This is a genomic window from uncultured Salinicola sp. (genome assembly GCF_937921195.1).
Classification (GTDB): Bacteria; Pseudomonadota; Gammaproteobacteria; order Pseudomonadales; family Halomonadaceae; genus Salinicola.
The window spans coordinates 166,778-209,554 of the sequence record NZ_CALFQK010000106.1; the positions used below are offsets into that span (position 1 = coordinate 166,778).

The window sequence follows — 42,777 nt, forward strand, 5'->3', positions numbered from 1 at the left end:
GGTGCGATCTCCCACGCACGAGGCGGCATGATGCCCTCGCCGACGACGGGGTCCAAGGCCTTCTGGATGGAGAGTCCGTGATCCTTGGCGATTCCGGCGGCGATGTCTGCGGCAAGGCGGCCCTGCCAGCGCGAGCGGTCGCCGATGTCGTTCTCCTCGACGTCGTCGGTCATGCGATTCCACACGGTCCAGGGGCTGGCCTTGGTGTCCAGTCCCAGAATGGCGGCGACTTCGCCTGCCCTCACATAATCTCGCATAGCGTCCTTTTCCTTTCATTCACCGTCGACACCCCGCCGACGGCAGGACGCCTATTTCAACCATCCCCGCTTTCGCAGGTCATCTTCGCTGTTGCCCTTCTTGGGCAGATGCCATCTCTTGGTCTCGCCATTGAAACGTCCGCCCAGGGCCTTGACATCGTCCTTGTCGTCGAAGGGGACTTCGAGTGCATAGGATCCGCCTTCGAAGTCCTGCCACGGCTTGGGAGTCATGGATCTCACGGAAGGCTTGCGCTGTCCTATGTCCGGGGCTCTGAGTTCCGCGCTCTCGATATCGAGACATCTCTTGATCGCGTCGACGTTGCGCCCCTGCAGGATACGTCTCGCCTGCGCCGTGTCGCACTTGCGCCTTTCCACCTCGTCGAGCATGTATTCGAGGATCGCGGTATTGGTGGGCTCCACCAGAGTGGGCACGTGCTTCTCGCATAGCGCAACGAGATCGCTTCCCAGCTTTGTGGGGGCGAGCTTGCCCTTCGCACTCACGATGTAGAGCCTGTCCTTCAGCTTCTTGACGGTGTCGCCCCATGTGGACTTCGTCCCGAGGGTCTTGGCGACCTTGAGCTTCTTGAGATGATCCGGATCCTTCGTGACCTTCGTTAGGTCGCGCATGGCCGAGATGATCGAGCCCTCCGTGAACTGCGGCGGGGCGATCGTCTTCTTCTCCAGCGCATTGGCCCTGTCCACGATTCCGCGCGTCTTGTCGGCGATGTCGGGCAGCGTCTGGGTGGCGGGCTCGTCCTGGTTCTCGTTCTCGGTTGCGTTTGCCTCCTGGTCGGCTCCTCCGAAGAGACGCCTCCAACCGGGCTCGAGAATGGTCCGTCCGGTCGCGCTGAAGCGACGCTCGCCGTGTTTCCAGGAGATCGACTTCTGGGAATAGCGGCAGTCAGGGTGCAGCTGCGCCAGGAACTGCCTGACGATGAGCAGATACAGCTTGCGTTCGTCGTCGTTGAGCTGCGAGAGATCCGCACCCTCGGTCGTCGGTATGATGCCGTGGTGATCGGCTCCGCTCTTCTCGAGCAGTGCCGAATTGAAGACGGTATCCCGCGGCGTCAGGGAATTGTAGTCGGGGAGGAACTTCGTGATGTCGGGGAAGGTCTCCTTGCCCTTCAACGGCACGAGCTGGGTGTTCGAGAGGTCCTTGAGATGACTCAGGATGGGACCGACGTCCTGCCACTGGCTGTCCTCGAGATGGACCCCGTCGGTGCGCGGGTAGCTGATCAGCTTGTGCTTGTCGTAGAGATCCTGCGAGATCTTCTCCGTCTTCGAAGCCGGCCAGCCCCAAAGGTTGTATGCCCTGATCTGGAGGCTCGAGCTTTCGAACAGCGCCGGCGGTGCTTCCTTCCTGGTCTCGGATTCGACATCGAGCACCACGGACTTCTGGTGGATCTCGTCGGTGATGCGTCGCGCTTCCGCCGCATCCTTGATGCGGTTCTCGCCCTCCTTCGGTGCGTGTGTCAGGCGGATGGTATGCTGGCCCGCGCGGACGTCCGCGATGAGGTCGTAGTATTTCTCGGACTTGAAGTTCTCGATCTCGCGCTCGCGGCGAACGATGATCGCGAGGGCGGCGGTCTGGACGCGGCCCACCGAGATGGGCGGCTCGTGATTGGCCGGACGGAACCGCACGGTGAGAAGACGGGTGAGATTGAGGCCCTCCACCCAATCGGATTCGGCCCGGATGCGGGCGGCGTCGGCAAGAGGGAACTTCTCACCGTATTCGAGGAGGGATTCCTCTTTCGCGGCCTTCGATATCGAGGCGACGTTGGCGCCCGAGCTCCAGAGGCGCTTCTTCGGTTTGTGCTGTAGCTGCAGATACTGGAGGATGGCCCAGGCGATGTATTCGCCTTCGCGACCCGCGTCGGTCGCGATCACGATCTCCCGGGCGTCCTTGGCGTACTTCTCGATGACCGCCAGCTGCTGGCTCTTGCCCTCGATGGGCTTGTACATGAACTCCCACTTATCGGGAAGCATGGGCAGGAGGTCGGGACGCCATTCGCGCCACTCCTCCTTGTAGTCGTGAGGCTCGGCGAGCTCGACGAGGTGTCCGGCCGCCGCGACGATGATGCCGCCATTGGACTGCCAGGCATAGCGCTCGAGCGGCTGGCAGTTGCCCAGCGCCTTGCCGAGTTCCTTGGCGAAGCTGGGCTTCTCCGCCAGCCAGACCCTTTCTCCGTGCACGAACAATCCTCCTGGGTTTCCCTTTAGAGGACTCTTTTAGGATGAATGATCTTTTTTTCCAACGGGACGCTTGCAGCGGCTTATCGTAGGGTGATACCATTCGCTTCGAGGTCGTGGTGAAGGCTTACCGGACCCGCGAAACGAATGGTATCAAGCAGGCTGGAGACAGGTTATGCAGTTCGAACATCAGAATGACAAGGGGGAGAATTACGCTCTCCTGTATCCCAAGTTCAAGGAGAACGAGGAGCTCAAGAGCGCCGCCGAGGAACTCGGTGTCCGCAATGCGCTCGAGTTCAACCGCGGGGACAACGCATATCGGCTTTTCGAAGCGAAGATTCCTGAGGATGTGAACGTGGACGCCAAGCTCGGAAAATTCGCGACGGACGAGGCGAAGGCCGCATCGATGGCCGAGCGCGAAGAATTCCTGGCCAAGAAGGCCGCGGCGGCGAAGGCGACCGGGACCGACGTGGACCAGTCGAAGGTCTACGTGGCGGCCAAGGAGAACGGTGACCGCGATCGGTTCAACAAGCTCCGTCAGGAGACCGGGACCAGCTTCACCTATTCTTCGCGTCAGGGCGGCTTCGTCCACAAGGACGGTCCGACCGAAGGCTTCGAGTACTTCCAGTCCGAGGAGGCGAAGAAGGCCTGGGCTGCCGAGGCAGGCAAGGCGGCAGCGACGACCCGCAAGCGGCGTGAGAACGCCGTGGAAGGCATCGACGTCATGGCCGAGCGTGCCAATGGCAGGGTCTTCCTCGCGGACAACTCGAAGGGCTTCATGCTGCCTTCCAAGAAGCAGGAGGCCGCGCGCTCCTCGCAGCTGGAAGCTCTGAAGGCCGCTTCGCCGGAAGAGGTCGCCCAGGTCTACAAGATCACCGAGGCGGCCAAGAAGGCTCTCGATCGCAAGCTCTACGGGATCCAGCTGAACGCTGCCAAGGATGCCGGCGTCGAGAAGTCGGACTTCGACAAGATGAAGCCCGATCAGCGTCGTGAGGCAGCGAAGTTCAAGGGCCTCGAAAAGGAGGAGTTCTCGAAGCTCGTCTCCCTCTCGAGCGGCTTCTTCGCTGTCCAGGACGAAATGGTCGAACGGGGCATGCTCGAGACGCGTCAGAGCGCTCGGGACATGCAGAATGGGACCAGCCAGTCGTCCGGCGCCGCCGGCGGCAAGCAGGAGGGCAAGTCCCAGCCCAAGGGCGAGAAATCCGCTGAGAAGGCGGAGAGCAAGGCGAAGGGTGGCGGCATGGCCGCTGCGCTCGCCGCAGGTGCCGAGGCGCAGGGCGTCGGTCGCTGATAACACAGCCGAAAGGAGGTGATCTCCGTCTGGGCAAGGGGCGCTTCGGCGCCTCTTGTTCGTACAGGGCCCGCGGGATCTCTCCCGCGGGCCTTCATGTCATTCGCTGTCGCCGATGATCCCCGCTTCCAGGAGGAAGCGCGAGGGGCGACGGCTGCGCCCATCGCGACCGGACCACGAGACGATGAGCATCTTGCGTGCACGCGTGAGCGCCACGTATGCCAGACGCCTCTCCTCGCTGATGTCCTGCTCGGTCTTGCGCTGGAAGTTGGGAAATTCGCCCTCCTCCCAGCCGGGCAGCGCGACGATCTCGTATTCGAGACCCTTGGCTCCGTGCATCGTTGCGATGTTGATACCGGCGCGACCCGCATTCAGATCGAGCTGCGTCAGCGACGCGAGCGTCTTCTCGAGGCCGATCTGGTTCGCCATCTCGTCCGCCAGGCGGAGGAAGGACGGGAGCTGGTGATCGTCCGTCTCGGCCGAGCTGGAGACCTTCTCCGTGATCCCCAGAAGACTGGAGACCGCCGCGAACGGGTTCGTCTTCTGGCCCGCGATGAACTCACGCACCTCGACGATCTTCTCGGCCAGGGCCTTCGATCCGCTCGTGGCCTTGCCCCTTTCGTTCATCTCGAGGAGGAGCGAGACGGGCCCGGTGCGATCCTCCGGATCACGATTGCGACGACGCTGCAGCCGAGCGCTGTGATCGATCAGAGCGGCCTCGGGCAGGTAGGCCTCGGGGTAGGTGGCGAGCTGCTCGTACATCAGTGGATTGTCCGCCTTGGTCGCGAGCATCATCCACGATACGAGTGCCCGGATCGGACGTGCGCCGAGGCGGATCGATTCGTGCAGGTTCACCGGAAGACCGTTCGAAGCGAAGAACGCGGCGTATTCCTGGCAGCTCCTGTTGGAGCGGCAGAGGATGCCGACCTTCTCATAAGGGACATCGAACCGGCGACAGCCCTCCACGATCGTCTCGAGGACGGCCTGCTTCTCTTCGGCCTCGGAATGGCGCTCGATCGCCTTCACCATGGCATCGGCATCGGGACGGGTCCGGATGCGCTTCTCGTGCCGATCGGCGTTGTGCGTGATCAGCTTGCTGGCGTGCCCGAAGATCGACTTGGGCGTCCGATAGTTGTCACGGATGTGGATGATCTCGGGATCCGCCCAGTAGCGACGGAAGTCGATCGTGGCCCGGACGTCGGAACCCCTCCAACCGTAGATGGCCTGGTCATCGTCCGCCGCAGCGTAGAACTTGGCGGCCGAGCCGCCGCGTCCGACGATGTTCTTGAGCAGGCGGATCTGCATGCGACTGAGATCCTGGTATTCGTCGACCATGACGTGATCGAACATGCCCTGCCACGTCGCCGCGACTTCCGGGTAGTTCTCGATGATCATCGTGGGAAGGTAGAGCATGTCGTTGTAGTCGATCATGTCGTAGGCCTTCTTCCACATCTCGTATTCGACGTAGATCTGGGCGTCCTCGTGTGACACCCCGGGCGCCCAGTCGGCCTGTCCGCGTTCGATCGCCTCGATTGCGTCCTCGGGGGACTTCATCGCGTTCTTGGCCTTTTCGATGAATTCGATGATCTTGCGGATCGTCGCCTTCTCGTTCGGGGAATCGGCCATGGGATGGTTGCGCGATCGCATCAGCTTCTGGACGAGCTCCTCCTGCTGATCGCGATCCATGATTGCATCGACGTTCGCGAGGCCGAGGATCTTGGCGTTCTCGCGGATGATGCGGAGGCCGATCGAGTGCGTCGTGCCCACCCAGAGGTCCTCGGACTTCACACCGAGCGCCGGCTCGATGCGCTCGATGAGTTCGTGCGCCGCCGCGTTGGTGAAGGTGCACATGAGGATGCGCTCGATCGCGACCCCGCTTGCGGCCAGGTGAAGGTAGCGGGTCGTCATGACTCGCGTCTTGCCTGTGCCGGCAGGGGCTAGCAGCAGGACGTTCTGCGCATCCGCATGTGCGGCCTCGCGCTGCTCGTCGCTGAGCTCCTGCAGCATCTTGTTGACGACGTCCGCCTTGACGCTGGTCGTCTTGGATTCGATGTCGGGCCGGTCGACCTTGACGGGCTTGTCGGCGAATCCGGTCTCTTCCGTGAAGTTGGACATTTAAGTCTCCTTTCCTGTGTTCGTGCCGGGCACAGGAAAGGAGTTTTTCCATTCCTATGCCGTTATCGGCTCTGGCGTATCTTCGTATTTCTCGAGATCGATGGCGAGCTTCTGGCTCGTCCCATCCTTCAGTTCCTTGCGGTTCTTCCTTTTCCACTCTTCGATTCGTGCCAGCCGGACGGCCTCAGGCACTGGATAGGCCGGCTTGGGTCCGAGCCCGGTCCTCGGGTTGAATGCCTTGGCGAGCATCTCGGGATCCTTGAAGAAGAACACCGATTTCATGAAGTAGGGACGGTTCATGAACCCCTGCGCCATGATGATGTGTCTTCCGGGCTCCATACCGGAGATGTCGCCGGGCCGGATGAAATCGACCTTCTCGAGGTTCGTCGACTCGTTGGACTTGCCCCACTCCTTGATGTCCGCGCCCTTCGAACGGGACGAACTGGATCTCTTGATGGTTGTCGGACCGACCATCTCCTGAACGAGCTTGATTGTGTCCTTGTCGTTCTGCGGAAGGATGTATTTCACAGCCGTCGTGGCGTAGATGATCTGCTGGTCCTCTTTCGAGTAGAGCTTGCCGATCTGCGAGTCGGACTGCGCCACGAGGCAATACATCGTCTTCTTGGATCGGCCAAGGTCGGGACCGGTCATGACGGCCTCGATCTTCGGTAGCTTCGCGAACTCGTCGAGCATGAAGCAGACGGGATACGGACCCAGCTTGAAGTTGTTGCGGTTCACCTCACCCGGGCCGTAGGCGAGATATTCGCGGCTGAGGATCTCGTAGAGCAGCGAGGTGATTGTGGCGAAGGCCGCCGCCTCCGCCTGGTTGACGCAGACGTAGAGGGTCACGGGCTTCATCTCGCCGCTCTCGTCTGGCATTCCTCGCAGGTCCTGCGGAAGGAAGTCGCAGGAACTGGTCCTCTCCCGAACGGCGGCGTTCTTGAAGGGGAGGAAGGCCTTGTCCATGGTGCCCAGGACACCGGAGCGCTCGTTGGGGGCCATTGAGACGAGCGGAGTGATTTCGGTCAGGGCACGGGGGTTGTACTCGTTGGTGACGCATTCGCTGACGATGCCCTTGAGCCAGTCGGCGAGGGCGTCGCCCTGATGGAACCGCTGCTCCTCAGCGGCCTTGGCCTTCTCGGCGTCATTCTTCTCGGAGGCCTGCCGCAGACCCTCGTTGATCATGTCGATCAGCATGGGGATGGACGGCTCCATGTCCTTGCCGTCTTTCAGCCAGTAGCTCGGGATGTTGGCCGTGTTGATCTGGCCCTCCTCCGGATCCGCGACCTTGGAGCAGATGTAGTGAAGGAAGCCGACCAGGGCTGCGCGACCCTTCTGTTCGAAGTAGTCGTTGCTTCCGCCCCCCTTGCCGCTGCTCGGGCTCATGACGTTCGCCACGGCATCGAGGTAGGTGTCGCGTTCCGCTGTGCCGGCCGGAGGAAGGAGCTTGGGGGAAAGGGGATTGAACCTGGGGTAGAAGATGGTCTTCGTCGGATCGTCGAGATTCGCCGGATCGATCTTGTCCGTGGCCGACCAGTTGATCATGAAGACCGGACCGATCTGCGCCCGATAGCCGGAAGTCAGGTCGAAGAGCTCGGGCTTCGGATCGTTGATGATGAAGGAGGACTCGGGGGTGTCGAGGATGGAGGGAACCACGAACGAGGCCGTCTTGCCCGTTCCGGGAGGGGCAAGGACGAGGCAGGACAGCGTCTCGATCAGACGCATGGGCTGCTTGGTGCTAGGCCATAGCCCGAGATGGAGGTATTTCGCACCCTTGATTCCGACCTGTTTGCGATCCTCCATCTTGCGCACGTCGGACATCATGCCGTTGCGGGCGTCTCCGTGGATGAGGTCGAAGGTGCGGAAGGGATTGAGGGCGAGAGCTAGGATCAGCGGCGCGATGGAGATCGCGAAGGCGATGAACATCATGGTCCCGGTGATCACGCCGTTCTGGTTGAAGGCGTACTTCACTCCGTCGACGAAGATCTTGATGTCGTAGAACCCGCTGAAGGCGATCTTCACGATGCCCCAGCTCTGTTGGTTTATGTCCGTGCTGAATGCATAGGCTGCGATCGGTGCGATCTGCATCAGATGGATCAGGAGAAAGAAGGATATGAAGGCGCCCGCGGCTATGACCGCGATGGCCTTGTTCTTCTCGCTCGAGTAGTGGGTGGGTATCTTCTGGGCCATTGATCCGTCCGGTAAGGAGTGCTTCTCCTTCCGTTTTTAGGATGAATGACCCTCTCCTAGCAAGTCCATCATTCGTTCCTTGAGAGTATGACCCATGGGAGCGATGGTCGGCCACCTCTCGTGATCGAGGACGATGATGCCCAACGACTCGGCATGGAGTATCTTTTCCTCTCCCTCGTCGGGATTCGATACGTGCACGATGACCCCCTTGGTGGGATTCGGCACGATGCTCCAGCCGTTCCGGCTCGCCACCTGCTGTGACATGCGTCGCTTCATGCCCCGTCCGTGCATGCTGACCACGGGCTGTCCGGACTTCATGAGGAGCATGGCCCTGGGCTCCTTGAGGGGGAGACCCCGCCATCGCCGGTTGCCACGCCAGTTGGACTTCCAGCCTTCGGTGGGGCCTATCCTGCCCTTGGCCAGAGCCTGTGCCTGGTCGGCTTTCAGCCGGTCCTCCTCGGGGACCATCGCTCGTTCGCCGCAGACCAGCGTCGCCTCGATGTGAGAGCACCAGCTCTCTCCCCTGCAGCTGCAAAGGACATGGCCTTCGGCAGGGACGTTTATGTGGTGATGGTCGTCGTCGGTCATGCTCCTGCAGCGGAATGTGACCGACTTCATGCCGGATCCTGGACCACGCCCGGAATGACGGGATTCCCGTCGCCGTCGTAGTCGATGGCCATGCGAGGCTTGCGACTCTCGGTATTGCTCTCCCAGGCGGACATCGTGATGTCGGTGCAGACCGATTCCTCGTCGAGCTTGCGCTGGAGGGCCTTCTCGTCCTCGCGTAGCTTGAATGTGGCGATGGCGATCCTCCAGACCATGAGCGCGGCCGCAGCCAGGATGATGATCTTGGCCTGAGCGGGAATCGCGAGATTGATGAGAACGCTCGCTATGATGGCGGCTATCGTGAGCCAGACGACCAGATTGACCATGATCGAGCGTGCACCGTTCGGGTCGTGCGCATTGACCTCGCGGTGGGTCTCCCCGGTCGTCTGGTTGAGAATCATGATCGCCCTGTCGGGCTTTGCGCTCACACCCGCTTCGGGCAGGACCACCGTGACCTGGTCTCCTGCGACCGGATCCTTGGGAGCCCGCCACTTGAAGCTGGTGATGGTGTTGTCAGGCTCGATGACCTGGACCTTGTGGCCCTCTCCGATCTTGCCTCGCTCCCAGCCGAGGACCGCGCCTTCGATGGCGCGGTAGCTGTTGTGGCGTTTGGTGATTAGGGTGCTCATCTTGGTTCCTTGCGAATATCAGCTTCCTTTTAGGATGCTTTTCCTCGATCCGTAAGTGCTTCGGGATCAGCCGAACATCGAAGAGTGCGTCTTGGACAGGAAGCGATCGGTCATTCCTGCGATGTAATCGGCGACGACACGGTTCCCATCATCGCTCGCATTCCACAATGTCCGGTGCTTTTCCGGTAGATACATCATGGGCCGGTAGGTCATGGCATCGTAGACATCGATGATCTGCTTCTGGATACGGACACGGTCGAGCTGGACCGACGAGGCCTCGATGACGCGACGGAATACGCTCTTCTTCAGGGTTCGCACGAGCGCACTGCGATGATCGTCGAGCACCACCCGATAGCGATAGAGTTCGTCCTTCATCCGATCGTCCTGATGAACCCGGACGCCGGAGAGCAGGTAGTTGATGATGAGACCGGTCATCTTCTTGCGTTGCGATCCCATCAGGGCGTCGATCACACGGTCGTAGGACCAGGAACCGTTCGCGGCGTCCTGCTTGTCCATATGCTCGATGAATCCGGTCCAGCATTCTTCCGGTGCGTCCTCTTCCAGCCACCGACGCTTCATCATGTTGAGAGCGATGGCATCGTCGAGATCGGCCGCCGAATAGGCGAAATCGTCAGCGAGATCCATCAGGCTGGCATCGAAGGTCTTGATGAGCTCAGCCTCGACGATCTCCCTGTCCGACTCGAAGGGGTCGAGCATCCAGTCGACGACCTCGGTCTCCTCGTCGAGGTAGCATTTGGGCGGCTTGTGTTCGGGGCCGATGAGCGGTTGCCCGGAGATGCCCTGGAATGGTGGCGGCGTATCCCTCTTCTTGGCTCGCGAATAGGGAATGGGGTATTTCAGGATCCCCAGGAGCGTGCGCCGGGTCAGGTTCAGCCCCGCTTCCGGTGTATGACCTTCAAGTCGGGAGAGGATTCTCAGAGTCTGTCCGTTGCCCTCATAGGGAAGGCAGGCATTGAGTGCGTCCTCCCCGGCGTGGCCGCCGCATGGATGACCGAGGTCGTGGCACAGTCCGATGACCTGGACGAGGGAGTTGCTCGAGACCAGCCGTGACACGATCCCGTCCTTGTCAGCGGTCTTGAGACGCTGCGAGATGCCGAGCGCGATCTGAGAGACCTCGATCGAGTGCGTGAGACGATTGCGGGGGACATCGGAGTCCCCCTGATGAATCTGCGTCTTTCCGGCCAGGCGCCGGAAAGAGGACGAGTGGACGACACGGGCATAGTCCACGTCATAGTCGTCGCGACCGTCCTCGACCTGAGAGCGTCGGGCTACGCGTCGCTCGTTCCACTGTGCATTGTCCATTACGGTTCCTTTCGGCGTTGCCGTTCCTTTTCCGTTCTTGTAACGTTCCTGAATGTCAATGAGACCTGAAAGCATTTCCGACTTCACCGGGCAGGCCGCCCTGGTGGAGAACCTCAACCTCTTCATAACCGCGGCGCTCAGTCGCGGCGAAGCGCTTGACCATGTGCTGTTCCACGGTCCTCCGGGTCTTGGCAAGACCACGCTGTCCCGAATCATATCCAATGCAATGGGAGGGAACCTCATCGCCACGTCGGCTCCGGTTATTGAGAACCAGAGACAGCTCATGGCGCTCTTCTGTTCGATCGAGAAGGGAGACGTCGTATTCATCGACGAGATCCATCGACTTCCCATGCCGGTGGAGGAGATCCTCTATACGATCATGGAGGACAGACGGATGGACATAATGGTCGGAGAGGGCATGGAAGCACGTTCGGTGTCCATCGACATAGAGCCCTTCACCCTGGTCGGAGCGACGACGAGGGCGGGAGGTCTTTCCCGCCCACTGCTGGATCGTTTCCCGATCGTCCAGAGACTGGATTACTACAGCCTCGAGGAGATGATGCCGATAGTCCAGAGATCGGCGCTGCGCGAGGGTCTCGATCTCGGCGATGCTCTCGAATTCGTGGCAATGAGATGCCGGGGGACGCCCAGGGTGGCCAACCGTCTCGTATCACGGGTCAGGGACTTCGCGGCGGTGCATCCGGAGTTGTCGGCGGAGGAGGTCGCGCGCCTGGCCATGGAGAGGATGGCCATCGGACCCATGGGGCTGGATGCCGAGGACATGCGATACCTCGCTTATCTGGCGTCGATCGGACGTCCGGTGGGACTCTCGACAATCGCGGCAGCCATATCGGAGACCCCGGAATCGATCGAGGATGTGATCGAGCCGTTCCTCCTGCGTCATGGGCTGATATCCCGGACACAGCGGGGGCGGCTCCTCACCGAGGCTGGAGAGGCCTATCTGGCCTCCTCAGAGCATGGGGCGGGAGAGCAGGATCCCGATACCGTCAGGCTTCTCGACGCCCTTACGGCCTGATATCCATCCGTCCTCTTTGAAGAGATCCGGCAGCTCACCGTCGACGGTGACGAGCTGGACGCGATGAGCCCGGTGCAGCATCGCGGCGAAGTCCTCTTCGTTCGCGATGTCGTATTCGACGCTGCGATTCTCCACCTTGCGGCGTTCGGGATCGAACGGAAGCCTTCTGGCATGGGTCTGAAGATCCTCTCCGGTGAGGTGCACTGCACTCTTGCCGGCCCGATCGGAGCGTTCGAAACCGCTTCCGTTCCAGCGGATGTGCAGGATGATCTCTATCTCAGTCGGCGACAGGGGATAGCTCGGAGGCGGACCGGTGAAGGTGGACACGACGCCGGCGTCGATGGCTGCGGGCGTGTCGGGCTTGGCCGCGACGGTCTTCTTTTCCTTCTTTGCTCTAGGCATCGCTCTTTTCCCTTCCTACGACGTAGATTCTCCTCTTGCCTATCATGGCGGCGAATGCTCGCAATGCTTGGCCCACGGTGGCCTCGGGTCCATCGGCCTCCGAAGTGGGCATGGAACTGGTCAGCCACCCTCCGTATCTTCCCGGCGTCCCGCACCTGATGCCGGATGCGTTCAAGAGGTCCTCGAGCAGTCTGCGAGCCTCGATCCTGGCAGGAGGCTTCGCTCGACGCTGGTCCTGTTCGATCCACTCGCTGATCGTCTTGTGAGCGATGAGCATCTCCCTGACGGGAGAGGGATGGAGAAGATGGTCCGCGATGCGCATCCGTTCGGGAGTGAGGCGTCTTGCTTCACTCCTCGGGTCGCTGATCTCGCGATTCGTCACGAGAATCCCTTCGGCCGGTCCACGTCCAATGATCGTGAGATCGCAGAGATGGCGGATGCTGCCGGCCTCCAGATGGTCTTCGACGGTAATGGCTGTCATGCAAGCTCCTGCGCAGTCACGTGTTCTGTATTCATTTCTCTCTCCTCTCGTTCGGTCCAAATGGAAAGAAGGCCCGCTTTCCTGGAGGAGAGCGGGCCTTCCGTGATGACGATTATGATTTGATCTCAGTCGAAGGTCTCGATGGCCGTTATGCGTCGGCGACCACTGTGATCGCGGACGATCTGGACGACCGTGAAGCGACGCTTGAGCTCCTCGTAGACGGCCTTCTCGTCGATGTTGGGCTGAGTGTGCTTCATACGCTCGATGAAGGCCCTCAGGGCCTGATCCGGATCCTCGGCGTGGATGGTAGTCATCATCGAGCCGTGGCCTGAACCCGTCAGTTCGTAGATGGTCCCTGCATTCCTGGTCGAGACCTCGCCGCAGAGGATGACATCGGGAGTCATGCGGGTCAGAAGGTCGATGGCAGCGCCGTCGTCGAACTTGTTCGCCTGTTCCGTGCGCGAGAGCACGATGTGGAACCGGTTCTTGTGCTTGACGACGAGTTCTCTCGTATCCTCGACCGTGGCCACACGCAGCGCGGGATCGAGCTCCTCGATGATCTTGTTCAGAAGGGTGGTCTTGCCGGTCGAGGTGGCACCGGAGACCAGGAGGTGTGATCCGCCGTTGATCGCCGACTTCAGCTTCAGGAGGCTGTCCTTGGCCTGGATCTTCTGGTCCTTGAACTTGGGCGCGGGCTTGACGACGACGCCTTCATCGAGACCGTAGGCCGAATAGTCGATGGTCTGGTCCCCGCGAGGAGCCTGCCTGATGGCCATCGCCACGCCGCCACGGGACGTGATCTCGTCATAGACGATGTTCTGATAGAATCCGGCAGTGAAGCGGTGTCCTCCTGGAAGAGCGGCATAGACGACGGGGCTTTTCCCTTCGCCCTTGCCGAAGACGAGACCATTGGCATTGGCGATGACCCGCGTCACACGTTCGAGATACTCGAAGGTCAGCGTCTTGTCCTCGAGCTGGTTCCAGATCTGCTCGCCCTCCTTCGGACGACGGCGACGCAGCCAGATCTCCCTCGGGCGATTGATGACGATCTCTTCCACGTCGGGATGAGTGAAGTAGTTGGCCAGCTTGGTGATCATGGCGTTGATCACGTCGTGGCTGGAATCGATGATGCCTTCCTTGTGTTCGGTATCCTGTGGCTTGGGGCCGGCGAAGATGTCGAAGTCTGCGAATTTGTCCACCATGGTGTCTTTCCGAGTGTCAGTTCTGGCCGCGGTTCAGCGGAGCGGTGGAAGGGGCGGGTGCCCGGGTTCCGGGAGCGACGTAATTGCCGTTCTCATCGATGGTGCCCACACCGTAGTTTCCGAGGCTCTCGTCGCCTTCCGGTCCGTCGTTCCGGTTGGCGACGCCCTGTGATCCGCCACCGGTCGTGCCACGATTGCTTCCATTGGGCAGTTCGATGCCCTGACGGGTGCTGGTGTTCTGGTTCTGGCGCGGCTGTTCCTGCTGCTCGTCGCGTTCTCCGACCGGCTTCAGACGGAGGTCGCCCAAGGACCAGATCGTGATGCGCGTGCCGACGGGGACCGTGATCTGAATCGGTATGTTCGACTTCCTGCGGTAGATGTCCTGTGCGATGCGATCGAGCGGCTCCGAGAGGATTTCGGAAGCGACCGCACGGGCATCGCGGGTCTCCGTCGCTCCGTTCGGGCTGGTGCTCTGGGTGGTCTGCCCTCCGAGCGCCGCCGTCACACCGGCGCTGACGAGGGTCGGAACCAGCGAGAAGCCGTAGCGCTGCAGGTTGCGTTCGTTCACGCGGCCCGGAACGCCTCCGCGACCCATCGCATCGCCGGATTCGGCATCGAATACGAAGCGTGTCCCGTCCGGACGGATGAGCTGCTTCCAGGCGATGCCTACGCGCGTGTCGGAGACCCCCGGGGTGCCGATGAGCTTAGATCCGCGGGGAATGACGACGGTCCGGCCGTTGTTGCCGTAGATGTCCCTATCGACCATCGCCACTGCGGTGACCGGATTGCGCGTGTCGATCGGGACCGCGATCACGGCCGTGATGGCCTTGTCCGGGGTGATTACCCTGCTCATGTCGGTCGGATAGCTGGACACGGCACCGGTCGCTCCGATGTTGTTCCAGCTGGTGTAGGCGGACTTCGCCGCCGGGGACAACTGCCCTCCGTTGATGCCGGCGAGACTGCCCTGACGACGTGCGGAAAGATAGGCGTCGCGCTGCTGCTGACGCAGACTCGGCTGAGCGGGTCCGGTCTGGACCGCCGGTTGCGGCTGGACTCCCTGACCTCCGCCGGCCGAAGCGGGCTGGGGCGATACGCCGCCATTGACAGGTGTCGGGGTCGTCGGATCGGTGAACCCGCCGGGCTGCGTCGGCAGACCGCTGATGCCGCTTCCTTCGGCGCCTTCCTGCGCGGTGAGGGCGATCGATGTCTTGATCGCTTTTCCTTCACCCGTGCCCGTCACCGTCTTTCCGATGACTTCGATGGCCGTGGATATCGGAGTGACTCCGTCCCATGTCACGTTCACGCTGCATGTCTGACCGGGCGAGAGCGGTGCGGTCGGAGGCGGGCAGTCCACACTCGAGACATTGATCGCGCTGGCATAGGAAGTGGGGATGCGGACGTCCTCGATCAGGATCGGCGCACCGGTCGCCAGAAGGCTGAAGATCTGCGAGGTCTGGCCGGTGGTGAAGGTGATCGCGTTCGGTGTGGACACGATGGCTCCGTTGTCGTTCACCTGCACGGCTGCCGGATCGCCCGGGACCATGGAGTCGGACGGCCCCAGGGTAGCCGGGGTCGCTTCGGGTTCGTCACCGGAGAAGAGGAGCACGGCACCGCCGCCGAGCACCAGGACCATTGCCGATGCGGCGGCGATCTGGATGCCCCTCTTTTTGCGGGTCTTTGCGTCAGTGGCCATCTTGGATGTCTTTCCTTAGTTCTTGGTGCGCACGGCGCAAGCAGGCTGGTCGACCATGGCCTCGCACAGGGCGATGGCTTCCGCAGCGGTCCGATAGCCCTCGATGACGAGTTCGTATTCCGCCCCGCTGGCACGATACACGGGCTCACGTCCGGTGAGCTTCTCGTAATGCTGCACCTTGGCGGAGCGCCACTGATCCTCGAGAGCCTCGCGTGTCCCTTTTCCGACACTCACGTAATAGCGGGGCTCGGGCTCGCTCACGACAGGGATCGTGACCACAGGAGCGGTCGTGGAGACGGGATTCCCGACCATGGCGACGGCGGTGCCGGAGGGTGTCGCTTCCTGACGCACGACGGTCCCTTGCGCTTCGATGATGGGCGCACCTCCGCCCTTGGCGACCGGAGTCGTCTGGACGACGGCATTCGTCACATAGGTGACGCTGCCGGGCTGTGTCGCCGGAGCGGCCGTCGGATTCGTGACCGGCACCACTGCGGAGGGATGCTCGCCATTGGCCGTGGGAGGCGATGTCACCACCGGAACGACGGTCTTCGGTTTGGCGGGAAGATTCGCGGAGCGTCCGGGAGGAAGATCGGTGGGCACCCTCATTGCGGTCTGCGAGTATGTCGGATATTCGACGAGACCGGCATCGGGGCTGCTCGACTTGGGCTTAACGACGATGATCCGTTGTCCGTTGCGCAGCACGAAGTCGCCCAGCGCCTCGATGACGATCATGCGTCCACCCGGACCGGCGGTCCGATTTCCGACCGGTCCCTCGACCCCCTGTATGACGATCATGGGAGTGGGCCACTCCGTCATCTGGGATGCTTCAGGTCCGTAGTCGACATAGGTGAACCGGTCATCGCGGAACACGCGGTAGGGAATCGTCCCTCCGGTCTGGTCGACGGGAACATAGACGCCCATGTCCTCCCTGATCTTGGCGGGATCGAAATCGGTCCATTCCGCATACTCGCGGTAACGGGGATCGGTCGCCGTCGGGAGTGTGGCATAGGGATCACGGATCCGCTGGGCCGCCGAAGACGGATTTTGTGCGTCGTATTCGGCGAGCTGCTGAGGGTTCATGCCGTCCATCTGCGCGCCGGTGTATGCATCGCGTGCGCCAGGTGCGACCACGTCAACGAGGAAATCGCTGATCACCTTGGAGTTGTAGGACTCCGACCGAAGGTAGAAGGTGTAGATCTTCCCGCTTTCCGCATAGGCGATGAGATTGGTGTCGACGCCGGGGTAGAGAGCCTTGATGACGATGTTCGACTTGTTCGGAAGGCCGACGTTGAAGCCGGCTTCGTCACCGACATAGGCCTCGACGATCTCCTCGCCCTCGGGCAGCTTGATGGTCGTGATCATGCCTTCGCGGATACGGACCGGAAAGGCCTGCTGGGCATCGTAGACGTAGCGGACATAGCCGGGGCGACGCTTGCTCTCACCGCGATTGCGGAGGATGTCGTTCCAGGCGTTCTGCGTCAGGCCCAGCGGACCCGTGACGGCTGCGGACTGGTCGTCCTGTGCATGTGCGGGGGTCGTGACGGCAAGAGCCGACCCTGCGAGAGCGAGTGCGATCGTGAAGCGCTTCATTTTCAGCTCCTGGCGACGACGGAGTAATCGGTCACGGTGAAGCCGAGCGGATTGAGCAGACGCTTGTCATAGCTCACGGACTGCGGCTGGTAGGTGATCGTCATGGTGGCGAGCCAGCGCTTGCTGCTGGACTGCGGCGTGAGATCCGCGGTGGCCGCGTTGGACCCGCTGACCTCTCCGGGACGCAGGGTCGATGTCGGGTCCGCGGTGAGCGTCCCTGCCGAACCACCCAGCGAGTCGATCGTCTTGAAGGCGACCTGCCAGGTACCGGGCTCGATCATGGTCGCGGATTCGATCTCGATCTGACGTGTGTAACCACTGGTCATCATGCGCGACCGCTCGAGTTGCGAGGCGTCCTGGAAACGCTTGTACTGCTCCGGATTGGTCATGGCAGCGAGCTGCGATTCCGGTCCCCACTGCATGTCCATGAAGCTGTTGACGGGGGCGAAGGTATGCCGCTGCTTCACATACTGGCGGACGTTGGCCTCCGTTGCGAACTGGATGCCCGGAGCATTGTCCATCAACGGCTGCAGAGCGACGACCTGCTCATCCCCTTCGCGGAACGTGACGAGATACGGGTAGACCTGCTTGAGGGGGAAGATCGAGATGATCATGGCGGTGAGGGCGACGTTGATGAGAGCGCTCGCTCCGAGACCGATGGTCACCAGACGCAGGGCCCTTTCGAGGACCCGCTGACGGGTGGGGTTGTTGTCAGTGTCGGCCGGGTATGGACCGAGATTGTCCTCTCCGGTCTTCTCGGGTGCCTTCGCGGGGCCCTTTTCCTTGGTCTTCTTGCCGAACATTATCTGTCGTCCTCAACGATGTCTGTGCTGATCTGCCCCGTCTTCGCGGCTTCTTCCTTGCGCTTCTGACGGAGCTTGTGGCTCTCTTCGCTCTCGAGACCTCCGCAGTTGCAGGGCGACTTCTGCAGCCCGTTGATGCTGGTGGAGATGCCGATGGGCACCTGGGTCTCCAGGGACTGCGAGGCGCAGCCTGCAAGTCCTATTGCGAGTATGGGAATGATCTTCTTCACGTTGCCTCACCGTCTGGAGTTGGGTCCATCTGCGGTTTTAGGATGAGAATCACGCATCCGGTAGCGGTTCGGCAAATTTTTTGGAGAGGATCGTGATCCCCGATGCGAGAAGGGGGCCCTGAGGCCCCCTTCCGCTTGTCTTACTGAGGATTGACCGGAGGCCATCCGGGATTTCTGGGATCACGGGGATTGGGCAGCTCAGGCTCCTCCGGTGCCGTGGTGGGAACGACGTTCGGGGCTCCGGGCTGACTTGGCGCCGGAGACGTGTTCTGTCCGTTCAGAAGCCTGTTGATGGCATCCAGCGATCGCGCCGCCCTCTGCGTGGGGACATCCTCGCCGGTCTGCTGGATCTGCTGTCCGAGCGCATTGGCCTGGGCCACGAGGTCCTCGAGACGCTTCTGTGCGTTGGCAGCGGTGAGGTCGTAGCCGAGATCCTCGCTTTCCTGACTGACGATGGCGTTGATGTTGTCACTGACCTTCGCGGCTTCGCTCGCGTAGTTGCGCATCCATGCCTCTTCGAGGCGCGCCTCGTTGTAGGCGAGCAGGAGGTCACGGTATTCGTCGTTGTCGTCGTCGCCGTCGATCCAGTCGTCGAGTCGCCCATCGAGAAGACCATTGGCCATATCGAGGGTGTTCTTGTTCTTCAGCGGGTCTCCCCAGGTGCCGATGAACTGGCGGGGATCGACGTCGTTCTGCATCATGGCATCGGCATCGATGTTGCGATCCCGGAAGGCCCCTCCGAGCTGGGAGATCGGGCGTTCGCGGAGAGCGGCCATGGAGCTGTCCATGCGATTGAGCTCGCTCAGGGTGATGTCGACGATCGAATTGGCCCGGCGTGAATCCCAGCGCAGTGCACCACGCCTGAAGTTGGCGAGAGCCTGTTCACGGGCATTGTCGAGATTCTCGTAACGCGCCTGGACAGCGGCAGCATCAGTCCTGACGGTGTCCGAGCCCCGAGCGATCGAAAGAGCAGCCAGCGTGGTCCTGATCAGTCCCTCGATGCGCGCCAATTCGGACTGCATGTCCCATGCCGGACTGCGGGAAGGAACTGCCGGGGCGGAATTGGTCCTCCCCAGGACGACACCCTGCGGTTGGTCGAGCCGGGAATTGACCGCGAGATCGACCGCCGCATTCTCCATGTATACGGTGAGGAGGTGGCTCTTCTGCGCCTCGATCCTCGTCATCTCGAGCTTGACCTGGCTATTGATCGCCCAGTCCTGACGAAGATCGGTCGTCTTCGTCGATGCTCGCCCGAGACAGACCAGCCGCTTGTGTGACTGGTTGACCAGCGTATTGGCGGTCAGGGCCGTGGCATATGCATCGACGTTGGCGCGCACGTCCTCTTCGTTGCGCTTGTCGACGACGTTGGAATAGCCGTCCGCACCGAGGGCCTCTCCACCGTAGAGTGAATTGGAGAAGGTCTGCACGGTGGACTGCATCGAGTCTCTCGCCATGTCGGAGAAGGTGTCACCCTCCCCGATCGCAACGCCCGCGCTCTGCAGGCGCTGGACACTGGCGATCGAGCCACCGATGCTCTTTGCATTCTCCGCGGTCTGCTTCGCCTGTTCTGCCATGTCCTTCAGCTTCTGGAGCTGGTTGGCGTGCTCTCGCGCGAGATCGGCGAGCTTCTTGTAGTCGAAGATGATGCAAGGAGGAGGCATCAGAGGACTGGGACAGGGGCCGATGAGCTGAGCTTTCGCCTCCTGCGGCGCGTAGATGCCGGTGCAGAACGCCAGCGCAAGCGCACCGGCGGCGCTGTAAGCTGTGATTTTCCTCTTCATGACACTCATCTTTCCCGGCATTCCGTTGATTGGAAGAGGGCGGGCGTAGCCCGCCCTCATTGATCAGTTGGTCGAAGTGACCGCAGTGGCCATGTTGCCCGTCGCCTGGACTTCGAGCAGCTGCGCCAGCAGCTGGGTCTGGATGATCATCTGCTGATACTGCGCCATACCGACGGCCGTATTGTTCTGCACATCGGTCCGCAGATCGGTCGAGGCCGACATCTGCTCGTTGAGGGCCTGGATGGTGGCCTCGCTCTCGCTGAGACGGACCTTGGTCACGACGGCGGTCGCATATCCGGAAGTGGCGGAGTCACGGAGCGCAGCCTCACGAACTGCCTGGCGCCGTGTGACCTCGTCAACGGACGCCTTGCTGCCCTGATAGAAGGTCGAGAGGGCGAAGCGACGACCCGCATCGATGGAGGTGCGTGCTTCTCGAGCAGCACCCGCATCGACATTGAGCGACCGACCCAGATCAGAACCGGGCAGTCCGTCGATGATACCGGGAACGGTTTCCCGGAACTGGCCGAGGAGGTTGTCCTGTTCGGTGTTGAAGTTCAGGCCAGCCCGATCGAGGATCGAACTGATCTCGCCCACGCCGATGTCGCCGATGGTGTCCTTCAGGTTGGTGAGCTGCTCGACCTGGGCCTTCATCTGCTGGACCTGCTGGACGCCGTTCTCGACCACCTTGATGGTCTGCGCGATGTTGCTGGGATCGACTACCGGAATGCCCTGCGCGCTGGCCGGGGAGGCCATCACGAAGGCACCGGAAAGTGCGAGTGCTGCGATATACTTCTTCATTACCCTGTACCTCCGTTAGGCGTTTGCGAGATAGTTCTTGAGAGCTTCCGGACCCCGTCCGAATTCGTTCTCCATGTCTTCCATGAGCTGCACGTTCTTGCGACCCGAATGGTAGATGTTCATGAAGGGACCGAGACCGGAGAGGTTGGTGTCGAGGATCACGGATTCGTTCACTTCGCCGTAGCGCTTCACGAGAACCGCATACTTCTTCTTCTTGTAGGTCCGTCCCAGCACGAAATCGAGTTCGCGGGGGGTGAGCTTCCAGTCGGAATAGTCGCTCTCGTCGGCGGCGTTGTTCCGGAAGAAGAAGACGGTCGGGCACTGGCCCCTGATCACGTCGCCGAGGCCGAGCTCCGCCGGCGCCGTCGGACGCTGGAAACAGGAGATGATGACCTGACGCTCCTTGCGCCCTTCCTGGAGGAGCTTGCGGTAGCGGATCTGGAAGTTCTCGTTGCGCAGGAGAGGCTCAGTCTCGTCGATGAAGATCAGACGCGGATCGCCCTTGGCCTCGACCAGGATGCGGTGCATCAGGTAGGAGACCATCGCCGGACCGAGCTTCGGTTCCGTGAGGATGTTGGTGAAGTCGAATCCGCCCACACGCTGCGAGATGTCGAGGGCGTCCTGCTCGGCGCAGACGATCGAACCATACTGCTGGGGATTGGTCCATGACGTGAAGCGCTCACGCAGGGCCGAACCGGCAGGGAACATCGTGGTGTAGAGCTTCTGCAGGTTGCGGTTCTTGTGATCGATCTGGGGGTCGAAGATCAGTTCGACGGCATCCGAGATCTCGGATGCGAGCTCGTATTCGTCCTGCTCGACGTCACCGATCAGCTTGAGCCACTCCTGCAGGAACTGGCGGTTCTCGCCGTTGTCCTCGATCTGCAGAGGATTGAGAGAGACGGGGTGCTTCTCGGAGTCACCATCGAAGAAGAGGTAGGCGCCGTCGAGGGCCTTGGTCACGACCTCGCAGCCGCGACCGCGGTCAAAGAAGAACGCCTTGAGATCGGGATGACGCAGGGCCTGCGACGCGAGGAAGGTGATCAGGGTCGTCTTACCCGCACCGGACGGACCGATGGAGACGCAGTGCCCCAGAGGAGGGCTGCCGCCACCGGGAGCGTGGAACTGGAACGAGTAGGGAGCGCCCTCGATCGTCTGGAACATGGCGATCGGACCCTGGCCCCAGTCGGAGTTCAGTTCGCCCGACGGATTGTAGTGAAAGGTCGCGAGGATCGCCGCTTCGCCGGTCAGGATCTTCTGGGGACGGCTCTGGGCATCGAACCCGGGGAACTGGCCGAACCAGTGCTGCGGCATCGTGTGCTTCGGCCATACCGGGGTGATGCCGATGGAACGCAGCTGGTTCACCGCCGAGCGGGCCTTGAGGACGTCCTCGGGCGTATCGCCGTAGATGGTGATGAGTGTCTGGACCGAGACCATCTCCTGCTCTTCCTCGGAGCCGGGCTGGAGAGCGGCTTCGACGGCGTAGAACTGTTCCTGCGTGTCCGCACCGGGCTGGAGGCCGGGAGCCACTTTTCCCTTCCACGCGATCTCTGCCATCGCCTTCGTCTTGCCGATGGGTTGGATGTCGTGACAGACGGTGAACTCGACCGGATTGGAGAGGAGCTCGAGCATGTACGCCTCGGTCATGGTCGTTGGCCATTCCTCGATGACGAGAGTCGCGGCATAGCGTTTGAGGCTGCCGCTCGTGAACTCGAACATGCCCTTGTCTGAATCGTAACGGACGTTGTCGGTCGTCACGGCGTAGGAGAGATTGCCACGAAGATCCCTGGTGAAGGGCACCGGGCGGCTGACCGGAGCGAGCATCCGACCGAAGAAGGCTGCAGGCGTCATGCGATCGTATCGCACCTCGTCCAGATCGATGCCGTCCTCGATGGATTCGGCGTGCTCGAAGTTGTCGATCAGCTCGGTGACGTGGTAATCGCTCAGGATGGACTTGGTCTGATCGACGGCCTCGTCGAGAGCGATGTCGACAGGCTGCTTCGAGCGATGGCTGAGAACGGCGTAGTATTCCGTGGAGAGCGCGTTGGGGAGATTCCTCGCCCAGGTCTCGGAGACCCGCTTCATGATACCGTGGGAATGCTCGTAGTTGGTCGCCTTGGGAAGACGGTCACGGATCATGAAGATCCGGACGCGGATTCCCTGTTTGGCCATGAGTTCGAGCCAGTTCTCGCGCGCGTTCTTCAGCAATTGCTGCTGCGCTGAGTCGTTGAATCGCAGATCGGTGCCGCGGATGGAGAGAACGACCGAGCGCATGTCGTCCTCACCGACGATGACGCGGCCTTCCTTGTCCATGTGTTCGAACTTGATGTGATCACCGAGGCGCGTCGCCTTGGGGGCGGGGATCATGCGCCGGGAGATGGCGGGAACCACGAAGGACATGGCCGCGACGATCGCGAGTGCCGCGATGATGAAACCGAAAGCAGGAAGGAGGGTGCTGGACTGGAACAGCTGTTCCTGCAGTGCGTCTTCGAACATTCTATCTTTTCCCGTGCGTTCAGGACCCCAGTCGATACGGGATCAGAGGTTTGCGAAATCGAAGCTTCCACCATCCTCGTTGAGGTTGGTGCTACCCGTCCGGCGATTCTCCATGCCGGTGACGAGAGTGGCCATGTATTGTGCCTTGCTGCCTATCGCGATCGCGATGCCGTGTCCGACGACGATCCCGATGGGCATCAGGATGCTTCCGAAGGTCGTGCCGAAGACGAGCGACACGATCACCGATAGCATCAGTCCGGCGAAGAAGCAGAAGACGGCGGGCGCCCAGGGTGCCCACAGGATCCTGAACGGTCTGGCGACCGCCGGGAAGTGGTGCTGGTGGCAGACTCCACGCATACCGCCGTCTCCTGTCTTCCGTTCAGCCTGCGAAGGCGGTGATGATCGTCGGGACGATCGCGAAGAGGACGGCTGCGACGAGGCAGCTGACGATCCACTTCACCTTCACCTGGCCCCAGAGCATCGGCGCGATACCGATGATCAGAGCAAGCGCGGCGGCGGCGTAGAGGATGGTGCGGCCGGTCTCGAATGCCTCGTTCGTGCGGTCCACGACGGTGCTCTGGAGATCGCCGAACGCGCCCTGCGCGAAGGCCGGCTCGACAAGAGCCATGAGTGCGATGACGAAGAAGGCCGCGTATGCGAAGGCGCGACCCCAGTTGTATTCGGCCACATTCGACCGTGCGATTGCCAACATGGTATGGTTCCTTGTTCCGTTACGAGTTCCCCGAAGGGGTCCCCTTGCTGGGTCTTACTAGGAGTCGCCTCCCAATCTCGCCTTATGGAACGGAATTCGGATAGCGGCAAGCGTCATCCTGAAAATTTTCTGCTTGAGGATGGATCAGACGCTTCGGAAATGCGGTCCCGCCTCCTCGTCGAGGATCATCGCCGGATTGTTCGGGGACCCGGCGTCCCTCTGCTTTCGGTAGTTCGATGCCAGATTGTCCAGCCAGGCCTCGGGGCTGCCGTCCTGACGACGTATGGCGAAGTTCGCGGCTGCGGACTGTAGGAGTGACTTCGAATCACGGGGAGCGCCATCGGCGTCAGATTGGGCGGCTATGAGGACGGCGATGTCGAGATCGTTTGCGAGCCTGGTTATCGTCTGGTCGACATTCATGAGGTGGTCCACGAGCCTGCTGTTGCCACTGGGGCGACCGATGACCTGATAGTAGTCGATCATGACGAGCTTGACACCGTGCTGCCTGACGGCGCGTGTCATCACCGACGATATCTCCTCGAGGCCGGCACCGGGGCGGTGATAGTAGAGGATCGAATCCCTGACCGGGTCCGAGATGTAGTCCTCGATCTCCTTCTCGTAGCGGTCGTAGCGACCCTCCAGCTTGGCCATGTTCGTTCCGAGCGCGCGGGCCATGTTCATCATCTCGACGTCGATCTGATTGCGTTCGAGGGTGATGAAGAGGACCTTGGCCCTGTTCTCCGGATCCTTCTCCCCCGTGCCGCATGCGACATTGTATCCGATGGTCGAGAGGAGAGTGGTCTTGCCGATCTTGTATTTTCCGATGAGCGACACGACGCGCTTCATATCCAGTCCTCCCCCGAGGACATTGTCGAGCTTCTCGATGCCAGTCTGGAGCCGGAGGGGTGGCTCCTCGATGGTCTCGGTCACATTGCGCGCGACCTGCCTCGATGAGAGGATCGGCTGTCGGCGGACCTCCATCGCGATGTCGCCGGACTGCCGGAGTCGTCTCGCGGCCTTCTCGATCTTCTCTTCGTCATCGGCTTCCAGAACGTCGGAGACGCCCCTGCGTGCAGCCGCGACCGAGCGCCGCTTCCGCGATTCGAACATGAAGGCGGAAAGCGTCTTGTCGTGGAGGTCGCGCGAACCCGGCCAGCGGGCAGCACCCCTGGTTATGATCTCGGCGGTTGCCTCGACATGCGCCCGCTTCGCGAGAGCCGTCATGGCGGAGGAATTGAGGACCTCTCCGAGATTGTCGGCGTCGACGAACATCTGCCAGATCCGTCCGGCGCTCTCATCGACGAAGTCCTTCGACTCAAGTCCGCGGTCGATGGCGCCGCGAGCGAGCTCCGGATCGGCGAGGGCGCCGGAGAGGATGATCGTCTCGGAGTCATTGGGTTTGTCCTGCTTGCTCATTCTACCTCACAGATACCGGGGTCCCTTCCGAAGGAGGGGGGCGTCTCGCCCTCCTCGGGAAGCTTGTATACGATGCGACCGGCGTCGGTTCGCCATGCCTTGCGCCTGCCATCGACGCTGCTGCCTGCCTTGGGATGTCCCATGCAGGTCCACCCGAGGAATATCCATCCACCATCCCTGCTGGGCGAGACTTGCTTGCGCACGGGACGCGGCGCGCCGCCTTTCCCGGAGGCAGAGGGAGACGTGACCAGATCGACGGTCTCGTTCTTCAGCGCGCTTTCCAGATACTTCGCTGGATTTGCGACACGTCTCCCCTTCATCCGCTCGGTGACGCTGAGCACGGATTCCATTCCATGCGCCTGACCCAGCCGCGATATCGTCTGCCTGGCCAATGCCGGAGTGAGTCCGTGGGCCTCGAGATTGGCCACGGCTGCCAGGCCGTGCGGAGAAGAGGAGGAATCGAGATGGTCCCTGTTTGTTCCTGGGCCGGCGGGCGTGCCATCGGCATACATGGGAAAGGGGACGACGTTGCGCTGCTTGGACTCTCCGTTGAAGCGTTGCTCCCGGGCCTTGGCGCGCTTCCTCGATATGTCCTTCTCCTTGTCGCGCGCCTCGCTGAAGGAGACCACGTCGAGGATGTTCATGGCCAGCGCGGTCGCGTCGAGCAGGTCGGCGCCGATCGGGAGATGCTGACGCATCTCGGGATCGCGAAGTTCCTCGTCGTCGAGAAAGATCGTCTCTCCGTTGTAGCAGCGCCACCCCCAGGACAGATACCGTCCGGCCGAGGAAGGCGGCATTCCCGCGATCTGCTCGATGACCTCCCTGGGGATCTTGACGGGCGGGACACGACTCACTCCGGATCGCCTCCGCGGCGGCTCTGGAGATCGTCCCTGGCCTCTTCGTATCGGACACGCAGCCTGTCGACCTTCTGCTCCTCGAAATCGTCTTCGGTGATCTCGACGCCGTTGCGGCTGAATGCCTTGATGATGCGCTTCCTGGTGGCCTTGTGCCACTTGGTGTTGTCGGTCAGCCAGCGTCCGAGCTCGACATGGGTCATGCCGTGCTTGCTGAGGATGCTCCCGATTGTGGTCCCGTCAGCGAGCGCCAGCGCGATCTTGCGCCCCAGCGGATTGTCGAATCGCGACCTGTCCGGCATGTCACGCGAATCGAAGTCCTCCATCCGGATGCCGCCCTTGGTATGGACCATGAGGCGCACGGCATCCACGTATCGCAGGCCGGCCTCTGGATCGTCCCGCAGTGTCTCCAGTTTCGAGGATGGGAATCCGCTTCTGTCGCAGAGGTCCTGGAAACGCCGAACCCCGAGATCCCTCAGGTATCTCGCGAGGCCGTCCGGACGCCTTGGTTTACGGGGTGTTTCGGCAACATCTCTCGACACTCTGCGACCTTCTGTGAGGGTTACGGAAATTTCGTAACTTCTAGGATGGAGATATTGACTTTGCAAGCGGGAGGATGTAGAGAATTTTTCATCGGGAATGGAACCTTGTCCATCCGTCACCATTTTCCGGATGACCAACAAGGTTTCTCTTCCCCTAACCAAGTTGGGTTAGGGTCGCTTAAACGGGAAGCACTAGGCATCCCTGCGAGTCCGGACGTTTCTCCGGAGCGAATGAGCAAGACTTTTCTCGAAGGAGCAATCCAAAATGGCAAGCGCAGCACTCAAGCAGCAGACCCGCGACGATTTCGTAATTGCTTTCCGGAGCGAGGATCTCGAGGAGAACGGCGTCGTCAGGTCGACGGTCTTTCCCAACAGGTTGAGAGACCTGCGAAGGGGCAAGGGGCACGAGTCCCTGATCGACTTCCACAGGACGATGTCGGATATGACCTATTCGCGTCTGGCCAAGATCGAACGCGGCCAGATATTCCCGCGCCCCGACGAGCTGATCGCCATCGCCGACGCCCTCGAGGTCGAGGCGGAGGAACTCCTCATCGACGTGACCGATCCCTCGTTCGATCGCGAGGCCTGGGCGAGGGAGCATGTCGAGGCATCGCTCAGCTATCGCGGCGGCGCCATGGCGGACATGCGGATCGGAGCGGCACTGCGGATCTGTCGTCAGAAGATGAAGCGCTCGACCACGGACATGAAGGAATTCGGTCTTCCGGCCGCTACCGTCAGCCGGATCGAGAACGCCGATCGCCCCTTCTCCCGCTGGAGCGAGGACATCGTCCGCGGCGTCCGCCGGGTCTTCGGTGTGACCAGCCAGGCTGGCATGACGCGGAAGATCAATTCGTTCGAGAAGGACGGAAGCCTCCACGAGATGCTCTATGAGCTCTTCTCGGTCGAGACGCTCCGCGCTCGGCAGGTCGGTCCGTTCGCGCAGATCGCGGCGGTCGTCCCCGGCGAGAAGGGTCGTCAGATCGCTCGCGCCGTGGAACTGGGCGCGATCTCCGGTGCGAACGATCTCGCGGAAGTCGACGAGGCCATGTCGAAGCTCGCCACCACGCACGTCTATGAAGGCGTCTCGTTGAGCGACGGATCGATGGCGCTGAGGCCCACCGAGGACACGGTGAAGCGCAAGGCCGGCACGAAGTCGATCGCGATCAGGGCGGATCGGCAGATCCTCGGTCCGATCGACAAGAGCTCGGTGATGATCTTCGAGCCCATCGAACGCGATGAGGTCAGGGAGAACATGGTCGTCGCGGTGATGCAGGGAAAGTCCGTCACCATCGGTGCCATTCACAAGATGGGCCGTGGCTTCCGTCTGGTGCAGACCGATCCCGATCGGTCGATCTGCCTCTCTTCGCTGGAAGGCATCGTCGCGAGGATGGTCCAGGTCACCGTTATCGATTGATCCGGAATCAGATCCGATGATCTAAAGGGGCGCCTAGAGGCGCCCCTTTTTCGTTCTGGTCCTTATTGGTGTGCGCAATTGTGCAGGGGTTGCGCAATTGCGCAATTGATCACCTGTTCTTGGTGCGATCATCCACGCCGCGGCCGTTGCGACTGTTCCTGTCGTCTATGCCGTCCCAGTCACGCTGCAACCGGGCTCTGACCTGCGGATCCATCTCGTCGACGATCGAGAGCAGATAGCGATCGCCCCGGATTACTGCGGCGGCCTTCCGACGCGCCTCCTGGTCCTTCTTCTCTTCGGCTTCGATCCACGCGTCGATCTTGTCGTTGATGCCCTTCTCGAGCTTGCGTGTCGGAACGCGCTCGTAGGTCCGCTCGCCGAGGAGATCCATCTGACGGTCGTCGATTACCGCCTTCCTCTTTTCCTTCGCTCCGTTCCCGCTTCCCTTGTCGTTCTTGTCGGGAGCCTTCGCTGCGGCATCGTCCCCGGTGACGCGACGGGCACCGTAGTCCTTGGCCTCGGTGGGTTCGACGTCGCGGATGAGTCGGCCTCCCGGGCCGAATCGCAGACCGCTCCTGCGCTGCTTCGGCTGTTCCTCCGTTGGGGTGTCCTTGGACTTGCCGACAGCATCGGTCCCGCCCGTCTCCGTCTCGCTCTTCGAGGAGGAGGATTTCTCTTCCACTGCGCGCGCCGGACGATCGTCCTTCTCACTGCGCTCCTGGTCGTTCGAGAAGTCGGGAGTCGGAGTTGCAGGAGTGCCTGTGTCTTCGTGCTCCTTGACGGAATCCCTGACAGCAGGCGATCCTGTATCGTTCCGGCCGGCCGTCCGCGGAGCCTCGGACTCCTCGGCGCGGTCTTCCGTCCTGCGCGGATCGAGAGCCTCGAGACGGGCCTTGACGGTGGCGTCCTCGATTGCACGGCGGAATTGCGGATCGCGGGCGTGATCGACGGAGAGCTGGCGCAGCTCCTTGGGCGCACGCTTTATCAGGAGAGCGGGGTCGGCATCGGTCGGCTCCCTGACGGCCGCGGGGTTCTTGGCGAGATAGGCGACGAGGCGCTTCACGCCACGGTCGTTCTTGGCGATGATGCCGTCCATCCTGGAGATCGAGCGCTTGTCCTCGATGACCAGACGTTCGGGCACGCGGTAGAGCGCGACATCCTGACGCGAATAGGTCAGCTCCAGGCGACCGTCCGTCACGACCCTGGCAGGACGCAGGTGCTTGGTCCTGGTGATCTCGATCGCGTCGTTGACGACTTGGCGCATGCGCGCATCCTCGTCGTCCTTGGCCTTGTCATTGTCCGGACGCTTGCCGGTGTCGGTCCGGGTGGTCTTTCCGGTCTCGGTCTCACTCTGCTTCGCAGCGCCAACAGTGCCAGTCGGGCCTTGGTCGTTACGGTTCTGGCGATTGGCTTCGCGGTCGGCGCGCAGATCGCGCTTCGCAGCAGCGATGCCGGCGATGGAATCGTCGACGGCCTTCACGATCTCCGGCTCGTTGGCGAACATCGCGAAGGTCTGGAGATGGGTCTTGTTCTTCGTCCCCAGACGATATCGTTCGGAATAGGGTGCATCGGGGGCCACGGCTTCCTTGCCGCCCTTCGCGATGACCATGCGCGGATTCTTCTCGATGGCGGCCACGAGTCCCGCGATCATGTCGTCCTGCTTTTCCTTCAGCTTCCCGAGCCGCATCTGCGTGCGCTCGTAGCCGACGCTTGCGATGATCTCGAGGTCCTTCGCCGTCGGCCTGACGGGAACGATGACGCCGTCCTTTTCCGTGAGACGCTTGTGGCGCTCCACGATACGCGCGATGTAGTTGTCTACCGCCTTGCGGTCGAGGCCGCCGGAGCCGCGGTCATTGGCCGCGACCTGGGCTCTCGATGTGCTCTTGGTCGGGTCCTTCTGAGCGGAGCCGTCACCTTCTCGTTCGCGCCGCAGCGCCTGCCCGCCAGAGATGATGTCGTCGATGATCTTGGCCGACGCGGTCGAGCTCTTCTCGTAGCGGTTCGCGGAGATCTCGCTCGAAGCGATCTGGCCGATTTCTTCCGCCATGACGAGCGAGAGACCGTGAAGGTGGATCTGGGCTTCCTTCTTCTTCTCCTCGTAACGCAGGATGTTGTCGGACTGGCGCTTGGTGGCGCGACCCTGCGCGATGGCGAGGAGATGCTTCTCCGCCATCTTCTCGAGCTTCTTGGCCCGGGACTGAAGACGGTCGTAGTGCTCCTGCAGGTTGAGCGCGATGGCGCGGTGCTCGGATGCGCGGCGTGCGTCCTGCTCCCAACGGACCATTTCCTTCTCGGCCTTCTCGCGCTGCTGGTCGGTGAGATCACCGGCGGCGATGCCGTTCTTCCAGCTCTTGAGCTTGCGTTCGATCTCCATCTCGGTCTTGGCCCGCTTGTTCGCGAGATTGTCCTGGATGTAGTTCCACTGGTTGGCCTCGTTCGTGAGGCCGGCCTCGGTCGCGATGCCCACCGACTCCAGGCGCGCGGCCTGTGTGCCGAGGTGGACGTCAGGAGCCTTGTGGATCCCCATCTCGGAATACCTGCGCGGATCGAGTCGGCGGTCCTTCTGCGCGGCCTCGAGCTCGCGGTTCGTGAGGTCGGCGAGTTTCTTGCGCAGACTGGGGATGAAAGGACGCCGCGTGACTTCCCGGTTCTTCTGCTGGGCAAAGGGGAACGCAGTCTTCTTGTGGCGGCAAGCGGTCTGATACTCGTAGGGGATCGTGAAATCCCATTTTCCGATGTGTTCTTCCATGCCGGACGCGAGAGCGGCCTTGGCTACGGCATGACGGTCCGCGACCTGCTTGGGAGCATCTTCGTCCAGCTTCCATAGGTGATCGGCTTCGTCGCCGGTAAAGCGCTTAACGGGACGGTCATGATAGACGAGATGGAAGTGCCAGTTGCGATCGTCGTTCGTGTGATCGGGCGCGTGCATGACCGCGATGTAGGGGAGCTTCCTCTTCTCGAACTCCTCTGCGAATCCCTTGAGGATGCGCACGCGGGCATCATGATCGACATCGTACGGGAGTTCGCCCACGACGCGGAACTGCACACGGCCGCCGCGGCCGTCCTCGAAGCGCGCTCCGTATGAGGTCTCGACCTCGCGCTCCTCGCGTGCGGCCTTCTGCTCGTCGGTCTCGTTCTCTGGACGCTTCTCACGCGGCTTCCATCCATACTGCGCCATGAGCCTGCGGACTTCCTCGTTGTCGCCGGTTCTCACGACGACTTCATCTTCCTCGTCCGCCGCCTCGATGGACTGGCGCAGGATGCGCGGGCACGCCTCGTCCTGGGCGATCTTGTCCCAGAACTCGCGATTGCCCTTGAGGAGGATCCTCATGCGGTCCTCGGAAGGATCGGACTCGCGCTTCTCGACCTCCTTCCAGAAGTCCTGTCGTTCGCGCGGGTCTTCCGAGATGTTGGTGAAGAGACAGGCGGTCCCGTTGTCGTTGTGAGCGAGAGCCTCTTCGCGCTCGATGTAGATGCTGGCGAGGGCTCCGACACTGATCGCCTCGTCAGCCTGGGGGGCGTTGTCGTTGGGGGCCTCCGGCGTGAGCCTCAGGCGGAGGGCGTCCGCCAGGTCCGGATCGATCTCCGGATCCTCCAGTATCTCGAGCAGATCGTCATTGTCCGCCTTGACCAGCTTCCCGTCCTTCTGGAGGTAGACGGAGCCGTCTCCGTCGCCCTGTCCCGGTTCCGGGATCTCAAGTCCCAGCCGCTCGGCGAGTTCCGGATTGATCCTGGCGATGTCCTCGAGTTCCTTCTCGATCTTCGAGAGTTCGTCCTCGTGGGCCTTCGCAAGCGCTCCGTCGCGCTCGATGTAGGCGATGTGATCCTTCGCCGCTCCCTTGCGGTTCTTCGTTCCGCGGCTGGTGGTCTTCTCGTGATTGGTCTTGCTGATCGCCTCGTGCGAGAAGTGGAAGCTGGTGGCGCCGTGCTCGTTGGCGATGCGCAACGGGCGAACAGCGGGGAGCACGAGCTTGGTCGGGCGGACCATGGCCTCCTGCTTCTTCTGTCCGTTGCCCTGGGCCTCCCACATCGTCTTGGCTGGACCCTTCCTGTCCTTGCCTCCGACCTTGCCGGTGATGTGGTCGTCGCCGCCGGGAAGGGTCAGGTTGACCGTGCCGTTCATCGGGCGCCCGCCCTTGATGTTGGTGCGCGCCAACTTGGCGATATCCTGTCCGCTCCCGACGGGGGTGCGACCGCCACGGTCGTCGATCAGGCTGGGCTCGCCGTTGTTGTCCACGCCGATCGTCCCGCCATGCTGACGCATGACTTCCGATTTCTGCTCGAACGAGCGCACGCGGTCGCGCGCGAGATCGAGTTCAGGATCGTCGAACTTTGTGGCCATGTCCTGATTATGCCATGGAGGATGCTCATCCTGCAAGTCACGCAGTGATCAGATCGTCGTGAAAAGCGGTATCCTCTCGGCTTCATGAGATGAGAGTGTCAGGCTGATCGTGGGGACGATCTCGCGGGCGACTCCGACCCCTTCGACAGGGCCCATGCTATGCGGAGGATGCGTGAAGGAATGGCTTCCTTTTCCGGGTCGGGATTATCCTGGTCGATGAGCGGCCTCAGTTCGCGCCACATCATCGTCTCGGATGCGAGTATGAAGTGGACCTCGTCCTTGGCGAGATGCACGGCCTCGACGGTGCATTCGCGCATGAGCGGACCGAGGTCGGCGACGTCCCTCAGCGGGAAGGGGCCTTGGCGCGAGCGCGCGACCAGTGACTGCCTTACCGATTCGGGCATGGGTGCGCGAAGGATCAGCAGCCGGTCCGGGCCGTCTATGATGGCATGGTCGGCATCGGGCTCCCCGCTCCGGATCACGAAGGCCTGTTCGTCGACTGCGACGGAGAGGGAGCCGGGGGCGAGCGATCCGGCGCCTTGCTTGACCTCGAGCCCCTGACCGGAGATCGCGCTCCCTGTCATGGCGGCGCGGTTGTCCTTTTCCAGACGGATGCGATCCGCGTGGCTCACGGCGAGCCTGTCCATGGTCCTCACGATGGCTGATCCTGCGCCGGGATTGCGCTCGGCGATCCGCAGCAGGAGACCGGCTCCGATGGTGCCGATCACAAGCGGGCGGGTGACGCACCGTCTGGTCAGTGCGATACTGAGCGCAGATGAACGGGTGGCGGTCTGCCACCTCGCGCTGATGAAGAACCATGCGAGACAGCCTCCGACAGGACCGGCGACGAAGCCGAGCAATCGCACGACCAGGCTGTCCTGCGTCATCACGGCGAACATCGAAGCCGTGATGACGCAGAGAGCCAGGATGCCGAGGACCGTCTGCAGAGCCATGAATCTCGCTTTCATCTGGAGTCCTCCTCGCTTTCGTTTTCTCTTGTGATCAGACATGGATCTCGATGGGACCGTCCGGAGTCACATCCATGGCGGCGGCGATCATGTTCATGTGTCGGAGCGCATCGGCGCCGGCACGGTGCTCGACTGGATTCCGAACGAGCCAGGTCTCGGCGCGCTTCTGCATGTGGGGAGGCAGCGAGATCATGAGAGCATCGAGATCTCCCAGAGCGAAATCAGGCGATCGTCCGGCGGCTTGTGAGAGTCTCCTCATCCAGAACGAATCGTTGATCCCGCCATCGCAGAATGCGAGCGAATCACGCACGATGTTATCGAGACGCGCGATGACGAGATGAGCCTTCATTCCGCCGGCAAGCTCATCGCGCCTGATGCCGTGCACCTCCTGGGCCTGAAGTGACCAGTCATCGGATCGCATCCAGTCCGAATGCGGGAGGATGATCGTGGACCACCACATGATAGGCATGTCCGGACGGCTCCAGCGGGAGACACCGACCTCGATCGGGTAGCTCCTGTCAGTCAGTGAACTGGCCTCGAAGTCCAGCGTCACGATCGGCCATGGAAGGACGGCGATGTCTTCCCGTTTCATGGCGTCGCTCCTGAGGCCTGTGTGATGCCGGACACGGACGGCGGGTGGTCGAGCACGGCGTTGATCCCTTTCGCTTCTCAGGCGGCTCTGGAGAGCATCCTGGACAGGTGTTCGGAGGGCATGCCGTCGGGGATGGTGTTGGAGAGCCAGCAGGCCCGGATGTAGATCTCGTTGTTACGCCTTCGCAGGATGGCATCGTAGTCATCCTGCTGCGCATCGTTCTTCGCCAGCCGTTCGAGCCTTTCCGATTCGGCCGTGGCATAGCAGTCGAAGAGGATGTCGGCGATGATCGGGCCGATACCCGTTCCGGGCTCGTCACGCTTGAGACAATGACTGCAGGGCTCGGCGTCATGCTGGGTGAAGAACTGTTCACGTTTCTGTTCGATCATTCTGGTTGTCCGGCTGGAGTTGAGAGTGCATCGGTGCAGGTAGGTCACGCTGATGCTTATCGGTGGAATATCGGAAGGGCGCCCTGTGGGCCTCAGGATCATCAGATGGGGTTGGTCATGCCGGAAGCCGCTTTCGGCGCTCCTGCGCCTTCCTGAGGCTCCTGAGGGGCATGTCGAAGGCTCATCCATGATGACGATAGGGCGAGGAAGAGATCGCGGTGGCGTTCTGCTTCGATCTCGCCGTGTTCCATTGCGTCGGGATGGTCACTCTGACGGCTGCGCTTCCATAGCATGCAGCCGAACGAATGGGCCTCATCGGGAGGCATGGATTCTTCGGCCATCAGACGAAGCAGTTCCATGCCTTGGTTCACGGCACCGCCGGCACCGCGGACATCGGAGCAGGACAGGGCTTCGGCCCATCCGTGCTTGGTCGGCTGGCTGGCTGCTTCGTAGGATGGGAAGGAGCACATGATCTGCATGGCGATCAGGCAGGGGTGGCCGGGATAGACGACGGACATGCGCAGGATGTCCTGACGATGCTTGGCCAGGCTGCTGTCACGGGTGGCCATGGGGACGTCTGTATCCATGCGGGAATGGGTATCGTCTGTCGCACTGTTCGGCATACTCTTTTCCTCTCGTTGATGGATCATTCGCTTCACTCATAACCCGCTTGTCGGGAAGCCAAGCGCAGCGCCCCAAGGACGACGTAGGAGGACGCCCAAGGTTCTAGCCGGAACCGCACTCGATCGAATGGCAATACCAGTGACCGGATGGGAGACTGGAAGAGGAAGACGGCTGCAGCCGGATGACGTGTGAGCGAAGCGAACTACCCCTTGCAGCCCGGAAGGGGCGGAAAGGCGCAACAAAGTCGTCTGCTCCGAAGGTGCGGATGACTTTGTGGTATTGCGCCTCAAAATTTTACCGGCTGCTTGATAGGCATGCCGGGTTGTAGAAGGGAGAGAATGGCAGGAATCTGCATGATTCTTCTCTCTCTCAGCTCAGATTTCATATGCGAGGTCATCTGGATGCCTCGTCATTTTCTGCATTTGTTCCGCCTGGGGAGGCTGGAACGAGAAAAGTCGGTCGATCAGGCCGCTCTCCGTAAGCCGCACTATTGCGCGGTTTTCGGATCGGGTCAACAGAAAGTATGCGAGAGCATGGGGTCTGTGGACACGTTAGGCCGGAAAATGCCGTTTTCGGGCCTGTGGGATGGAATATGCAAGAGCATATGGGAATGCCACTGAAAAACGCCGATATGCGAGAGCATGAGGCCTCTGGACATCAAGGAAACGGCGGAAATACGTCAATACATCGTATATGCGAGAGCATGAGGGGTGTTGCCAGAAGGAGCGATTTCATCCTAAAACGGACGGGCGGACTCGGTTCGGGTGGAATCGGAGTCGTTTTAGGTAGGGTATGCGAGAGCATGAGGGGTCCTGACTCAGGCCGTGAAATGCTCATCCGGGACTCGATAATAGGCGTGGAATGACGATGATCGAAGAGAATTCTGACGACGATTTCGGCACCGATGAGGGTGTCGAACAGGCTTCGGACTCGGTTCCGGAGGCGGATTCGGAGGGGTCTTCGGACTCGCTTCTGCCGTTTCCGGACGGTGCGTCGGGCACCGATCCGGAGGAGGAAGAAGAGGACATTTCCCCGACCGAGAAGCGGCGCGAGAAGCGTCGTCGTCAGCGGATCATGGAAGGTCTGGCTGAGAGTTTCGGTCTGGAAGGTGATGAGGCGATGGAGACGCTCGCGCTCATCGACGATCTGCTTCCGGACCCCATGCGGATGTCCACTGCAGGGCATGTGGGGCAGCGTCTCGAGCATGCGATGAAGGACCTGCGGTCTCGTCATCCGAAGCTGATGTTCAACCGCGTAGGCAAGGGCCTCGATGTGACGGATCCGTCGAGATACTTCTATCCGACGGGTGCGTTCTCCAAGCTGCTCGATGATGAGGAGGGGTTGCTCCGAGCCATCGTCATCAATGATCGGGTGAGGGCTGGGGCCGAGCGCATGGTGATGGAGCACGAGGCGGTCCGGTCGCTGCTGCTGGCCGAATACGTGAGGCGTTCGACCCTGGTCGAGCAGTGGCGCCATCTCCTGCCGAAATACATGCTGCCGATCTTCTCCATGCTGGAGGCAGCGGGTGCCAAGGCGGACGATGTCCGTGTCGACATGGCGTTGTTCAACCGGATCCGGGACGTGATCGTCGAGTGGTCCGGGGGCATGGTTTCGCGTGCCGACATCATGGTGGCGGCACGTCGAACGGAGGAGGAGTTCCTCCATGCGCTGAAGGATGACGTCCTTTCCGAGACGGTGGAGCCGGTCGAGGAATCCTTCGATGCATGCCGGGAGAGACTGCGTTTCGCTCTGGCCGAGGCGCGCTCCGATCTCGAGGATCTGGACGGCATGGATGCGGACGAGTTCGATCTCTCGGAGGCCAGCCGCCGCATCGATCGTCTGATGACGGCGATCAGCATCGATGCCGGAATGGATGCCACCGGTCGGCTGGTCTTCCCTTCGGTCGACACCTTCATGGATGCGATCGCGGCACGGCGTCGGGCCCGTCGAGGGCTGGACGACGGGGCGGATGAAGGTGGCGATGTCACTGGCGAGGATGCGGTGACGGGTGGGGCGCAGGAGCCTGACGACCTGCCGGAAGTCGGGTCGGATGATGACGGTGCGGGCGACGAGGTCGTCCCGGTCCGGGAGCCTGTCGTCGAGGAAGGGTCCGATGAGTCGGCCGACGAATCGCGTGATCCGACAGGGGATGTCGATACGCAGGCGGAGGTCATGGATGGGCCTTCTGCTGAGGATTACGGTCCTGACATTCCGGACGATCTGTTCGGTCCGGGAGGTCTGGACGAGGATGATGATGATTCAGGAGAGGAGGGTGTTTCTGGTCCTTCGGACGATGATCATCCCTTTGCCGATGACGGGACCGGTGAGGGCCCGGAGGCTGGCGTGTCGCAGGACGGATGGGACGATGACGAGCTCGCACCCATCGGCGAAGGCCCCTTGGCGTTCGACCCTTCGGACCTCGGAAACTGGCCCTCGGACAACATGGCTGTGCGTCGTATCGCTCCGGGTCTGGCGAGGTCGACGGGTCTGTCCCGTTCGACGTTCGGCAAGCCCTTCACCATGTGGCGTCCTTCCATGGATCCGCCCCCGTTCTCGTTCATGGGCTTCCGCTTGCAGCCGGATCTCTCCGCCCGTCAGGGACAGGAGGGTCCGATCGAGCCGGTCGACCTGAGCCGTCTGGAGATCGGCGATGGTCAGTGGAAGGCGGCGTCGCTGGTGGGTCCGTCCCGTGTGCTGGGTCAGTCTCATCCCCTTATGCTCCCTCCTCATTCGAGGCTGTCCTGGTATGGCCGGACGCTGGGCTGGGGAGAGACGGACATCAGGGGTCTGGGTGCGTTCGGTTCCCCTGCGAAGCCGGAGACGGTGACGCCCAAGGGTGATGGCCGGATGCTGGCGGATGCGATGCGAGGGGTGGCCCGTCTGCGTCTGGCGGAGCTGGTGCAGAGGGTGCCCGGGCATTTCCTATCCGATGCGAAGGCGGGTGCCGAGCGTCGGGCCGAGGCGGCCGAGGATCTGGCCCGCTACTGGATATTCGTGCTGCTGGCGCGTCACGATCAGGCGGGCTTCGATCTGATGTTCGGGGACGGTTTCTTCCAGGGCATCCATGGTCCGGATTTCGTGGTGGATGCTTCGGGGAATGCCGATTTCGGTGGACCGGACAGGAGCGGTCACATCGGGATTTTCTCTCCCGAACTGGTGAGGAAGCTGCCGCCGGTCAATCCGCAGGAGCCGTTCGTGGGGACGATCGGTGACGGGGTGATGTCGGGGATCAGGCGTCCACTGGTGTAGTGGTTCCCTATGGGTATCGTCACCTGAGCGGGTGGCGGGTCGTTTCGGACGAGGCCGGTCGCACTTGGTGTGGCCGGCCTTTTCCGTATGGGGAGACGGGTGTCTTCCCCTTATGGGGTCTGGTCGTCTCCGTCGGTCTCTCCCCCTTGGTGGGAATGGACCTCTTCCCCTATGACGGAGACGGCCTGCATCCGGATCTCGTGGGCGAAGGCGGGGAAGGGGATGGACTGGATCGGGTATCGCAGGATGGTGTGGATGTCCTGGTGGAGCGGGATCAGGCCCTTCTTGGGAATGTCGCCTCCGGGGTTGAGCAGGTCCATGGTGTCGACCTCCTCGATGCCGTCGGGTGCGAGGAGGTCTATGTCGAATCCGTCGACGGTAATGTAGCGGGAGAGCATCGTGCCGGGGGCTTCCTCCCTTATGGTATCGAGCACGGATGCGGGGAGCGTCCTGTGTTCGAACCATGCTTCGTCTTCGGAGAATCGGATGGGTCCGGGCGGGGTGACGTGGACGATGAGCGTTCCGTCGGAGTTGGTGAAGAGGTAGCTGGTCCCGGTGGCGAAGTCGGTATTCCCGTAGGCGCCGGTGGCGTCCCGGGAATAGTCGTGGACCTGGTAGACCTTCTGCTGGAAGAACTTCTCGGCCTTGGAGAGGACCTTGCAGGCTTCGAGCGGATGGGTGGCGACGAGGCGGCGCAGTTCGTGCGCGGCGAGGATGCCGATGCGGGTGTTGGCGGGGTCGGGAGCTTCCTTGTTGATGGGTCTTCTCCCTATGGGGTTTCGGCATTCCGAGTGGTGGCGGATGGATATGGGGAAGGTCCGGATTCTCGAAAAAATCGCGGGCCTGCGGCGCTTTTCATTCGGGCGTGGTGATCGTCCCGTGGCGGCTGGCCATGGCATCGCGGAAGGCGTCCCAGGGTTCGGGCCCGGTATCGAACCGGAGCACGAGATGGACGGGGTCGAGATGGGTCACGGCCATGGAGAGGATCGGGGTGTGATAGGCTTCTCCGAGGTCGACGAAGTCGCTGACCGGTCCTCCGCGCTCCGCGGTCCGGATGTATGTGAGCCATCTGCTCTCGGGCAGTATGTCCCTTGCGATGAGGACGCGGCCCTCTTCCACGATGATGCCGTTCATCGGTATCCGGGCCTTGAGGTGGAGGTCGGCTGGTCGGCCGTTGATATCCGTCACGTCGACCTTCTCGAAGATGACGAGCGGTTCGATGCCCGGGATGTCCAGGCTCGCGGTGCGGCCGGGATCGAGGGTCTCGAGGCCCTCAAGGACATGCATGGTCTCGCCGGGCTTGGCCTTGCATCGGGAGATGATGTGGCAGCGGGCGAGCGCGCATATCTTCATCATGACCGGGTTCCTTGCGGCTGATGGCGGGCGATGAGTTCGGCCTTGAAGCGCTCCCATCGGACGGGCCGGTTGTCGAAGGTGATGACGGCATGCTCGACGTTGGCGTTCCTCTGGAGGGTCACGTCCTCTATGGGCGCGTCGTATCCGGGACCGAGATCGATGAGGCTCGATACCGGCTGGCCGATGCGGTCTCCGGAGAGGAGCGCGTTCCATGCGGCGGCGGGGACCGCGCTGTCGGAGAGGGTTATGCGTCCCTCCCCGATGATGAAGGCGCCGTGATCGATGTGGCCGTGGAAGAATTCGTCACCGCGGCCGCTGTGCCAGCGTCCGATGTGGCCGGTCATGGGGCCTCTGCGGTCGGTCCGGGGGAGCGGCACCGGCAGGTTGTTGCTACCCGTCGCGTAGAGTTCGACCGAGCGGATGAGCTTGGCGGTCTCGTCCGGGAAGGCCGCGCAGCGGGTCTCGAGGACGAGCCGGGCGAGGGCGCCGATGGCGACGAACGGGGGTCTTCCCCCATTGGCTCTTCTGCTCATGGCGCCCTCTCTGTTGTTGGTCTTGTCTGGTGTCGGTTCCGGATCAGGCCGCCTTGGCGGTCACGGAAGACCGGGCGGCGGGCTTCAGGGCGAGGCTCTGTCCGGGGAGGAACCAGTCGGTGAAAAGGCCGAGGCTGACGATGCCTTCGGCGTCCGGCTGGGTCTGGGTGACGACCGATTCGATGGTCTGGGCGACGAGTTCGATGCGTTCCGGGACGCCTGCGGCGTTGGCCGGGAAGTGCGGCTTCAGGATGGCGGAGATCATGACGCGGTTGCGCTGGGCGTTTGCTGTCATGCGGGTGAGGGCGGCATCGGCCTCGAGGCAGCCGGTCTCGCGCGCGGTGGGCTCGTTCGAGTTGATGGCCTGCGGACCGGAGAGGGTCAGGCGGGAGCGGGCGGGCTTGTCCATGGTGGTTTTCCTTTCGGATCGAGGGTCTCTGGGTTGGTGGTGATGACCGGATTTTCCCTTGGGTCTTTCCTGTCGTTGGTCCTCTGCCGGTGTCGTTTGGATACGGGTGGCGGGAGTCTTCTTCCTATCGGCAGGCTTCGGCCAGCCGTCTGGCGAAGGCGTCGAAGTCCGTCTCCTTGGTCTTCGTCCTGAGGGTCAGGTCGCGGCTGGTGTCGACTGCGACCTTGGCGAGCGGGACGGGCCATGGCCGGAGTGCGTCGATCTCGGGGAGGCCCGTCTCGACGATGCCGCCGAGCGTCATGGTGCGCTTGATGCAGCGGTCCCTCAGGGTCGAGAGGGTGCTGGACGGGATCGTCTTGCCGTCGAGCCAGAGGGTGGTCTCGCCCGGGGCCTCGGCCATGCGTATGCCGGGTGCGGGGCGGAAGCTGGCGCACAGCAGTCCGGGGTCGAGGCCTTCTCTCGCACCCTGGATCCTGAGGTCCGCGGTGAAGCAGCCGGCGTCCGGCTCGGACTTCGAGCGGGGCACCGTGATGGAGATCTCGATGGTGCGGCCGCGGGCGTGTTCGTCGATATGCTCGATGATGTCGTCCGCCGTGACGATCCGCAGCGTGGGGGACCGGACGCGGGCGACTCGGGCGACGAGGAGCGCACCGGCGAGGGCTCCGACGCGCACGGTGGACCCGCGCAGGTTGAGTTGCGGGACATTCGTCATGGCGTGCTCCCGTAGGCGCGCGGGTCGGTCCGCCGGACGAGATCGGGGACGAAGTCCTCGATGAGGACGTCGTCCGGTTCCAGCCGGAATGTGGTGTTGTCGGCCGGGATGGCGATCGCTTCGAACGGCTGGTCGTCGGCGAAGGAGACGAGCCGGAGACCATCGATCAGGGGCATGCCGGTGGTGATGACGTCCCCCACGGTGATGCCTTCTTCCGAGCTCCGGCGCTTGAGCGCGGCGAGCGCGGTCTCGGGGAAACGGTCCTTCATGACGGTGAGCGAGAAGTCGCCGAGACGGATGCCGTCGAAGGGTGAGGAGGTCGCCCGGATGACGGGTCCGTTGTAGGGCCGGGCGCCGTCGACGATGCGCAGTTCCGCTTCGAACGAGCCTGCGTCCGGGTCCGTGCGCGAGCGCTTCAGCGTGAGCGGAAGGACCGCGAAGGCCTCGTCGGCGAGGAGGCCGAGCCGCTGGACGATGTCGGCGGTGATGCTTCCGTGGATGTTGGTTGCATCGTGGTCGAGCGAGGCCGCGGCGAACAGGTAGGCGCGGGCGACGGCGCCGATGCGGAGGGGGCGTCGCAGCAGCGATTTCGGAATGGTTCCGGTCATGATGCAATGCCTTCCATCTCTGCGGCAAAGTCCTCGAGGGGCACCGGTGTCTGTATCGTCCTGATCTCGGTGCTCAGGAGCTTGCCGTCCCCGCGCCTGCGGACCTGGGGCGAACGGAGCGGTATCGGATCGAGCGTCTGATCGCCGGTCCGGACGATGTCGCCGAGGACGAGCGAGCCGGACTCGGCGCGTGCGATGAGGTCCGACAGGACGCTGGCGGGCAGGGCGTCTTCACCGATCCACAGCATGATGTCGCCGATGACGATTCCCGGAGCGACGCACGCGCTGGCTGTCAGGACCGTCTTCGTGGCGGGATCGCGGGAGGGGTCGCAGCGGAACCCGATGCAGGTGAGAACCTCGTTCTCGAGGGGCGCGGCGCTTCGTGCGGGGAACTCCCTAGAGACGAATTCATGGGAGAGCAGAGGGGGCATGAGGGCGGCGATCTCGTCGCCCCGGCCCAGCCTCTCGGCGTGGAGGAGGCAGGCCCGGGCGACGGCGCCGACGAGGATGCCGGGATGCTCCTCGAGGCGCATGGCCGCCGCTCGGGAGCGCTGTCCGACGACCCGCTCGGTCATGGCGAGACGGTGCTCTCGAACGCCGCGATCATGACGAGGAAGAAGAGTGTCGCACCGAGCCAGCTCAGCAGGGGATAGCGCGTGATGAAGGAGGCGGGAAAGTCGCGGTCCTCGAGAGCCCCGAGGTCGTAGGTCCGCGTGCTCGCCCGTCCGATCTGGAAGATCGTGTAGGAGGAGATCAGGATGAGGAAGACGAGGATGGCGGTCTTCATGGATTGTCCTTCGGTTGCTTTCGATCGGTGTGTCATCCGACAAACTGAATGTGGATCTCGGAGCATTCCCCGGACAGCATGCGGTCGACCTCGATGGCGAGACCGACCATCAGCTGGCGGCGGATCTCGTCCTTCGAGAGCGCGGTGAAGGAGCGCGAGC

The 42,777-nt window shown here is 62.2% G+C and carries 39 protein-coding genes (1 of these 39 running past the window's edge); 4 read left to right on the forward strand and 35 right to left on the reverse strand.

All coding sequences use genetic code 11. The features are described from left to right. Both Q0602_RS11750 and Q0602_RS11755 read right to left on the reverse strand, forming a co-directional pair. Positions 1–257: the beginning of a hypothetical protein gene (locus Q0602_RS11750; RefSeq protein WP_298843319.1), read on the reverse strand. 595 nt of this gene lie to the left of the window's left edge; the window shows 257 of its 852 coding nt (coding positions 1–257); the start codon lies at positions 255–257; its stop codon lies beyond the left edge, outside the window. Between the two features lie 51 nt (positions 258–308). Next, positions 309–2,450, reverse strand: coding sequence for a DNA topoisomerase (locus tag Q0602_RS11755; RefSeq protein ID WP_298843322.1), 2,142 nt, complete (start codon positions 2,448–2,450; stop codon positions 309–311). 172 nt (positions 2,451–2,622) lie between these two features. Between Q0602_RS11755 and Q0602_RS11760 the strand changes: the two genes are divergently transcribed. Continuing rightward, positions 2,623–3,738: a hypothetical protein gene (locus Q0602_RS11760; protein WP_298843325.1), complete on the forward strand. Its 1,116-nt coding sequence runs from the start codon at positions 2,623–2,625 to the stop codon at positions 3,736–3,738. 99 nt (positions 3,739–3,837) lie between these two features. On the opposite strand, the gene Q0602_RS11765 is transcribed toward Q0602_RS11760, so the two are convergent. The 5 genes from Q0602_RS11765 to dgt form a co-directional block, all read right to left on the reverse strand. Further along, complete coding sequence (locus tag Q0602_RS11765; protein WP_298843328.1) at positions 3,838–5,853, reverse strand: ATP-dependent helicase; 2,016 nt, start codon at positions 5,851–5,853, stop codon at positions 3,838–3,840. A gap of 54 nt (positions 5,854–5,907) precedes the next feature. Next, the gene (locus tag Q0602_RS11770; RefSeq protein WP_298843333.1) at positions 5,908–8,043 is read right to left on the reverse strand and encodes a type IV secretory system conjugative DNA transfer family protein; all 2,136 of its coding nucleotides are present in this window, start codon (positions 8,041–8,043) and stop codon (positions 5,908–5,910) included. Between the two features lie 36 nt (positions 8,044–8,079). Then, positions 8,080–8,661, reverse strand: a complete 582-nt coding sequence (locus Q0602_RS11775; protein ID WP_298843335.1) for a hypothetical protein — start codon at positions 8,659–8,661, stop codon at positions 8,080–8,082. Next, positions 8,658–9,278, reverse strand: coding sequence for a hypothetical protein (locus Q0602_RS11780; protein ID WP_298843338.1), 621 nt, complete (start codon positions 9,276–9,278; stop codon positions 8,658–8,660). The genes Q0602_RS11775 and Q0602_RS11780 overlap by 4 nt, the downstream gene beginning before the upstream one ends. Positions 9,279–9,344: 66 nt before the next feature. Further along, the gene (dgt, locus tag Q0602_RS11785) at positions 9,345–10,601 is read right to left on the reverse strand and encodes a dGTP triphosphohydrolase (RefSeq protein ID WP_298843342.1); all 1,257 of its coding nucleotides are present in this window, start codon (positions 10,599–10,601) and stop codon (positions 9,345–9,347) included. Positions 10,602–10,659: 58 nt separating this feature from the next. Here dgt and ruvB point away from each other — a divergent pair, with 58 nt between their 5' ends. Next, positions 10,660–11,637, forward strand: a complete 978-nt coding sequence (gene ruvB, locus Q0602_RS11790; RefSeq protein ID WP_298843345.1) for a Holliday junction branch migration DNA helicase RuvB — start codon at positions 10,660–10,662, stop codon at positions 11,635–11,637. Here the strand turns inward: ruvB and Q0602_RS11795 are convergent. The 15 genes from Q0602_RS11795 to Q0602_RS11865 form a co-directional block, all read right to left on the reverse strand. Beyond that, entirely contained in the window at positions 11,572–12,039 is a 468-nt protein-coding gene (locus Q0602_RS11795; protein ID WP_298843348.1) for a hypothetical protein, read from the reverse strand. The genes ruvB and Q0602_RS11795 overlap by 66 nt on opposite strands. Next, a complete protein-coding gene (locus Q0602_RS11800; protein ID WP_298843351.1) occupies positions 12,032–12,520 on the reverse strand; it encodes a hypothetical protein in 489 nt (162 codons plus the stop codon). The genes Q0602_RS11795 and Q0602_RS11800 overlap by 8 nt, the downstream gene beginning before the upstream one ends. A 125-nt stretch (positions 12,521–12,645) precedes the next feature. Then, positions 12,646–13,722: an ATPase, T2SS/T4P/T4SS family gene (locus Q0602_RS11805; protein ID WP_298843354.1), complete on the reverse strand. Its 1,077-nt coding sequence runs from the start codon at positions 13,720–13,722 to the stop codon at positions 12,646–12,648. Between the two features lie 16 nt (positions 13,723–13,738). Beyond that, positions 13,739–15,415: a TrbI/VirB10 family protein gene (locus Q0602_RS11810; RefSeq protein WP_298843357.1), complete on the reverse strand. Its 1,677-nt coding sequence runs from the start codon at positions 15,413–15,415 to the stop codon at positions 13,739–13,741. Between the two features lie 15 nt (positions 15,416–15,430). After that, entirely contained in the window at positions 15,431–17,005 is a 1,575-nt protein-coding gene (locus Q0602_RS11815) for a TrbG/VirB9 family P-type conjugative transfer protein (RefSeq protein WP_298843360.1), read from the reverse strand. Between the two features lie 2 nt (positions 17,006–17,007). Beyond that, entirely contained in the window at positions 17,008–17,808 is an 801-nt protein-coding gene (locus Q0602_RS11820; RefSeq protein WP_298843363.1) for a VirB8/TrbF family protein, read from the reverse strand. After that, positions 17,808–18,038 (reverse strand): hypothetical protein, encoded by a 231-nt coding sequence (locus Q0602_RS11825; RefSeq protein ID WP_298843366.1) that lies wholly within the window; start codon positions 18,036–18,038, stop codon positions 17,808–17,810. Before Q0602_RS11825 ends, Q0602_RS11820 begins: the two co-directional genes overlap by 1 nt. A gap of 140 nt (positions 18,039–18,178) precedes the next feature. Further along, positions 18,179–19,819, reverse strand: a complete 1,641-nt coding sequence (locus tag Q0602_RS11830) for a hypothetical protein (protein ID WP_298843368.1) — start codon at positions 19,817–19,819, stop codon at positions 18,179–18,181. A gap of 63 nt (positions 19,820–19,882) precedes the next feature. Next, positions 19,883–20,617 carry a type IV secretion system protein gene (locus Q0602_RS11835; protein WP_298843373.1) on the reverse strand — a complete coding sequence of 245 codons (735 nt, stop codon included), beginning with the start codon at positions 20,615–20,617 and terminating at the stop codon, positions 19,883–19,885. A gap of 15 nt (positions 20,618–20,632) precedes the next feature. Next, on the reverse strand, positions 20,633–23,110 hold the full coding sequence (locus Q0602_RS11840; RefSeq protein WP_298843382.1) for a hypothetical protein: 2,478 nt from the start codon (positions 23,108–23,110) through the stop codon (positions 20,633–20,635). 42 nt (positions 23,111–23,152) lie between these two features. After that, positions 23,153–23,467: a hypothetical protein gene (locus tag Q0602_RS11845; protein WP_298843385.1), complete on the reverse strand. Its 315-nt coding sequence runs from the start codon at positions 23,465–23,467 to the stop codon at positions 23,153–23,155. Positions 23,468–23,489: 22 nt separating this feature from the next. Then, positions 23,490–23,822, reverse strand: coding sequence for a hypothetical protein (locus tag Q0602_RS11850; RefSeq protein WP_298843388.1), 333 nt, complete (start codon positions 23,820–23,822; stop codon positions 23,490–23,492). 144 nt (positions 23,823–23,966) lie between these two features. After that, positions 23,967–25,238: a DnaB-like helicase C-terminal domain-containing protein gene (locus Q0602_RS11855; RefSeq protein WP_298843391.1), complete on the reverse strand. Its 1,272-nt coding sequence runs from the start codon at positions 25,236–25,238 to the stop codon at positions 23,967–23,969. After that, positions 25,235–26,092, reverse strand: coding sequence for a hypothetical protein (locus tag Q0602_RS11860; protein WP_298843394.1), 858 nt, complete (start codon positions 26,090–26,092; stop codon positions 25,235–25,237). Before Q0602_RS11860 ends, Q0602_RS11855 begins: the two co-directional genes overlap by 4 nt. Further along, complete coding sequence (locus Q0602_RS11865) at positions 26,089–26,445, reverse strand: hypothetical protein (RefSeq protein ID WP_298843397.1); 357 nt, start codon at positions 26,443–26,445, stop codon at positions 26,089–26,091. Before Q0602_RS11865 ends, Q0602_RS11860 begins: the two co-directional genes overlap by 4 nt. 454 nt (positions 26,446–26,899) lie before the next feature. On the opposite strand from Q0602_RS11865, the gene Q0602_RS11870 reads away from it, so the two are divergent. Continuing rightward, complete coding sequence (locus Q0602_RS11870; protein ID WP_298843400.1) at positions 26,900–28,048, forward strand: helix-turn-helix transcriptional regulator; 1,149 nt, start codon at positions 26,900–26,902, stop codon at positions 28,046–28,048. Positions 28,049–28,157: 109 nt separating this feature from the next. On the opposite strand, the gene Q0602_RS11875 is transcribed toward Q0602_RS11870, so the two are convergent. The 5 genes from Q0602_RS11875 to Q0602_RS11895 form a co-directional block, all read right to left on the reverse strand. Beyond that, the gene (locus tag Q0602_RS11875; protein WP_298843403.1) at positions 28,158–32,390 is read right to left on the reverse strand and encodes a MobA/MobL family protein; all 4,233 of its coding nucleotides are present in this window, start codon (positions 32,388–32,390) and stop codon (positions 28,158–28,160) included. 98 nt (positions 32,391–32,488) lie between these two features. Then, positions 32,489–33,358 carry a hypothetical protein gene (locus tag Q0602_RS11880; RefSeq protein ID WP_298843406.1) on the reverse strand — a complete coding sequence of 290 codons (870 nt, stop codon included), beginning with the start codon at positions 33,356–33,358 and terminating at the stop codon, positions 32,489–32,491. A 34-nt stretch (positions 33,359–33,392) separates the two neighbouring features. After that, positions 33,393–33,950 (reverse strand): hypothetical protein, encoded by a 558-nt coding sequence (locus tag Q0602_RS11885; protein WP_298843409.1) that lies wholly within the window; start codon positions 33,948–33,950, stop codon positions 33,393–33,395. 77 nt (positions 33,951–34,027) lie between these two features. Continuing rightward, positions 34,028–34,339 carry a hypothetical protein gene (locus tag Q0602_RS11890; RefSeq protein WP_298843412.1) on the reverse strand — a complete coding sequence of 104 codons (312 nt, stop codon included), beginning with the start codon at positions 34,337–34,339 and terminating at the stop codon, positions 34,028–34,030. A gap of 101 nt (positions 34,340–34,440) precedes the next feature. After that, positions 34,441–34,926: a hypothetical protein gene (locus tag Q0602_RS11895; RefSeq protein ID WP_298843415.1), complete on the reverse strand. Its 486-nt coding sequence runs from the start codon at positions 34,924–34,926 to the stop codon at positions 34,441–34,443. A 904-nt stretch (positions 34,927–35,830) separates the two neighbouring features. Between Q0602_RS11895 and Q0602_RS11900 the strand changes: the two genes are divergently transcribed. After that, positions 35,831–38,212 carry a hypothetical protein gene (locus Q0602_RS11900; RefSeq protein WP_298843417.1) on the forward strand — a complete coding sequence of 794 codons (2,382 nt, stop codon included), beginning with the start codon at positions 35,831–35,833 and terminating at the stop codon, positions 38,210–38,212. A 110-nt stretch (positions 38,213–38,322) separates the two neighbouring features. Here Q0602_RS11900 and Q0602_RS11905 read toward each other — a convergent pair whose 3' ends face one another. The 8 genes from Q0602_RS11905 to Q0602_RS11940 all read right to left on the reverse strand — a co-directional run bounded on the left by Q0602_RS11905 (position 38,323) and on the right by Q0602_RS11940 (position 42,617). Beyond that, positions 38,323–39,111 (reverse strand): hypothetical protein, encoded by a 789-nt coding sequence (locus Q0602_RS11905; RefSeq protein WP_298843420.1) that lies wholly within the window; start codon positions 39,109–39,111, stop codon positions 38,323–38,325. After that, positions 39,068–39,568, reverse strand: coding sequence for a hypothetical protein (locus tag Q0602_RS11910; protein ID WP_298843423.1), 501 nt, complete (start codon positions 39,566–39,568; stop codon positions 39,068–39,070). The genes Q0602_RS11905 and Q0602_RS11910 overlap by 44 nt, the downstream gene beginning before the upstream one ends. Further along, positions 39,565–40,101, reverse strand: a complete 537-nt coding sequence (locus tag Q0602_RS11915; RefSeq protein WP_298843427.1) for a hypothetical protein — start codon at positions 40,099–40,101, stop codon at positions 39,565–39,567. Before Q0602_RS11915 ends, Q0602_RS11910 begins: the two co-directional genes overlap by 4 nt. A 43-nt stretch (positions 40,102–40,144) precedes the next feature. Next, positions 40,145–40,510 carry a hypothetical protein gene (locus Q0602_RS11920; protein ID WP_298843430.1) on the reverse strand — a complete coding sequence of 122 codons (366 nt, stop codon included), beginning with the start codon at positions 40,508–40,510 and terminating at the stop codon, positions 40,145–40,147. 124 nt (positions 40,511–40,634) lie between these two features. Then, the gene (locus Q0602_RS11925) at positions 40,635–41,222 is read right to left on the reverse strand and encodes a hypothetical protein (RefSeq protein ID WP_298843433.1); all 588 of its coding nucleotides are present in this window, start codon (positions 41,220–41,222) and stop codon (positions 40,635–40,637) included. Continuing rightward, positions 41,219–41,830 carry a hypothetical protein gene (locus Q0602_RS11930; RefSeq protein ID WP_298843435.1) on the reverse strand — a complete coding sequence of 204 codons (612 nt, stop codon included), beginning with the start codon at positions 41,828–41,830 and terminating at the stop codon, positions 41,219–41,221. The genes Q0602_RS11925 and Q0602_RS11930 overlap by 4 nt, the downstream gene beginning before the upstream one ends. Further along, positions 41,827–42,405, reverse strand: a complete 579-nt coding sequence (locus Q0602_RS11935) for a hypothetical protein (protein ID WP_298843437.1) — start codon at positions 42,403–42,405, stop codon at positions 41,827–41,829. Before Q0602_RS11935 ends, Q0602_RS11930 begins: the two co-directional genes overlap by 4 nt. Next, on the reverse strand, positions 42,402–42,617 hold the full coding sequence (locus Q0602_RS11940) for a hypothetical protein (RefSeq protein ID WP_298843440.1): 216 nt from the start codon (positions 42,615–42,617) through the stop codon (positions 42,402–42,404). The genes Q0602_RS11935 and Q0602_RS11940 overlap by 4 nt, the downstream gene beginning before the upstream one ends. Between the last annotated feature and the right edge of the window lie 160 nt (positions 42,618–42,777).

Bases quoted from the DNA above. Each gene is read 5' to 3' on its own strand.
- Q0602_RS11760 (WP_298843325.1), top strand. From the start codon at position 2,623: ATGCAGTTCGAACATCAGAATGACAAGGGGGAGAATTACGCTCTCCTG.
- Q0602_RS11765 (WP_298843328.1), bottom strand. From the start codon at position 5,853: ATGTCCAACTTCACGGAAGAGACCGGATTCGCCGACAAGCCCGTCAAG.
- Q0602_RS11770 (WP_298843333.1), bottom strand. From the start codon at position 8,043: ATGGCCCAGAAGATACCCACCCACTACTCGAGCGAGAAGAACAAGGCC.
- Q0602_RS11775 (WP_298843335.1), bottom strand. From the start codon at position 8,661: ATGAAGTCGGTCACATTCCGCTGCAGGAGCATGACCGACGACGACCAT.
- Q0602_RS11780 (WP_298843338.1), bottom strand. From the start codon at position 9,278: ATGAGCACCCTAATCACCAAACGCCACAACAGCTACCGCGCCATCGAA.
- dgt (WP_298843342.1), bottom strand. From the start codon at position 10,601: ATGGACAATGCACAGTGGAACGAGCGACGCGTAGCCCGACGCTCTCAG.
- ruvB (WP_298843345.1), top strand. From the start codon at position 10,660: ATGAGACCTGAAAGCATTTCCGACTTCACCGGGCAGGCCGCCCTGGTG.
- Q0602_RS11795 (WP_298843348.1), bottom strand. From the start codon at position 12,039: ATGCCTAGAGCAAAGAAGGAAAAGAAGACCGTCGCGGCCAAGCCCGAC.
- Q0602_RS11800 (WP_298843351.1), bottom strand. From the start codon at position 12,520: ATGACAGCCATTACCGTCGAAGACCATCTGGAGGCCGGCAGCATCCGC.
- Q0602_RS11805 (WP_298843354.1), bottom strand. From the start codon at position 13,722: ATGGTGGACAAATTCGCAGACTTCGACATCTTCGCCGGCCCCAAGCCA.
- Q0602_RS11810 (WP_298843357.1), bottom strand. From the start codon at position 15,415: ATGGCCACTGACGCAAAGACCCGCAAAAAGAGGGGCATCCAGATCGCC.
- Q0602_RS11815 (WP_298843360.1), bottom strand. From the start codon at position 17,005: ATGAAGCGCTTCACGATCGCACTCGCTCTCGCAGGGTCGGCTCTTGCC.
- Q0602_RS11820 (WP_298843363.1), bottom strand. From the start codon at position 17,808: ATGTTCGGCAAGAAGACCAAGGAAAAGGGCCCCGCGAAGGCACCCGAG.
- Q0602_RS11830 (WP_298843368.1), bottom strand. From the start codon at position 19,819: ATGAAGAGGAAAATCACAGCTTACAGCGCCGCCGGTGCGCTTGCGCTG.
- Q0602_RS11835 (WP_298843373.1), bottom strand. From the start codon at position 20,617: ATGAAGAAGTATATCGCAGCACTCGCACTTTCCGGTGCCTTCGTGATG.
- Q0602_RS11840 (WP_298843382.1), bottom strand. From the start codon at position 23,110: ATGTTCGAAGACGCACTGCAGGAACAGCTGTTCCAGTCCAGCACCCTC.
- Q0602_RS11845 (WP_298843385.1), bottom strand. From the start codon at position 23,467: ATGCGTGGAGTCTGCCACCAGCACCACTTCCCGGCGGTCGCCAGACCG.
- Q0602_RS11850 (WP_298843388.1), bottom strand. From the start codon at position 23,822: ATGTTGGCAATCGCACGGTCGAATGTGGCCGAATACAACTGGGGTCGC.
- Q0602_RS11855 (WP_298843391.1), bottom strand. From the start codon at position 25,238: ATGAGCAAGCAGGACAAACCCAATGACTCCGAGACGATCATCCTCTCC.
- Q0602_RS11865 (WP_298843397.1), bottom strand. From the start codon at position 26,445: ATGGTCCATACCAAGGGCGGCATCCGGATGGAGGACTTCGATTCGCGT.
- Q0602_RS11870 (WP_298843400.1), top strand. From the start codon at position 26,900: ATGGCAAGCGCAGCACTCAAGCAGCAGACCCGCGACGATTTCGTAATT.
- Q0602_RS11875 (WP_298843403.1), bottom strand. From the start codon at position 32,390: ATGGCCACAAAGTTCGACGATCCTGAACTCGATCTCGCGCGCGACCGC.
- Q0602_RS11880 (WP_298843406.1), bottom strand. From the start codon at position 33,358: ATGAAAGCGAGATTCATGGCTCTGCAGACGGTCCTCGGCATCCTGGCT.
- Q0602_RS11885 (WP_298843409.1), bottom strand. From the start codon at position 33,950: ATGAAACGGGAAGACATCGCCGTCCTTCCATGGCCGATCGTGACGCTG.
- Q0602_RS11890 (WP_298843412.1), bottom strand. From the start codon at position 34,339: ATGATCGAACAGAAACGTGAACAGTTCTTCACCCAGCATGACGCCGAG.
- Q0602_RS11895 (WP_298843415.1), bottom strand. From the start codon at position 34,926: ATGGATACAGACGTCCCCATGGCCACCCGTGACAGCAGCCTGGCCAAG.
- Q0602_RS11900 (WP_298843417.1), top strand. From the start codon at position 35,831: ATGATCGAAGAGAATTCTGACGACGATTTCGGCACCGATGAGGGTGTC.
- Q0602_RS11905 (WP_298843420.1), bottom strand. From the start codon at position 39,111: ATGCCATGGCCAGCCGCCACGGGACGATCACCACGCCCGAATGAAAAG.
- Q0602_RS11910 (WP_298843423.1), bottom strand. From the start codon at position 39,568: ATGATGAAGATATGCGCGCTCGCCCGCTGCCACATCATCTCCCGATGC.
- Q0602_RS11915 (WP_298843427.1), bottom strand. From the start codon at position 40,101: ATGAGCAGAAGAGCCAATGGGGGAAGACCCCCGTTCGTCGCCATCGGC.
- Q0602_RS11920 (WP_298843430.1), bottom strand. From the start codon at position 40,510: ATGGACAAGCCCGCCCGCTCCCGCCTGACCCTCTCCGGTCCGCAGGCC.
- Q0602_RS11925 (WP_298843433.1), bottom strand. From the start codon at position 41,222: ATGACGAATGTCCCGCAACTCAACCTGCGCGGGTCCACCGTGCGCGTC.
- Q0602_RS11930 (WP_298843435.1), bottom strand. From the start codon at position 41,830: ATGACCGGAACCATTCCGAAATCGCTGCTGCGACGCCCCCTCCGCATC.
- Q0602_RS11935 (WP_298843437.1), bottom strand. From the start codon at position 42,405: ATGACCGAGCGGGTCGTCGGACAGCGCTCCCGAGCGGCGGCCATGCGC.
- Q0602_RS11940 (WP_298843440.1), bottom strand. From the start codon at position 42,617: ATGAAGACCGCCATCCTCGTCTTCCTCATCCTGATCTCCTCCTACACG.